Below are 57671 nucleotides of genomic sequence, written 5' to 3' on the forward strand. Positions count from 1 at the left end.
ATAGGCGTCGACGTCAGCCGCGAGCAGATGGCCGCCCTTCACCTTGAGCGCTCCAACTTCCATGGTGAGTGGAATTACACCCTCCGGCCAAACTGAAACTTTATTTCTGCGCGGCTCCTAACTCACACCCGGCTGGGAGTAGCCAATCTCGGCCGCATCCGCACCGGAATCACTGTCCCGGTACCCCACGACGGTGACAGCGTGGTTCTCGCGCCACTCCTTCTTGGAGAGGTTGAGGATGAGGGGGATCCCCGAGCGCACGTAGCACTTGAGCACAAGCTGGAAGAGCGCTGCATCTGCATGCGGGTCGAGCACCTCGGGTGCATACCCGACGTGCCGAATCGCCTCGAGTAGCTGCGATCTCTCCAGGCCCTTGCTGGCGGGAAACGCTCGGCCCAGGGTGAGCGTGCGCGTCGCGGCCAGCGTGACCGCGAGCGGGGTCACCGCGCGCCCCCCATCCGCACGCGTGACACGGGCCAGCGCGGACCAGAGCGCCGTGGTCGCGCAGGCACCGACTCCCTGGTCCTGCTGTTGGAACGGCACACCGCGCACCTTGAGCGTCATGCCCAACAGATGAACATCATGTTGCGTGCTGGCTGGCTCGAAGCACCGGTGCTTCTCTGGGTTCGAATAAGGCTGGAGCACGGTACGCCCGATCGGAGCGCCCGGCAGAGGCCGAATCACGACAAAGCCCAGATAGTCGCCCTCCAGCGTTTTGGCCGCATCGCTCGGCCCCACACTTGTAACGAGCTTGAGAAGTTCCTCCTTCGCCCGACTGCCCCAATCCTGCCGGAAGAAGTGCAACCGCACAGTGCGGGAGGAAGGCGCCTGGAGCACGGTGGCGTAATAGCCCGTGTACTCCTCCAGATAATGCCGGTCGATGTACGGCTCCTCGACCAGGAGCGTCCTCGCCGCAGCCTCAAGATTCTGGAGATAGGAGGCAAGGTACCTCGCCTGGGTTGCCGGCTCCGCACCCGCAGGCGCTCCACTGGCCCTCGCGACCTCGGCCAGGAAGGCGTCGGTACTGAAAGCAACCGACCGGATCGACAGCGCCAGGGTCCCCATCATCCCTCAGCGAAAGCGGATATGAGTCTCCGAGGTGCTCGACGACGTCGGCCTGGCCACGCGCTCTTCGAGAGCACGACGCAGACGGAGCCCTTCGGCAGCCAAGCGCTCCACGTCCTCGTCCGTCAGACGAGTCGGGCTCTCGGTCGAAGCCGGCGCCACAGGGCGCTTCTGCTCAGGGGTCTCAGCCATGGCTGGCAAGCCTTCTAGCATGATGATTCCTGAGCCTGTAGCAGGCCACCCTGACGTCCGCACACTTCCGTGCCGCCGACCTGCCCGGTCGAGTAGTGAGCAGATGAGCCATCAAGATGGCCGAGCTCCTGGCCTCAGGAAGCCTGCGCGCCCCGGAGCTTCTGGATGACCTGGAGCGCCTCGGTGACGTGCTTCGTCGCGTTGAGCTGCGAGTTGAACACGTGCTGGACGGTGCCGCTCTGGTCGATGACATACGTCACGCGCCCGGGCAGCAACCCCAACGTGGTGGGGACGCCATACTCTTTGCGGACCTTGCCGCCCTCGTCGCTCACCAGTGTGAACGGCAACCGGTGCCGGGCCGCGAACGCCTCGTGCGAGGCTGTCGACTGCGAGCTGATCCCCACGACTTCGGCCCCCGCCTCCTTGAAGGACTCGTACGAGTCCCGGAACGAGCACGCCTCCTTGGTGCAGCCCGGCGTGTCGTCCTTCGGGTAGAAGTAGAGGACCACGGCCGACTTCTGGAGCAACGCCTTCAGGTTGACGGAGGTGCCGTCCTGTTTCGGCAGTGTGAAGTCAGGAGCCTGATCGCCAGTCTTGATGCCCATGGAGGGAGCCTACCGGTGGAGAGGGTGTCCTTTGCTAGCGTCAAACCCTGGGTGATTCAACCCCTGATGGGCTGCCATCAGACGCGCGGCCTATCGGACAGCCCGCTCGCGCCCTGAGCCAGCACCGTGGAGCCCTGCGCGCCGTTCGCTTAATCTGCTGCCTTCCGCCCGGCGAGCGACACTCGCCTCGTCGGCAATTCACGTGGGGGGGGAACATGGCAGCCAGGAAGAAGCCCGCAGCGAAGAAGTCCGCAGCGAAGAAGTCCGCAGCGAAGAAGCCCGCAGCGAAGAAGCCCGCAGCGAAGAAGCAGGCCGCGGGCTCCAGCACCCCCGGGACGCGGGAACAACCCTGGAAGCTGAAGACTCCGCCTGGAACATCTGCATTCGAGGCGTTCCGAGACGACACGCTGGACCCACCCGCGCTCGTCGTGCGCGTGGGAAAGACCGAGCTGCGCTACCACCTCCGTTGCATCGAAGAGCTGCACGCCATGCTCACCTCCCATGGAGACTGGATTCCCCTGGGAGGCGCGGACGAACAGAAGCCCGCACCAGAAGGAAGCGTGGAGGCCTGGGGGCGATCTCCCAAGAATCCCGTGGGCGGCTGGTATGGCCTCAAGAAGGGCCTGCGCGGACGGTTCGGAGTGTACGTCCCCCCCGTGCTCGAGGCGCTCGGGCTCGCGGAGCTCGAGCACCAGCCCAAGAACAACCGGATGCGCGCACGCTCTCCGAACCGATGATCGAGTGAATGAACCAGCTCCCGCGGGACGCCGGCAGGCACTTCGTCCCAGGTGACACCGGGAACTGAGTCCAGTGTTATGAGAAACACCTGGCGCCCTGCCAGGGCAGAGTTCGTCGGTCGGAGGCGTTAGGCTGTGGCCATGGATGACAACCCCTCCCTGCAACGCACGGGCCCCTCGCGCCGGGAGCTCCTCGCCGCAGGGCTCGGCAGCGCGCTGCTCCTGGGCGCCGGCCCCGCTCCTGAGGAGAAACGCATGCTCACCCGCCCCATCCCTCGCACCGGAGAGCAGCTCCCCGCCATCGGACTCGGCACCTGGCAGACCTTCAACGTGGGCGCCACCCCCAAGGAGCGCGCCCCCCTGAAGGATGTGCTCAAGCGCTTCCTCGAGCGCGGCGGCCGCGTCATCGACTCCTCGCCCATGTATGACCGCGCCGAGCAGGTGGTGGGCGAGCTGCTCGGGGAGCTCGACCAGTCCCGCACGCCCTTCCTCGCCTCCAAGGTGTGGACCATGGGGCGCGCCGAGGGCGTGCAACAGATGACCTCCTCCGTGCAGCGCATGGGCCACGGGCGCATGGACCTCATGCAGGTGCACAACCTGGTGGACGCGAAGACCCACCTGGCCACGCTGCGCGAGTGGCAGCAGGCCGGCCGCATCCGCTACGTGGGCGTGACCCACTACCAGCCCTCCTCCTTCGAGCAGATGGAGAAGCTCGTCCGCCAGGAGGCGCTGGACTTCGTGCAGCTGCCCTACTCCATCGTCCAGCGCGACGCCGAGGCACGCCTGCTCCCGGCCTGCGCCGACCAGGGCGTGGCCGTGCTCGTCATGAGCCCCTTCGAGCAGGGCGGCCTCTTCGAGAAGGTCCGCGGCAAGCCCCTGCCCCCGTGGGCCGCCGAGTTCGACTGCACCAGCTGGGCCCAGTACTTCCTCAAGTTCATCCTCGGGCACCCCGCCGTCACCTGCCCCATCCCCGCCACCAGCAACCCCAAGCACCTCGACGACAACCTCAAGGCCGGCTTCGGCCGCCTGCCCGACGACAAGATGCGGGCGAAGATGCTCAAGCACCTCGGCCTCTGAGCCCCCGGCCGCCTGCCTCCCCTCCTAGCGAGGCTCCCCTGCTTCACGCCGGGTGTCCTCGTTCCCCACCGCTGCTTACCCTCAGCGCGGGAGGCATGAATGTCCAAGAAGAAGGCAGAGCACAAGGGCACGGAGCAGGGGCAACAGGACGCCATCACCCACTTGGGCGAGCTCATCCACGGCATCAAGGTGGCGATGATGAGCACCATCGATGCGGACGGCAGTCTGCGCAGCCGGCCCATGTGGACGCATGATCGCGACTTCGACGGCGAGCTGTGGTTCTTCACCCGCGAGCACTCGGCCAAGGTGGACGAGGTGGAGCACGATCACCACGTGAACCTCTCGTACGCGGACCCCTCCAAGGACCGCTACATCTCCGTGAGCGGCCGCTGCCGGCTGGTGCTCGACAAGGAGAAGGCCCGCGAGCTGTGGAACCCCACCCTCAAGGCCTGGTTCCCCAAGGGCCTGGATGATCCCGAGCTTGCCCTGCTGTGCGTCAAGGTGGAGAAGGCGGAGTACTGGGACATACCCAACAGCCGCATGGTGCAGCTCATCGGCTTCGCCAAGGCCGTCCTCACCGGAGAGCAGTACCGGCCTGGGGACAACGCCAAGGTGCAGGTGGACTCGGACGCCTCGCTGCACTGAGTCACGCCGCTCCCCGCATATATAAGGAGAGAAAGGCCACCCCTGGGGCATTCCCAGGCATGAGGAAAACCGGCCAGGCGACCGCCGAGGCGACTTCGCAGAGCTGAGCGTTTCCAGATATTTAGCTCACGCCCCCACCCGGCGCCTGTCTCGCGCCCGGTGGGTGCGTCTTTTTTTCGGACACTCTTTTACTCACCGAAGCGAACGGGCTGCCTTCAGTGCCACCCCGGCGCGCAAGCGGTGTTGCAGTGAAATCGTGGTAACGGAGCGGCGTTGAACTTCAAAACGCTTTAGAGTATCAACCATCCGCATCCGAGAGTTTCCCCTTCAAGGGGGACAGTGCCCGGCCGGAGCCTGCCGCGTAGAGCGGACTCGAGGTGTCTCAACGAGGGCGGGCCGCCCGTTCTCGAAGGAAGCCTACACATGACTACTAAGGGAAGGGCAGTGTCCAAGCCCGAGGGGAAGCTGGCGATCCTGCTGCCGGGTCTCGGCGCGGTTGCCACCACGCTGATCGCGGGTGTCGAGATGGTTCGCCAGGGCAAGGGCCTGCCAGTGGGTTCGCTCACGCAGATGGGCACCGCCCGCCTGGGCAAGCGCACCGACGGGCGCACCGTGAAGATCCAGGAGCTGGTTCCCCTGGCTCACATGAATGACGTCGTCTTCGGCGCCTGGGACATCATCAGCGAGAACGCGGCGCAGGTGGCCGCCCGCTCGGACGTGCTGAGCAAGGAGCACCAGGAGCTGGTCCGCCCCGCGCTGGAGAAGATCGTCCCGAAGAAGGGCGTGCACAACCCCGAGTTCGTGCGCCGCATCGCCGCCAACCACATCAAGGACACCAAGACGCACCGCGAGAGCATCGAGGCGCTGCGCCAGGACATCCGCGACTTCAAGAAGGAGCTGGGTGCCAAGCGCGCGGTGATGATCGTCACCGCCTCGGTGGAGACGTACACGGGCAACCCGCCGGCCACGCACTCGCTGGACGCGCTGGAGAAGGCGCTGGATGCCAACGACAAGTCCATCAACCCCACGCTGCTGTACGCGTACGCAGCCCTCAAGGAGGGCGTGCCTTTCGCCAACGCCACGCCGAACACCTCGGTGGACACCCCCGCGCTGCAGGAGCTGGCGCGCAAGGAGGGGCTGCCGGTAGCGGGGCGTGACCTCAAGAGCGGCCAGACGATGATGAAGACGGTCATCGCGCCGGCGCTCAAGGCGCGCATGCTGGGCCTGCAGGGTTGGTTCTCCACCAACATCCTGGGCAACCGCGACGGCGAGGTGCTGGACGATCCGCAGGCCTTCAAGGCCAAGGAAGTGACGAAGGCGGGCGTGCTGGACACCATCCTGCAGCCGGACCAGTACCCGCAGCTCTACGGCAACGTGAGCCACAAGGTGTCCATCCACTACTACCCGCCGCGCGGCGACGCGAAGGAGGGCTGGGACAACATCGATATCTTCGGCTGGCTGGGTTACCCCATGCAGCTGAAGATCAACTTCCTGTGCCGCGACTCCATCCTGGCCGCGCCGCTGGTGCTGGACATCGCCCTGTTCCTGGACCTGGCCAAGCGCCTGGAGTGGAAGGGCATCCAGGAGTGGCTGTCCTTCTACTTCAAGAGCCCCATGGCGCTGGAGGGTCTGCAGGTTGAGCACGATCTCTTCATCCAGACGACGAAGCTGAAGAACACGCTGCGCGCGATCGCTGGCGAAGAGCCCATCACCCACCTCGGACTCGACTACTACGGAGATGACCTCCCCCTCGCCCGATAAGACCGGGTCGAAGACGTTCCAGTGGCTCGTGACCGTGATGGGCGCGAGCCACCTCGTCTTCGTCGCCGCGATGGGGAAGCTGCGGTGGGAGCACGCCGCGGCGGACCTGTTGCTCGTGGGCCTGGCTTTCGCCGGCCCCGGGCCGCGGCGCTTTTTGCGGGGGGCCTTCCCCCTGTGGCTCACCGGTGTCCTGATGGACAACCAGTGGCTCTGGCTGCCGCTGCGCGGCCACATCCACACCGGCGAGCTGTGGGAGCTGGAGCGCCATCTCTTCCCCGCGCCGGACGGACAGACGTGGCCGTCCTACTTCGCCTCACGCACCCACGCGGTACTCGACTTCTTTTGCGGCTTCTCCTACGCGGCGTACATCTACGAAGTCTTCGGCCTGGTGCTGCTCTACTTCTTCCGCAAGCACCCGCGCTTCGAGTTCGTCTGTTGGTCCTTCATGTTGGTGAACACCCTGGGGCTGGTGACGTACATGCTCTATCCAGCGGCGCCTCCCTGGTACGTGATGAAGTACGGCCCCGGTCCCGCGGACCTCACGGCCTTGCCGAGCCCCGCAGGCACCGCGCGCTTCGACGCGCTGCTGGGCATCAGCTACTTCGCGAAGTTCTACGCCCGCAACCCCAACATCTTCGGCGCCATGCCCTCGCTGCACTGTGCCTACCCCGTCCTCGTCACCTGGCAGGTGTGGCGGCAGGGCCGGGCGTGGCGCGTAGGAGCGGGGGCCTTCGCGGCGCTGGTGGCATTTTCTGCCATCTATCTGCAACACCATTACATCCTGGACGTCATGGCGGGCGTGGCAGCAGCCCTGGTCGCCTGCACGGTCGTGGAGTACGCCCTCGGTCGGCGTGAATCTCCTGCCGTGGCGGCCGTCCCGCTCATGCCCGGAGGAGACAGCCGTGCTTGACACCCTGGCCGCATGGATCATGGGAGACCTTTCTCCCTCCGCCCGCATCTGGACGGCGCTCGCCCCAGCGCTGTTTGCGTGCGCCTACTTCATCCTGGGGCTGTTGTTGTTCCTCGTCCGCTGCGCCATCAAGGGCGTGCCCCAGGACGAGGAGACGCTGAAGCGAGGCAGCACCATCCTGGTGGGCATGTTCCTGCGCCACTACTTCTTCTGGGTCATCCAGCCCCTGTGGAAGGTGGTGTACCACTCGGGGTTGCCGGCCAACGCGCTGTCCATGCTGTCGGGCCTGCTGGGCGTGAGCTCCGGCGTGGCGGTGGCGGCCGGGCGCTTCACGCTGGGCGGCTGGCTCTTCCTGAGCGCCGGCATCCTGGATGTAATGGACGGGCGCGTGGCCCGCGTGCGCAAGCAGGCCAACCCGGCCGGCGCGGCGCTGGACTCGGTGCTCGACAGGTACGTGGACTCGGCCATGCTGATGGGCCTGGCCTGGTACTACCGGGACAACTGGGTGCTGCTGCCGGTGCTGGTGGCCTTCCTGGGCACCTCGCTGGTGCCGTACGTGCGCGCCCGCGGCGAGGGCCTGGGCATCAACATCCGCGGCGGCGCCATGCAGCGGCTGGAGCGGGTGCTCTTTTTGGGCGTAGGCGTGGCGCTCTCGCCCATCTTCGAGGCCATCTGGTTCCCCGAGCAGAAGCACCCCATGCACTGGCTGGCCGTGGTGGGCCTGGTCTTCGTGGCCATCATGAGCAACGTGACGGCCGCCTCGCGGTTCCGCGCGCTCGTCAACGCGCTGGCTCCGCCGCCGCCGCGCGTGCCGGGCAAGCGCTCGGGGTTCACGGTGTTCGGCCTCAACGCTCTGGCCGGTGCCATCGCCACGGCGGTGGACTTCATGGCAGTGCTGGCCATGGTGGAGTGGGGCGGCCTGTCGCCGGCGATTGCCACGGCGCTGGGGTGCGTGCTGGGCGGAGTGGTGAACTACTCCATCAACAGAATCGTGACGTTCCGGAGCCACAGTGCGGTGGCGCCACAGCTCGCCCGTTATACATTGGTCAGCGCCACCAGCGCGCTGCTCAACGCTGGGGGCGTCGCGCTACTGACGCTGCACCCGCAACTGGCGTACACGCTGGGTTGGTGGTTGGCTCGCGGGGCGGTGTACTTCGCGTGGAACCTCCCCCTCCAGCGGGACTACGTCTTCAATGACCCGCCGGAGGCGCTCATGGAGCGCCCTCATGCGGCATGACAGACTGTCACCCCTGACGTTGCTCGCCGCGCTCACCCTGCCCCTGCTGGCGGGGGCGGGCGCGGTGCTGGAACCGCTGCCCTCGTCGAACGACAACTACGGCGAGAGCTTCAGCTTCATGGTGGATCTCGAGGACGGCTCCTTCGTCTCCACGCAGTTCTCCGTGACGAACCTGGGACCGGGCTCGCGCAACGGCGTGTGCCGGGCCACCGTGCTGCGCCCGGGCCGCAAGCCGTGGACGCCGCAGGTGAAGGTGGACTCGGACGAGTGGGGCTATGACGCCGCCACCACCACACTGCGCATGGGCCCGTGCACCCTGCACGCGGGCAGCGGCACCTATATCTCCGTGCCGCTGGACAACGGCCTGCTGACCATCTCGTTCAGCGATCCGCCCTCGCCCACCGCTCCCTCGGGCTCCGAGATCATCGTCGGCAACTCGCGCTACCGCCACGAGGTGTTGCTGCCCTTCACCAAGGCGAAGGTGAGCCTGCGGCTGCCGGGCTCGGACGCGCTGCTGGAGCTGACCGGTGGCGGCTATGGAGACCACTCGCACTCCACGGTGGCCCCGGCGAAGCTGGCGCGCAGCTGGGTGCGCTTCCGCGCCGTGCGCGGCGACACCAACGTGCTGCTGCTGGCCCGCGAGGGCTTCGATGGCAGCTTCGGCCCCGCTTACCTGTGGAGCTCCGGCAGCGAGCCGCAGGTGCTGCAGCGCTTCGATCTGCGCCGGCTGGACGATGGCAGATCCAAGAAGATCGCCTCGTGGGAGGCGGAGCTGAGTGGCCCTGACGGCCCGCTCACGGTGCGCTCCACCTCGCTGATGCTGCGCAGCGCTCCGGTGCAGGACCTGGGTGTGCTGGGCAGCCTGGTGAAGCCGGTGGTCGGCTCGCCGGTGACGTACCTCATGCGGGCCGTGCTGGTGCGGCCGGGACAGCCGGACGTGCCGGGCGTGATGGAAGTCACGCAGGACGAGGGCTGAGGTGCGCCGCATGTCCACCGGCTCCCGAGGTGCACCGTGAACGTCTCGCTGCTGCGAGAGGTGCACCATGTCCCCGGCATGCGCGGCTGGGTGCGCAAGCAGGTGCTACGCTCGGTGGCGCGCGTGGTGGAGTGGACGACAAAGCTGCCGGGGCGCGGAATGAACGTCTCGCGGGTGAACGAGTGGCTGTGGGTGGGCGGCTCGGTGCCGCGCTCGCAGTACACGGCGCTGGCAGCCGAGGGCATCACCGCGGTCATCGACTTGCGCGCCGAGCGCTGTGACGACGCGGCGGCGCTGGCGGCCCTGGGCATCGAATTGCTGCACGTGCCGGTGCCGGACCGCTACCCGCCCTCGGTGGAGCAACTGATGAAGGGCGTGGAATGGGCGGTGCCTCGGCTGAAAGCGGGGGCCCGTCTCTACACGCACTGCGAGCACGGCGTGGGGCGCGGGCCGCTCATGGGGCTGGCCGTGATGGTGGCGCAGGGCGCGGAGGCGACAGCGGCGTACCGGGCGCTGCGGCAGGCGCGCTGGCAGGCGACTTTGAACGACAGGCAGCTCCGGGGGCTGGCAGACTTCGCCTCCGCGTGGGCGGCGAGGGCGGCGCGCGAGGGCACTGAAACCCAACGATTCACTCCTCCGGGAGCCACGGGCACCTGAGGAGACACTTCGAGTACAAAGGGCTACCAGCGGTTCGCCCTTTCCCTGCTAAAGAGGTCGTGCGCTATGAGCCGTCCCTACCTCAGACACCAAGCCGGCCGCATGTTCGAGAACAACTTTCTCGAGGCATGCTCGAAGGTCCACCCTTCGCTTCCGTTCATCTTCTACATCCCGCTCACGCTGGCGCTCTTCGTGTGGGCCCACTACACGGGGCGGACGACGGTGGGGATGAGCCTGCTCTTCGTGCCGCTGGGCGTGCTGACGTGGATCGGCATGGAGTACTGCATCCACCGCTACTTCTTCCACTGGGAGGGCAACGGCCCTTTCACCCGGCGGGTGCATGAGATTGCCCACGGCTACCACCACAAGTACCCGGACGATGCGACGCGGCTGGTGATGCCGCTGGGCGCGAGCATCCCGCTGGCCCTCATCATCGGCGGGCTGCTGTGGCTGGTGGGCCACCCGGTGCAGACGCTTCCGTACTTCTGCGGCATCGTCTGGGGCTACCTGTTCTACGACTTCACCCACTGGGCCACGCATCACCTCACGCCGCGCACGGCGTACGGTAAGGCGCTGCGCTCTCACCACATGGCGCACCACTTCGCCACGCCGGACCGCAACTTCGGCATCAGCAACATGTGGGTGGACATCCTCGTGGGCAGCGGGGGCCGCCGCTCCAAGCGTGCCGAGAAGGAGACGCCCAGCGGAGAGGGCGCTCGCTCGGACGTGAACTCGGGCGTGACGGAGTAACGGGCGGCGCGCCGCTCCTGGAACCGTATGAGCGTGGAAGACACGAGCGAGACGCGGTCCCACCCCGAGTTGGAGCACCTGCTCATCGCTCCCACGCGGGACCTCGGTGACCACTTCCTGGTGAAGCGAGCGCTGCCTTCCGCGCGGCGCAGGATGGTGGGCCCCTTCATCTTCCTGGATCAGATGGGGCCCGCGGACTTCGAGGCGGGCAAGGGCATCGACGTGCGGCCCCACCCGCACATCGGCCTGGCCACGGTGACCTATCTCTTCCAGGGAGAGGTGCTCCACCGGGACAGCCTGGGCACGGTGCAGGCCATCCGGCCCGGCGCGGTGAACTGGATGACGGCGGGGCGAGGCATCGCGCACTCCGAGCGCACGGCTCCGGAGGTGCGGGCCTCGAGCAACAAGCTCTTCGGCATCCAGGCCTGGGTGGCGCTGCCGAAGCAGTACGAGGAGACCGAGCCCTCCTTCGTCCACCACCCCTCCGACACGATGCCCTTCGTCGAGGGAGAGGGCGTGCGGATGCACCTCATCGCGGGCTCGCTTCATGGCAAGCGCTCGCCGGTGAAGACGCTGTCGGCACTGTTCTACGCGGACGTGGTGCTGGAAGCGGGTGCTCGCCTGCAGGTCCCCGCCGAGTACGAGGAGCGAGCGCTCTACCTCGTCGAGGGCACGGTGGAGCTGGACGGCATCGTGTTCAACCCGGGCGAGCTGCTCATCTTCCGCCCTGGGAGCGAGCTCGTCATCCAGGCCTCCTCTCCGGCGCGGATGATGCTGCTCGGCGGCGAGCCGATGGATGGGCCGCGCTACATCTTCTGGAACTTCGTCTCGAGCTCGAGGGATCGGCTGGAGGAGGCGAAGGCCGACTGGAAGGGCGGCCGCTTCACCCCGGTGCCTCAGGAGACGGAGTTCATTCCGCTGCCCGAGGACCCGCCGCCCGTCCGCTACCCGTAAGCCGCATTGTTGCTTGCTGCCAGGGGGCCCTGCGCTCATCCATCTGTTGGGTCGATGGATGAGATGAAGGGATTGTGGGTTCTCATCTCGCCATGGCTGAGCCACTCTGTTTTCAGAAGCGCAGCACACCGCTGCGCAACTCAACCGGAGCGAGCCATGACGACCCCTGCCAACGTCCCCACCCTGCTGAACCCCCAGAACTCCGTCCTCCTGCTGATCGACTTCCAGCCGCAGATGGCCTTCGGCGTGAAGTCGATTGACGGGCAGACGCTGGTGAACAACGCCACGGGCCTGGCCAAGGCCGCCAAGGTCTTCAACGTGCCGACCATCATCACCTCGGTGGCGGAGAAGAGCTTCAGCGGGCCGACGTTCAGCCAGCTCCGCGACGTGTTCCCCCAGAACACCATCATCGACCGGACGACGATGAACACCTGGGAGGACAAGCGGGTGGTCGACGAGGTGAAGAAGACGGGTCGCAAGAAGATCGTCATCGCCGGCCTGTGGACGGAGGTCTGCATCGTGATGCCGACGCTGGATGCGCTCCGCGAGGGGTTCGAGGTCTACGTCGTCGTGGATGCCTGCGGCGGGACGAGCCCGGTGGCCCATGACATGGCGGTCCAGCGGATGATCCAGGCGGGCGCGCAGCCCATCACCTGGCTCCAGTACCTGCTCGAGCTGCAGCGCGACTGGGCTCGCCAGGAGACCTACGACGCGACCACCGGCATCGTGAAGCAGCACGCGGGCACCTACGGCATCGGCATCCAGTACGCGAAGGCGGTGCTGGGCGAGGCGGCGAACGAGGGGAAGCGGTAGGCCCTCGCTGCCGCATCACCCCGGGTGCTGCTCGGAAGCCGAGCGCACCCGTTTGTGCACCACAGCCGCTGGGCGGCCGGAGAGAACCATGGATGCGACGAAGACCATCGATGCGGGCCAGCCCGTCAAGATCGTGCTGGAGCGGCGGGTCAAGCCCGGTGCGAAGGAACCCTTCGAGCAGTGGATCAAGGAAGTGATGGCAGTGGCGACCGGTTCCCTCGCCCTGCAGGGCTCGAGCGTGTTGACGGCGGGCGAGCACGACTACTTCATCCTCCTGCGCTTCGCGAGCCAGGCGGATCTCGATCGCTGGCACACGTCGCCCGAGGTGGTGGAGCTCCTCCGCAAGGGCGAGGCGCTCGCCACCGCTCCCGACCAACCCCTGGTCCGCAGCGGCCTGGAGACCTGGTTCACCATCCCCGGTCACCCAGCGCCTCGGGTGGCGCCGCCCAAGTGGAAGATGGCGCTCGTGACGTGGTGCGCGCTGTTGCCCCAGGTCATCCTCTTGGGCTTCATCGTCCCCAAGGGGCTGCCATTCCCACTGGGGGTGGCGCTCTCGACGGCCATCCCCGTGGCCATGTTGACCTGGGTCATCATGCCGAGGCTGACGAAGCTCCTCTACGGCTGGCTCTATGCCCCGGACCGGAGGCTGGCATCATGACGGCCTCATGTCTGATGCCATCACCCTGGACCAGCTCCGCGCCTTCATCACCGTGGTCGACGAGGGCAGCTTCTCCGCCGCGGGACGCAAGCTGCGGCGCGTGCAGTCGGCGGTGAGCCACTCCATGGCCACGCTCGAGACGCAACTGGGCGTGCGCATCTGGGACCGCTCCACCAAGATTCCGACCCTCACGCCGGAGGGCGGCACGCTGCTCACCGCGGCCCGGCGCATCTGCGCGGATGTGGATGCGCTCAAGCGGGTGGCCGAGGGGCTGGTGGGAGGCCTGGAACCCAGCGTCAGCCTGGCCGTGGATGTCATCCTTCCCAGCCGGGTGCTCGTAGAGCTGTGCCGGGAGTTCGCGCAGAAGTTCCCTACCGTCCAGCTCCGCCTGCACACGGACACGCTCTCGGCGGTGTCGGCGCTGGTGGTGGATGGAACCTGTCAGCTCGGAGTGGTCGGCCCGGCAGCCCATGCCCAGGGACTGGAGCGTCAGCACCTGGCCACGGTCCGGATGGTGCCGGTCGTCGCCAAGGAGCACCCACTCGCCCGGGTGAAAGGGCCGATCTCGACGCAGATGCTGGCCGAGCACGTCAACATCGTGCTGAGCGAACGGGGAGGCGCGCGCCAGACGCCCGATCAAGGCGTCCTGTCCTCCAACACGTGGCGCATCTCGGACCTGGGCACCAAGCATGCGCTCCTGCTCGGAGGACTGGGCTGGGGCAACCTGCCCGAGCACATGGTGCACGAGGATCTCGCCGCAGGCCGGCTGGTGCGCATCCAGCCCATGGCTTGGGGAGACGACGAGTGGGTCCTCTCGCTGTCCATCGTGCACCGCCCGGACCTGCTGAAGGGTCCCGCCACGCGCTGGCTGCTCCTGCGCATGGCCGAGCTGTACGTCCGAGACATCTCCGGCCCCGCCCCGAAGCGCAAACCCAGCTGAGCCGACTCCAGCGCCAGGACGTGCGCCGAGTCCTCGCTCCGTCCACCGGAGAGCCCCTGTCGGGCGCGGCCTGGCCGAACCTGTCTGCTAGTCCTACAGGTTCGGCATCACCGCTCCCGACAGGGGCTCCTGGCACGAGCGGCCCCTCGAGAGCACCCGGCTCAGGGGATTGTGAGCACGGGCGTGTCGTCCAGGATGATCGGATCCGCCGCGCCGTCTCCGCCCCAGAACTTCCACTGCTCGGCAGCGGGGACAAGGGGCCGGTAGCCACCATCGTAGTCCCAGGTGGTGACGTAGACCTTGGCGCCACTGAGGGAGGTCAGCCCCGCGAACAGCTCGCCCGGCAGCGTGAGGGTGACGGTGCTGGCGGCCACATCCACATCGATGGCGGCGGCAGGCGAGAACGGAGTGCCCTCGTTGGAGGCCGAGGCACCCTGTGAACTGAACAAGGTATTGGACCACCCATGGACACGGACCCGGTAGTCCCAGTTCATGCCCGTGGGGAGCGAGGCGTTCTGCTGAGGCATCACGGTGAGCCCGGTGCGGCCGGGCACGTCGATGAAGACGGTGAAGGCCACATGGTCGAAGCCATTCTGCGGGCTCCACACGGTGGTGATCGTCTTCGTCTGGAGGGTGAGCTTCAGCACATTGCCCGCGCCGAGCAGCGTCACACGGCGCAGATCGCCCTGGTGGTTGTCTCCCCAGGTGGAGTCCGTGGGGTAGTGGTAGCGGCCCTCGGGGCCCACGTCGTCGTCCGCCGGATCATCGTGGGTGAGGAGGGTCGAGAACACGCGGTGGACCTTGAAGGTGAGCGTCTCGGAGAGAACTTGGGGGTCCTCGGCCCAAGCCACGAGCGAGTGCTGGATATCCGGATCCACCATGCCAGCGACGCTGACGGTGGTGTGCCAGGAACCATCGGCCTGCACCGTCACCGGGAGCGCCGAGCCAAGCGCTCCATCCACCACCACCTTGAAGGAGGACACCTCTGTGGCGGTGCCGGACAGCTCGAAATCACCACCCACGGTGGCTCCATTGGTATTGGCCAGGGTGATGCGAGCCGTCTCGACACGAGGCAAAATCACCTGACCGGTGGGAGTGAACACCCGGGCCGCGCGAGCAGGCAGCGCGAGGGACAACTTGCCCCCACGCCCCGCGTAGACGTCCCCAGCCCCGTCCCCCAAGCTCGCGAGCAGCTTCAACTCACTGCCATCGGCCAGCCCCGTGTCCAGGTTGTCCAGCAGCACGTCCTCGTCCGCGGTGTTGAAGATGACGAAGGCCACCTGCCCCTCACCCTCCATCTTGTACACGAACACGCCGCTGCGAGCCTCGTTCTGCCGCAGCACGGTGGGAGCCCCATGGCGGAAGGCCACGTTCGCCTTGCGTAGGGCAGTCAGCTCATGGATGAGCGTGTACAGCGGAGCAGCGGTGTCGAAACGATCCCTGCCGCCGGAGCCGAAGCCCGCCTGGAACATGGAGCCGCGCTGCTCGGTGAAGCCCTGCTCGGTGCCGTAGTAGACAACGGGGATGCCCGGCACGGTCATCATGAACAGCAGCGCCTGCCGGAGCGCGGCCTCCGAGCCCCCAGCGAGGAAGCGGTCCACGTCATGGTTGTCCAGGAAGGTGGGCATCAGATGCGGCCGAGCAAACAGCGTCTGCGAATGCACCAGCCGGTGTGCCAACTCCGACGTCGGATGGCCCCGAGCCAAGACATCCCCGGCCGTGCGGTACAACGGGAAGTGGAGCATGCTGGTCAGCAGATCCTCGCCAGTGCTCGGGTCCTTCATGTACGAGGCTACCTTCTGCGAGGCAGTGTCCTCGAAGGGCTTGTCGGAGGTGTAGCCCTCACCGAACGCGAGGAAGCCGTCCTGCCCCAGGCTCCGGGCCTGCAAGAGGACACCCGGGTGGCTCGTGTCCTGCGAGTAGAGGAAGTCCTTGAAGAGCTCCGGCTGCACGTAGAAGGCGGTGTCCACGCGGAAACCATCGACGCCCACCTCTCGGAGCCAGAAGTCGTAGCTGTCCTTGAGGGCCGTGACGACCACGGGGTTCTCCGTGTTCAGGTCATCCAGGTCGGCCAGCTGCCAGGTCTTCTCCTGGGTGGAGTTGTTGTAGTCGGCAATCGTGGGCGTCCAATGAAAGATGTTGGCCTGGCGGTGCGAAGGGTTGGTGGGATCCCACTGGTCGAACGGTGCCTGCGTGGGTCCGCACTCAGGCTTCGCGGCGGTGTTGCGCACCACATGGGCCGTGACATCCGTGGGGTCGTAGGTGGTGTAGCGGAAGCAGTTGGCCATGTGGTTGAGGACGATGTCCTGCACCAGGTACATGCCTCGCGAGTGGAGGCTGCGGGACAGTTGCTGGTAGTCCGCCAACGTGCCCAGGTGGGGATCCACCTGGGTGAAGTTGCGCGCCCAGTAACCGTGATAGCCGCCGTAGTTCACGAGCGGATCCCACCACTGGTTCGCCACGGGCGGGGTGATCCACACAGCCGTGGCGCCCAGGCCCTGGATGTAGTCGAGCCGATTGAGGAGCCCCTTCAGGTCTCCACCGCTGTACTTCGCGCCATTGGCGGGATCGAACTCGCCAGCACCCTGGTTGTCGTTGCTCGGATCGCCGTTGGCGAACCGGTCCGTCATGACGAAGTAGATGATCTGGTCCCGCCAGTCCGGGGACGACACGTGGAGGAAATCCGGCGGAGGCGGCGGGGGCGGTTCGGGAGGAGGCTGCTCAACGGGCGGCTTCTCCTCGGACTTACAACCCAGAACGGTCACGGAGGCGCACACGAGCGCCAGGAACAAGGTGGGCAGAGAGCGCATGGGCGCACAGCCTATAGCGATGGAGCGCGCGGGGCCCAACCGGGTATACTCCGCTTGGCGGCCGGGCCTGATCCATCCCCCCTTGCGTGGCGAGGGCGGTCTTGAATCAGGGGTATTGATGCGACTCGTTTCCGTGGCGCGTTCCTTCCTCTCCGTCCTCTGCTGCACACTCCTGTGCTCCTGCGCCACGTCCCGTGGAGCCTCAGAGGACTCGGAGAACGAAGCGCTGGAGTCCTTCCTGGGCTCGAATCTCCCGAGCCTCGTGTGCGATGGGACCCGGCTCGTGGGAGCCACCTCCTTCTCCGAGACCTGCCTGCCCTCAGAGGGAGCCCCCCGCCTGACCATCGCCGGGCTCGAGCCGATGGCCACGCCGCTGCGTGAGTGCATCCTCACGGGTCTGCCCGTGGAGACCAGCCCGGCGGATCCCTCCGCGTGCCACCAGGGAGCAGCCCAGGTCCTCCAGGGCCGACTGCGCCAATTGGGCTGGCTGGAGGCGACGGTCTCTCCCGCCTCGGGCACCCCGAATGTGTCCGAGGCCTCGCTCACGATCCAGCTCGGGAGCCGCTACCGGATCGGCGCGCTCCACGTGGACCGGACCGAGCAAGGCGGGCGCGTAGCCTCGGAGCGCATCCTCTCGAAGGCCTACGCGGCGATTCCGGAGGACGCCTGGTTCACCTCGAGCGCCCTGGCGGCGATGCATTCGCGCGTCTACCAGATGAGGAAGTTCCGGGCGGTCTGGGTCATCGGCGGAGAACCGGACCCCCAGAACAAGATCGTCCCGGTGACAATCGACGTCTGGGAGAAGCCCCAGAAACCCAAGAAGCCAAAGGTGGCGCGCCACGAGAGGCCTCGGCCTCCACTCCCGGGACACTGCGCCCCGCGAAGCGCCATCTGCTTCAACGGCCGGGACTGCACCTACGACCAGCAGTCCGGCTGCACCATCTGCTCCTGCCGGCCCGCCTGCTGGTGAGCCGCCCGAGGTCCCCGCCTATGAAACGCACCCTGCCCCTCATCGCCGGCCTGATGCTGACGGCCTGTGCCAGCGCTCCCAAAACAGAGAACGCCTGGTGGAAGAGCCTCGACGACTCCGAGGAAGGCCGCTCGGAGGACACCCTCTCCTGCCGAGGCATCCGTTCGAGCGATGAACTCGACCGCCTCACGAACTGCTGGCCCGAGGGAACTCCCATGCTCGCCACCTCCCAGGTCCGGGGGCTCGAGGAGATGTCCCCCATCCTCCGGGAGTGCCTGCTCGCGGGCCTGCCCACCCTCGTGGCCGAGGGAGCCGACCGGGCACGCTGCCAGCAGGGCCTGGCGGATGTCATCGACCGCCGCCTCTACAAGCTCGGCTGGCTGAAATCGGAGGTGGTGCCCGAGGAAGCCACCGGCACGGACGCGACCTCCTCGCGGACGCTGGTCGCCGTCCAGCTCGGGAAGCGCTACCGGATCGGCCAGCTCTTCGTGGCCACGGGCCCCAGCCAGAAGGTGAACTCCAAGCGCATCATCAAGAAGGCACAGAAGGCCATCCCCAAGAGGCGCTGGTGCACACAAACGGCGCTGGAGGACATCCACCTGCGCGTGTACGACCCGTCGACGTTCGAGCAGGTCCAGGTCGCCCTCGGAGAGATCGACGACACGGCGGCGCGCGCCTCGGTCATCATCACCATCCAGGAGTGAACCGCCCTCATGGCCTTCCAATTCGACCGGCACTGCAAGCTGCTGGGCCCCTTCCTCGGCCACACGACCGACACGGAGACCCGCATCTGGCTGCACATGGCGGACCTGAAGCCCGGGGAGCGCCGCACGCTCTACGTCACGGTCCACCGGGGCCACCCCAGCGCCCGCGTCGAGCACCTGCTGCCCCTCGTCCTCTCCGAGGAGGAATGCGGCGTCGGAGTGGCCACCGTACCGGGGCTCCAGCCGGACACGCTCTACTTCTACCGGCTGTGGTGGGACGAAGCGCGGCTGGCGGAGGTCAACCTCCACGGATTGACGCACGAGGACACCTTCTTCCGGACCCTGCCCCGAGGCGGCTTCGAGCACCAGCTCGACTTCCTGGTGATGAGCTGCCACAACCCGGAGACGGCGGTCCGCGATGGCCAGAACGGCTTTGCTGTGTGGGCGGAGCTGCCGGCCATCATCTCGCACAACCGCAACGTCCGGTTCGCCCTGCTCATCGGCGATCAGATCTACGCGGACGACATCGAGCGCAAGGCGCAGCGGGAGAAGGACCCACGAAAGCGCGTGGGGCTCTACCTGGGCATGTACCGCAAGTACTGGAGCGACCTGCGCTACCGCCGGGTGCTCTGCCAGCTGCCGGCCTATCTGATGTGGGACGACCACGACATCACCGACGGCTGGGGCTCGCGGGAGGACTCCTTCGAGGACGCGCGCTCGGACGTCTTCACACAGAAGTGGCAGCGGATGTTCGTGTCCGCGCGGCAGGCCTTCCAGCACATGCAGGCCGCGCGCAACCCGCCGCCCCTGACCCCCGGCTACGAGCAGGGCTTCGACAACTGCTTCCGCGTGGGCCGGGCGGGCTTCGTGCTGGCGGATCTGCGCAGCAACCGGAACGTGCGCCAGGGGCGCATCTGGAAGGAGGAGCAGCTCGCGGCGGTGGAGCGCTGGGTGGCCTCGCAGCGTGAGCACCTGGATGTGCTCTTCTTCTGCAGCCCCGTCGTCTTCTCCCACGGGCACCAGGGGCTGGAGGCGATGATGCGCAGCGGCTGGCCCTACGTGCTCCAGTTCTTCTCGTGGCTGGGCTCACTGCGCTACGGAGGCGTCCGAAGCCTGGTGAGCAGCTTCCACAAGAACGTCGGCGACCTGCGGGACGACCTGAACGACAGCTGGGGCGCCGAGCCCAACCGGCGCGAGGCGGACCGGGTGCTCGACTTCCTCTTCAGCCTCCAGAACCCGCCGCATGGACAGCGTCCACTGAGCGTGGTGGTGCTGGCCGGAGACATCCACACCCCGGGCTACTCGACGCTGTACTCATCCAATCCAGCGCACGCCAAGCGCCCGTCGATTCCCCACGTGGTGGCGTCCCCTGTCTCCTACCAGCCCTTCAGCTGGATGGCGGAGGCGGTGTACCGGCGCCTCACGCGGGTGGTGACGCTGGGCGAGAAAGGCATCTACAGCGCGCAGGTGAGCCACCACTTCAGCCAGCGCAACGTGGTGGTGACCTCCCTGCGCAACGTGACTTCGGACGAGTGGCACCTCAAGGTGAAGTACTACCTGGAGGGCCACCCCGAACCGCGCATCCTGCTCTTCGACCTGCACCGCAGCTCGGGGCGTGAGGCCCTCTCCTGGCCCCACGCCGGCGATCTGAGCCTCTTCGGCTGAGCCTCGGGAGTCCCCCGCCCTCCCGGGCTCGAGCCAAAGAGTCACAATCTCAGTAGTACGCGTTGAACTCGCGCGCGGACCACCAGCTGGAGGCCGTGCCGGTCTGCACCACCTTGATGTAGCGGCCGCTCTTCGCCGAGAAGGTGATGGTCTGGACCGGGCCGCTGCCGGTGCCGCTGGCGACCACGCTGCCCCAGTTCGCCCCGTCGTTCGAGATATAGACTTCATACCCGCGGGCGTAGTCCGCGTCGCTGCCGGTGGAGTCCAGGACGATCTTGTTGAACGTCTTGGTCGCCTGCATGTCGACAACCAGGTACTGGCCGGGGACCATCGCCGCGCCCGTGCTCCAGCGCGTGGCCATGCTGCCGTCGAAGAGGCTCGACGGCACGTCACCGCTCGTCGGAGACGAGGTAGCCGTCCAACCCGTGCGAGACAGTGCCGTCCCCGTGCCACCGCCCGCCGGCGTGGTGACAGTGACGGTGCTGCTGGCCGCCGAGACGTTGCCCGCCGCATCCCGCGCCTTCACGGAGTAGCTGTACGTGGTCGAAGCCGCCAGGCCCGTGTCGCTGAACGAGTTCGTCGTCGTCGAGGCGATCTGCACCCCGGCGCGGAGGATGTCGTAGCCGCTGACGCCCACGTTGTCCGTGGAGGCAGTCCAGGTCAGGTTGACCTGGGTGCTGGACGAAGCGGAGGCGGCCAGGTTCGCCGGGGTGCTCGGAGCCTGGGTGTCGCCAGTGCTGGTGCCGGTGCCGGCGAACTCGGAGTAGGTCTGCCGCATGGAGTCGGCGGTGTTCCCATAGACGCGCCCACCCAGGTCGTTGACGATGTGGGTGATCTCGCTGCCAGCCACGCCGTTCAGCCAGATGGTCGTCAGGTGGTGGATCTTCACGCCCGTGACGTTGGGGACCTCGACGGCGCTGTTCAGCTTCACGGCCGCGTCGCGGAAGTAAGAGTACACGCCGACACCCCAGGCCTCGTGCGTGCTCACCGAGTCAGCCACCTTGTACGAGGCGTATCCGTTCACCGTGCCGTTCTTGCTCATCCACGACGCCTGGTTGGGCACGTCGTAGGGGATCTCGGACTGGTAGAAGTACACCCGACCGCCGTTGGCGTTCCACAGCGTCTGGTACTCGTTGTGGTGCTCGTTGAAGAGACCATAGATGGTCACATTGGCGCCGTTGACGACGAGGCCGTTCTTCGAGGTGTTGGAGGTCCACGCGGCGCCCGCGCCATGGTCCGCGCGCCACAGCCAGAAGTGGTCGCCAATCACGTTGTTGCTGTTGATCTTGATGCCCACCTCATTCTTGCCGTTGGTGGCGCCACCGGTCCGGACGGTGATGTCGTGCAGCGACGTGGGGTTGGAGGCGTGGTTGGCCGAGCTACCCGTGGGGCCCACCTCGAGGACAGAGGACGAGCTGGTCGCGCCCGCGTCGAAGAGCAGGCCGGCGATCTTCACGCCGTCCACGTCGGCCACGGAGAGGGCCGGCTTGCCCGTCGTCGGCACGAGGGTGGCGACGCCGATGCCCAGCACCACGGTGTTCGCGTTGTTGACCCGGATCGTGTCATTCAGCTGGTAGATGCCGGGGGTGAACAGGACGTGCTTGCCCGAGCTCAGCGCCGAGTTGATGGTGGCGGCCGTGGCCGTGCCCGCCTGGGCAATGTAGAACTGATCGATGGAGATGGACGTTCCCGGCGTGGCGCTGTTGGCCCAGCTCAGACCCGTGGTGTTCGTCTGCAGCGCGGGGACGAAGACGTTGTAGGCCCCGGTGTTGCTCACATAGAGGTAGGGCTTCTCACGGATGATCGGCGTGGTGGAGACCACCGTATAGGGGGGCTCGGGGAACGTGCCGGACGGCGTGTTGTTGCACCCCACGAACACCATGTTCCACACCGCGTTGTTCCAGCTGGTCCACGTGCTGTTGCGCGAGAGCCATTGCTGTTGCGAGGCGGGAACGACGATACCGTCCACCTTGGAGTCCGCCAGGAAGCCGCCGCTGGCCCAGCCCGCGTTCCAGTTGGCGTCGAAGTCGAACAGGTCCAGCTCGCCAACGATGTGAAGGCGGCGCAGCGGAGCAGCCTGGGAGACGGCGATCTGCGTCTTGCCGCTCGACGGGCTCAGCTTGAGGTTCTCGAGCGTGCGCCAGAAGTTCCGGGTGGCGTTGCCGTTGTCCCAGTCGGCGTTCACGTTGATGCCGCCGGTGACGTTCACATCCCCGGGGTTCTGCCCCAGGCCCGCCACGTGCGTATAGAAACCCACGTTGAAGTTGACGTTGTACGTGCCCGGCTTGAAGAGCAGCGCATAGCGGTTGGTGCTGAACTCCGCCGCCGCCTGCCCATTGAAGATGGTGGTACCGAGATTCGAGATGTCCGCGACCGGCATGCTCGTATCGAAGACATATACATTGGGGCCGAAGATGGTCTTGTTCGCATCGGCCACCGATGCGGCTTCTGAGACATTCGGATACATCGAATACAGACTGGCCGCGGCGGCCAACGCGGACATCGTTGAGGCCATGTTTCGGTTCATTGCCATCTCCCCGTGAAGAGCGCGGACACACCCCGGCCGGCTCCAGGTCTCCCTGGGGCTCCACATCCGCTGAGGCTTGAGGGTGTATTGCGCTGCGTCAAAGGCACCGGCTGTATCGGTATGCGCCGGCCACCTTAAAAACATATGTAGAGCTGATTACTCCGAAAGTAAAGCTTCTTTTGAAAGCGCCACCATAACAGTATGGCGGTAGGTCCCTCTGGGGCAGGTTGGACTCGCCCTCAATCCGAGTGAAGTGGGTTGAACGCGCTTTCATTCATGGTCATTATGCTTCGCACCGTGCGAATTGAGATAAGTCATCCATCGGACAGGGGGCCTGGCAGGTCTGATGCCCTCAGGGGGCAGCGACACCGGAAGCCCGTAACGCCATGCGTTGGATTAACGCCGTGCGTTGAAGACTGATAACGCTTTGCGTCGGAAAACGCTTGTCCTCGCAATGTGGGGAATAGCGTATATGGGGCCTCTCTCCACGAAGGAGTGATCCATGTCACGCCGGCTGCTGATGCTGTGCATCTCCCTGATGTCACTGGGGGGTCTCGTCCACTGTTCGAAGAGTTCTCAAGAGAGCAGCGCCCCATCTACGCCCGCGGCGGCTCCCGCGGCGGAGAAGGCAGCAGCTCCGAAGGCCACGGCCCTGACGGTCGTCCAAGAGCAGCAGGCCTCCTGGGTCCGCAACTTCAACCCGCTGATCGCTCCCGGCACCGCGCGCTGGCCCACCCGCGCCGGCGTCTACGAGCCGCTCATGGTGTACAACACGCTCAAGGGCGAGTTCGTCCCCTGGCTGGCGCAGAAGTACGAGTGGAGCCCGGACAACAAGAAGCTCACCCTGACCCTGCGCCCCGGCGTGAAGTGGTCGGACGGCCAGCCCTTCAGCGCCAAGGACGTGGCCTTCACCTTCGAAGTCCTCAAGAAGCACAAGGCCCTGGATTTCGCGGCCGTCTGGGCCTTCCTCGAGTCGGTGCAGGCCAAGGATGACACGACGGTCGAGTTCAACCTCTCGCGCCCCTTCGTCCCCGGCCTCGTCTACATCGTCCACCAGCCCATCGTCCCCGAGCACAAGTGGAAGGACGTGGAGGATCCGGTCACCTACAAGAACGAGAACCCGGTGGCCACGGGCCCCTTCACCGAGGTGAAGGTGTTCCAGAACCAGGTCTTCGAGCTGGGCCGCAACCCCAACTACTGGCAGCCGGGCAAGCCCGCCATCGAGAGCCTGCGCTTCCCCGCCTACCCGGGCAATGACCAGGCGAACCTGGCGCTGCTCACCGGCGAGCTGGACTGGGCTGGCAGCTTCGTGCCCGACATCGAGCGCGTCTTCGTCGCCAAGGATCCGGAGAACAACCACTACTGGTTCCCGCTGGTCGGCAACACCACGACGCTCTACGTCAACACCACCAAGAAGCCCTTCGATGACGTGCGCGTGCGCAAGGCCATCAGCATGGCCATCGACCGCGATCAGATCGTCAAGGTGGCCATGTATGGCTACACGAGGCCCGTGGACTCCACCGCGCTCAGCGACGCCCACAACAGCTGGCGCAACCCCGAGGCCGTGGCGGCGGGCGGCTGGACGAAGCTGGACGTGGCCAAGGCCAACGCACTGCTCGACGAGGCTGGCCTCAAGAGGGGCGAGGATGGCATCCGCGTGGGGCCGGACAAGAAGCCCCTGAAGTATGACATCAACGTCGTCACCGGCTGGTCGGACTGGGTGCGCGCGGTGCAGATCATCGCCCAGAACCTCAAGCAGGTGGGCATCGACGCCTCCGTCAAGACGCTCGACTTCAGCCCCTGGTTCGAGAAGCTCCAGAAGGGCGAGTTCGACATCAGCATGGGGTGGACGTCGGAAGAGCCGACACCTTATCATTTCTACCGTGACCTCATGGGTACCGAGACGCTCAGGCCCGTGGGAGAGATTGCCGCCCGGAACTGGGACCGTTTTGCAAGCAAGGAGGCTGACGCGCTGCTGCACGCCTTCGAAGTCACGAGCGACTTCGCGGAGCAGAAGAAGATCGCCGGGCAGCTCCAGATGCTGTTCGTGCAGAACGCGCCGACGATCCCCCTCTTCCCGGGCCCGTCCTGGGGTGAGTACAGCACGCGCCGCTTCACGGGCTTCCCGAACAAGGACAACCCGTACGCGAAGCTGACGCCCAACAGCCAGCCGGAGCACCTGTTCCTGCTGGTGGAAGTGAAGCCCAAGTAGCACCCCCCGCGTGAGAGAGGCCCACGAACCGTGCGACACCTGCTTCGAAACCTGGGCCTCTACGCGATCGCCGCGTGGGCCTCTCTAACGCTCAATTTCCTCATCCCGCGACTCATGCCGGGCGATCCCGCCTCGGCCATGTTCGCGCGCTTCAGGGGCGAGCTGCAGCCCGAGGCCATGGACGCGCTGCGCGCCGCCTTTGGCTTCACCAACGAGCCGCTCTGGAAGCAATACCTCACCTACGTGGCCCACCTCTTCAAGGGGGACATGGGCCTGTCCGTCGCCTACTTCCCCGCGAAGGTGACGGAGGTCATCGCCACGGGCCTGGGCTGGACGCTCCTGCTGGCGGGCGTGGCCGTCATCATCAGCTTCGCGCTCGGGACGATGCTCGGAGTGATCGCCACGTGGCGGCGCGGCGGCTGGCTGGACTCGGTGGCGCCCCCGGTGCTCGTCTTCCTGGGAGCGTTCCCCTACTTCTGGCTGGCGATGCTGCTGCTCTACGGGCTGGGCTTCGTGGCTGGCCTCTTCCCGGTCCGCCATGCCTACAGCGACACGCTCGCGCCCGCCTTCACCGGCGAGTTCATCCTCAGCGTGGCCCACCACATGGTGCTCCCGGCCACGGCGATCGTCATCGCGTCGCTCGGAGGCTGGATGCTCAGCATGCGCAGCACCATGGTCGGCGTGCTCGCCGAGGACTACATCACCATGGCGAACGCCAAGGGCCTCTCCCAGTGGCGCATCATGTTCCACTACGCCGCTCGCAACGCGCTGCTGCCGAACGTCACCGGCTTCGGCATGGCGCTGGGCTTCGTCCTCTCGGGCTCGCTGCTGACGGAGAAGGTCTTCTCGTACCCCGGACAGGGCTACCTGCTCATCCAGGCGGTGCGCAACCAGGACTATCCCCTCATGCAGGGCATCTTCCTGACCATCACCTTCGCCGTGCTGGCCGCCAACCTGCTCGTGGACATCGTCTACGTCTGGCTCGATCCTCGGGCACGCAGCAACTGACGGAAGGAAACGGGGGACCTGGAATGCCATCCACGCATCAAGTCCGGAAGCCTCGCTCGGGGTTCATCTGGCAGTTGCTCGAGAACCGCAAGGCGTTGGCCGGTGCGGTGCTCATCCTCCTCTTCCTGCTGCTGGCCCTCCTCGGGCCGGTGCTCATGCCGGGAGACGCGTCCGCCTTCGTGGGCCCACCCAGCCAGCCGCCCTCCTCTGAGTTCCTCCTGGGTACCACCGCGCAGGGCCAGGACGTGCTCATGCAGACGATCGTCGGGGCGCGCACCTCGCTCATGGTGGGGTTCCTGACGGGCCTCATCGTGATGGTGATCGGCGCGCTGGTCGGCATGGCCGCCGGGTTCCTCGGCGGCTGGGTCGACAGCGTCCTGTCGTTCCTCACGAACATCTTCCTGATCATGCCCGGGCTGCCCCTGGCCGTGGTGATCGCGGCGTACCTGAAGCCCGGGCCCGTCACCATCGGGCTCGTGCTGGTCATCACCGGGTGGGCGTGGAACGCGCGCCTGCTGCGCGCGCAGATCCTCTCGCTGCGGGAGAAGGACTTCGTCCTGGCCTCCATCGTGAGCGGCGAGGGGCGCTTCCGGATCATCTTCCGGGAGATCCTCCCCAACATGACGTCGCTGCTCATGAGCGGCTTCATCTCCGCCACGGTCTACGCGATCGGCGCGGAAGTGGGGCTCGAGTTCCTGGGCCTGGGCGACGTGAGCACGGTGACGTGGGGCACCAACCTCTACTGGGCCTCGAACGATGCGGCCATGCTGACGGGGGCCTGGTGGACCGTCGTACCCACGGGCCTGTGCGTCGCGCTCGTCGGGTTCGCGCTCGTGCTCGTCAACTTCGCCATCGACGAGATCACCAACCCCCGGCTGAGGTCCGAGCGGAGCTGGACGCAGATGCTGAAGAGCAACAACCTGGAAGGGGGGCTGACGACCCCTGTGGTGAGGGCCCATCATGGACACTAAGCCCTCGACGTTGCTCTCGGTGAGGGACCTCCGGGTCGAGTACCTCACGCCCGCGGGCCCCGTGTGCGCCGTGGATGGCGTCTCGTTCGACATCGGCAAGGGCGAGGTGCTCGGGCTGGCCGGAGAGTCGGGCAGCGGCAAGTCCACCGTGGCGCAGGCCATCCTGCGCATCCTGCGGCCCCCCGCCGTCATCACCGGTGGGCAGGTGCTCTTCGAAGGTGAGGACATCCTCGGCATGAACGAGGAACAGTTGCGCAAGCTGCGCTGGCGCAAGGTGTCCCTCGTCTTCCAGAGCGCGATGAACTCGCTCAATCCCATCCTCACGATTGGCGACCAGATCGTGGATGCGATCCAGGCCCACCAGCCGGTGAAGCGCTCGGACGCCATGGATCGCGCCGTAGCGCTGCTGAAGCTCGTGGGCATCGACAGCTCGCGGCTCACCAGCTATCCGCACCAGCTCTCGGGCGGCATGCGGCAGCGCGTGGTCATCGCCATCGCGTTGGCGCTCGATCCGCCGCTGATGCTCATGGACGAGCCAACCACGGCGCTCGACGTGGTGGTGCAGAAGGAGATCCTCCACCAGGTCGCCGAACTCAAGGACAAGCTCGGGTTCTCGATCCTGTTCATCACGCATGATCTCTCGCTGATCCTCGAGTTCTCCACGCGCATCGCCGTGCTCTACGCGGGCAAGCTCGTGGAGATGGCGCCTTCGAAGGAGCTCTTCCACACGCCCCGGCACCCGTACACCCAGGGGCTGCTGGGCTCGGTCCCCTCCGTCCGAGGCCCGCGCAGGAAGCTGGTGGGTATCCCAGGCTCGCCCCCGGACATGCGGAAGCTCCCCGTGGGGTGCCGCTTCCATCCCCGTTGCCCGTCAGCGACGGACCGCTGCCGGACCGATGCACCCGAGCTGCGCCGGCTCGGTCCCGACCACATCGAGGCCTGCCACCTGGAGTCCGCATGACGACCGACCTTCGGCAGCATCAGCCGATCCTCGAGGCGAAGGCCCTCAGCAAGTACTTCCATGTGGGCGGTGGCTTCCGGCCGAAGCAGCTTCGCGCGCTCCACGAGGTCTCCTTCGCCTTGGGAGTCCGGCAGGTGGTGGCGCTCGTCGGCGAGTCCGGCAGCGGCAAGAGCACCATCGCCCGGCTCCTGGTGCGGCTCATGGAACCGTCGTCCGGGAAGATCATCTTCCGCGGCCGGGACATGCTCCAGGAGGAGCCGAAGCAAGCCTCGCTCGACTATCGATCGCAGGTGCAGATGATCTTCCAGGACCCGTTCGGCTCGCTGAACCCGGTCCACACCATCGGCAGCCACCTCGAGCGGCCGCTGCTCCTCCACGGGAAGGCGAAGTCCGGTCCGGAGCTGAAGGACCGCGTGCATGAGCTGCTGACGACCGTGGACCTGAACCCCGCGGCCGAGCTCGCGGCCCGCTATCCGCACCAGCTCTCGGGCGGACAGCGTCAACGCGTGGCCATCGCTCGAGCGCTGGCGCCGGGCCCCTCGGTGATCCTGGCCGACGAGCCGATCTCCATGCTGGACGTCTCCATCCGCGTCGGCGTCCTGAACCTGATGGAGCGGCTCAAGGAGGAGCGGGGCATCTCGTATCTGTACATCACGCACGATCTGGCGAGCGCGCGCTACTTCGCGGACCGGACGATGGTGATGTACGCGGGCAACATCGTGGAGTCCGCGCCGAGCGAGGAGCTGATGCAGAGGCCGGCGCACCCCTACACGCAATTGCTGCTGTCCGCCGTGCCCGACCCGAACGGCTCGATGAGCAGCGAGCTGAAGGCGAAGTCCGGCGCGCCGAAGCTGATCAACCCTCCGCCCGGCTGTCCGTTCGCGGACCGGTGCCCGAGCGTCATGGCGGTGTGCCGTCAGGAGATGCCCGCCTCCACGACGCTCGGCCAGGATCGCTGGGTGCGCTGTCACCTGTACGGGAAGAACTCCGCCTCCAGCACGGTGGGCTCACAGGAATTGAACAGTGACACTCCCATGACCGTCCCCGTGGAAAACGCGGCCATCGGCGAGCACAGTTCCGTGATGAGATTGGCTGAACCGAGGTCCCACACACATCATGACGATCATCCGATTTCCCAATGAGTTCGCCTGGGGCGCCGCCACCTCCTCCTATCAAATTGAAGGAGCAGCCACGGAGGACGGGCGCAGCGAATCCATCTGGGATCGTTTCTCGAAGACGCCGGGCAAGGTGGAGGACGGCACCAACGGCGATGTGGCCTGCGACCACTATCACCGCTTCCGCGACGACGTGGCGCTGCTGAAGAGCCTGGGCATCAAGCACTACCGCTTCTCCGTCGCGTGGCCGCGCGTCATCCCCACCGGCCGCGGCAAGGTGAACCAGGCCGGCCTGGACTTCTATGGCCGCCTGGTGGACGCGCTGCTCGAGGCGGGCATCGAGCCCTACGTGACGCTGTACCACTGGGACCTGCCCCAGGTGCTCCAGGATGAGGGCGGCTGGGCGCGCAGGCCGACCGCGGAGGCGTTTGTCGATTACTCGCGCGTCGTGGCGCGCGCCCTGGGCGACCGGGTGAAGAAGTGGATCACCCACAACGAGCCCTGGTGCGCCAGCATGCTGAGCTACTGGGAGGGCCGTCACGCGCCGGGGCTCAAGGACTACCGCGCGGCGCTCGCGGCGAGCCACCACCTGCTGCTGTCCCACGGACTGGCAGTCCCCGTCATCCGAGCCGAGAGCCCGGGCTCCGAGGTCGGCATCACGCTGAACCTGACGCCCACCGAGCCGGCCTCTCCGAGCGCGGCGGACCACGACGCGGCCCGGCACTTCGACGGCTACTTCAACCGCTGGTTCCTCGACCCGCTCTTCGGGCACCACTACCCGGCCGACATGGTCGCCGACCACATCGCAGCCGGGCACCTGCCGCCCGAGGGCTTCACCGAGGTCAAGCCAGGGGACCTCGAGGCCATCGCGGCGAAGTGCGACTTCCTGGGCATCAACTACTACAACCGCACGGTCATGCGGAGCGGCAAGGTGCCGGAGGCGCAGAACGAGCCTCGCACGGTGTTCCTCGCGCCCGAGAAGGAATGGACCGACATGGGCTGGGAGGTCCACGCCAATGGCCTCCGGGACATCCTGACGCGGGTCCACCTCGAATACCGGCCGCGGAAGATCTACGTGACGGAGAACGGCGCGAGCTACGCGACGGCTCCTGGTCCGGATGGTCGGGTGAAGGATGAGAAGCGGCTGGCCTTCCTCCGAGACCACTTCGTCGCGGCCCACCGCGCGATGGAGAGCGGCGTCCCGCTGGCGGGTTACTTCGTGTGGTCGCTGATGGACAACTTCGAGTGGGACCGCGGCTACTCACAGCGCTTCGGCATCGTCTGGGTGGACTACAAGACCCAGCAGCGCATCCCCAAGGACAGCGCGCTCTGGTACCGCGGCGTCATCGCGGAGAACGCGGTGTCGGTACCCTGAACCCTGCCGGTGTCTCTCGACGAGGACCTTCTGACATGTCCGAACAATTCAAAGTCTACAAGGCAAGAGCGCGGGAGCTGGTCGCCCAGATGACGCTGGAGGAGAAGGCTCGCCTCCTGTCTGGCAACGGCGCGTGGACGACGCACAAGATCGAGCGGCTGGGAGTGCCCTCCATCTACATGACGGACGGTCCGCACGGGCTACGCAAGTCGCAGGGTCCGAGCATGGCGGATGCCGTGCCCGCCACGTGCTTCCCCACTGCTTCCGCGCTGGCCTCCAGCTGGGACACGGACCTGCTCCGGCAGGTGGGTGTCGCCCTGGCCCGTGAGAGCCAGGCCAACGACGTCCAGCTGCTGCTGGGCCCGGGCATCAACATGAAGCGCTCTCCGCTGGGCGGGCGCAACTTCGAGTACTTCTCCGAAGACCCCATCCTCGCCGGCCAGCTCGCGGCGGCCTACATCCAGGGCGTGCAGAGCGAGGGCGTGGGAACGTCGCTGAAGCACTTCGCCGTGAACAACCAGGAACACGAGCGGATGATCAGCAACTCGACCCTGGATGAGCGGACCCTGCGGGAAATCTATCTGCCCGCCTTCGAGATCGCGATCACCCAGGCGCAGCCCTGGACGGTGATGTGCGCGTACAACAAGGTGAATGGCGTCTACGCCTCCGAGAACCACCTGCTGCTCGAGGACATCCTCCGGGAGGAGTGGGGCTTCGAAGGGTTCGTGGTGTCGGACTGGGGCGCCGTGCACGATCGCGTGAAGGGCGTGACGGCCGGGCTGAACCTGGAGATGCCCGGCAGCGGCGAGGTGAACCGCAAGAAGATCATCGATGGCGTCAACTCGGGGCTCCTGCCGGTGGCCCGCCTGGACGAGGTGGTGACCACGCTGCTCGCGGTGGTCCTCAAGGCGTCTGAGAGCCGCAAGCCCGGGGCTCGCTTCGACGCGGATCAGCACCACGCCCTGGCGAGGCAGGTGGCAGGCGAGAGCATCATCCTGCTGAAGAACGACGACAACCTCCTGCCGTTGGAGGCGGGCAAGAAGAAAAAGCTCGCCGTGATTGGCGCCTTCGCGAAGGAGCCCCGCTACCAGGGCGCCGGAAGCTCGCAGGTGAACCCGACCCGCATCTCCAACGCGTATGACGAGCTGGTGACCCTCCTCGGCGGCACCGAGCGCCTCAGCTACGCGAGCGGCTATGACCTGGAGGGAGTCACCACGCCCCAGCTGCTCGAGGAAGCGCGGCAGCAGGCGCGTGAGGCGGACGTGGCCATCGTCTTCGCCGGTCTGCCGGACAGCTACGAGTCCGAGGGCTTCGACCGAGCCGCCCTGGACATACCCGAAGGGCACAACCGGCTGATCGACGTGGTGAGCCAGGTGCAGCCCAACACGGTGGTGGTGTTGATGAACGGCTCGTCCATCGCCATGCCGTGGGTGGGCCGGGTGAAGGCACTGCTGGAAGGGTGGCTGACAGGCCAGGCGGGAGGCGGGGCCATCGCCGACATCCTGACCGGCAAGGTGAACCCGTCGGCGAAGCTGGCGGAGACGTTCCCGATGAGGCTGGAGGACACGCCCACCGCCACCGAGTTCCCCGGACTGAACCAGCAGGCCCAATACGGCGAGGGCGTCTTCATCGGCTACCGGTACTACGACAAGAAGAACCTCACGCCGCTGTTCCCGTTTGGCTTCGGGCTCAGCTACACGACGTTCGCCTACTCGGAGCTGACGCTCAGCGCGCCGTCCATCCAGGACACCGGCACCCTCACCGTCCAACTGAAGGTGCGCAACACGGGCAAGGTGGCGGGCAAGGAGATCGTCCAGCTCTACGTCCGTGAGGACAAGCCGGTGCTCAGCCGTCCCGAAAAGGAGCTCAAGGCCTTCACCAAGGTGGCGCTCGAGCCGGGTGAGGAGAAGACGGTGAGCTTCACGCTGAAGCAGCGGGACTTCGCCTACTACAACACTCCGCTCCACCGCTGGACCGTCAACCCGGGCCGGTTCGACATCCTGGTGGGGAGCTCCTCCCGGAACCTGCCCCTGAGGAAGCACGTCGAGGTGGAGGCGGGCCCGGCGGCCGTCCCCGCGCTGACGCGCAACTCCACGGTGAAGGAGTTCAAGAACCACCCCAAGGGCAAGGCCGTCTACCCGCAGCTGACGAAGGTCTTCCTGGGAGAGCCCCCTGCGCAGACAAACGTCAAGCGCACGCCCCAAGAGGAGCGCGCCCGGCAGAAGGCGGAGATGTCGACGATGGTGTTCCTCCACGACATGCCCGTCTACAAGCTGGTCAACTTCTCCGAGGGCCGGTTCACCGAGCAGGCGCTGAACGAACTCCTCGCGCAGGTGCAGTAGCGGGGGTGCGGCTCGGACAGCAGGGCAGGCCCTCTCCCCTGCCCTGCTGGAGCGCTCGGCGACTGACTAGGTTCCGTACACCTCCACCTCATAGATGGAGTACCCGTACCCGGTGGCACGGCGGGTTCCGTAGATCCGCAGGTAACGGCCCGTGCCGGAGAGGCCGGTGAGGTCATCCACGCCACCGTCCCCGTTGACCACGGACTTGAGGGTGGTCCAGGTATTGAGATCATTGGAGGTCTGGATCTGGTAATCCTTTCCATAGGCCGCCTCCCAGGTGATCTTGACGCGCGAGTACGTCTTGCTGGCACCGAAATCCAGCAACAGATACTGCGGATCGGAGAAGGCACTGCTCCACCGCGTGCTCAGGTTTCCATCCACCGCCATTCCCGCCAGCGTGCCGTTGCTCTCACTGGAGGAAGACAGCGCCGTGACAGGCGTGAGACGGCCGTTCGTGGAGCCGCCGCTGAAAGGCAGATTCACATAGAGCTGGCCCAATTCCGTCAGCTGGCCCGAATTTCCCAGCAGGTTGATATTGGGAATTTCATTGTTCCGGCCGGAGAACCAGGAGTAACGGAAGACGGCGGGCTCGTTCTCCAGGTAGTTGACCGCGGCGGTCATGTAGTCCTTCTGGACCGCCAGGGTGATCTGGTCGTGCGGCCTGTCGCCACAGGCAAACTCAGTGAGCCAGATGGGCTTGTTGTATTTCTTGAAGAGGCCGATGTACCACTGGAGCGCACCGAGATCGCACGCGTACCAATGAACGGCGATGTAATCGACCTTGCAGTTCGTACACGCGGCGAAGAAGGCATCCAGGTAGACGACAGGGTCGGTGAAGGTCACCCCTCCTTCCGAGACACAGTCTCCGCAGTAGTTCACCGCCGGGGCGACCAGCTTCAGGTTCTTGCGCCGGGCGACATCCTCCAGGACAGGCCAGAGGGCCGCGGCCTGGCTCGGGGTCTTGTTGGCCTGGCTCTTGAAATTGGGCTCATTGAAACCCAGCAGATACTGAGCCCCCGCGGGAATGGAGGCTGCCAGCTGATCGGCATTGGGCGTGCCTCCCCAGACCATGGGGACGAAGGCCACACCCGCGGATTGGTAGACGCTCGCAGCCCCTGATTCAGGTGTGGGCGACCAGTTGTACCACCAACTGATACCTGGCGAGAGCGCCAGCATGTCTTGAGCCGAGTGGTAGCCGTAGCCAAGACCTCTCTTTGTGCTCTTGGTCTGTGCGTGAGCTGCGTGGAAGGCGGCAAACAACAGAACGAACATCCCCAGTCTTCTCATCTTCCAATCCCTCTTTGAAACACTGCGTCAATGACAGCCAGGAACTGGAACACACTTTAAATGTGATAATCCTGATCTCAAACACGGAAAACTTGTAAAATTGGAATTAAAAGCATTTTCCGTGAAAGGGTTTTGTTTCTGGCGCTGTGAAACATGAGGAGCACGGGGGAGACGATCTTCTTGACGATTCTCATATGGGAGAATATCTCATATGTGAGAATCGGGAACTGAAGCCCGGGTCCTCTTCGAGAAGGAGCGCTGGACATGATGCAGACACGGAAGTTGGGGCGGTCGGGCCTCGAAGTTTCGGCGTTGGGCCTGGGCTGCATGGGGATGTCCGACTTCTACAGCGGGCGGGATGACGCCGAGTCCGAGGCCACCCTGCTGCACGCGCTGGACCGAGGCATCACCTTCTTCGACACGGCGGACGTGTACGGCCCGCACCACAACGAGGAGCTGGTGGGCCGCGTGCTGCGCCCGCACCGCTCGCGCGTGGTGCTGGCCACCAAGTTCGGCATCCTGAGGGATCCGAAGAATCCCGCCTACCGCGGCGTGAGCGGCAAGCCGGAGTACGTGCGCCAGGCCTGCGAGGCCAGCCTCCAGCGTCTGGGCGTGGACGTCATCGACCTGTACTACATGCACCGGGCCGATCCGCAGGTCCCCATCGAGGAGACGGTGGGTGCCATGGCGGAGTTGGTGCGCCAGGGCAAGGTGCGCTTCCTGGGCCTGTCCGAGGTGAATGCCGAGACGCTGCGCCGCGCGCACCGCGTCCACCCCATCACCGCGCTCCAGAGCGAGTACTCCCTGTGGACCCGAGACCCGGAGGACAGCGTGCTGGCCGCCTGCCGGGAGCTGGGCGTGGGCTTCGTGCCCTACAGCCCGCTGGGACGCGGCTTCCTCACCGGGCAGATCCGCCGCTTCGAGGACCTGGAGCCGGACGACTACCGACGCCTCTCGCCTCGCTTCCAGGGAGAGAACTTCAACCGCAACCTGCAGCTCGTCGCGCACATCGAGCAACTGGCGGCGAAGAAGAAGTGCACGCCCGCGCAGCTCGCGCTCGCCTGGGTGCTCGCGCGCGGGGAAGACTTCGTCCCCATTCCCGGCACCAAGCGCCGCAAGTACCTGGACGAGAACCTCGGCGCCCTGGAGGTCCGGCTCACCTCCGAGGATCTCGCCGCCATCGACGCCATCGCTCCCCGAGGCGTGGCCGCGGGGGATCGCTACCCGGCGGGCTCCCAGCAGCTCGTCCAGCGCTGAGGCATTCGTCTGTCCGGGAAGCAGAGAAAGGATGAGCCCCTTGTTTGAGCGCGCGCCTTCAAGGCCAGCGCCGGACAGCCATGGCGACCCACTCCCGTGGCAGGCGGGCTTCCCCGGGCTTCGAGCCATCGTTCTTGATGGTGAGCCCCGTCTGGTCTCCCAGGATGAAGCAGATGGGAATGCGGCGCCCGTCCGGCAGGAGGGCCTCGGTGTAGCGGCCCAGCACGGCCTCCTGCCACTCCTTTTTGAGCCCCTCCGTCCAGAGTTGCCCGTACAGGAGGGTGCCCTCCGGAAGCGGTCCCGTCCACGAGTACTTCACCACCTTGCTGACGATGGGCCCCGGGCGATAGGTGCCCTCCTGCTGATTCGTACCGGGTTGGTTGATGTCGATCATGATTCGGTATGACCCGTGGTTCATGAGGTCCATCTGCTCCATGGTCTCGACAACTTCCCGAGGGCAGTCGTCCGGCAGAGGCCGCACCTGGGCCGCGGTGCATCCAACGCTGAAGGTGGCGCACAGCCAGGCGGCGGTGGCCCTCACGGGCCGGGAGTTGCTGAGGGTGGACACGAGCGAGCTTCCTTTCTCGGATGCAGCGGGGAGAGGCGGAACGGGAGTACGCCACACCTGCCAGACGATCCAGAGGAACAGGAGCAGTAGGAGAGAACCTGCCCCGAGGCCGATTCTCCGCCATCTCTTTTGGCGGCGAGCCGCTTTCTCATCGAGGGCGCGAAGTTCCCCCTCCATCTGCTGGAAGGCCGAGGAGAACTGCTCCAGGCTCTGAGACAGTTTGAGCTCCTCCGCCTTCTTCTTCTGAGCCTCCTGGGCCTGGCGCTCCAACTCCTGCTGGTGAAGGCGGCGCTCCTCCTCCTCGTCCTGGGTCATGGGCGCCAGGCCCTCGGCAGGCATCTCCAGCGGCATCTGCCAGGCCTGCGTGGAGCGTTCCTTGTTGGCCTCCCACAGCGCCTGCAGCAGCACCTTGGCACTCTCGTACCGGTCCTCCGGCCGCTTCTCGAGCAGCCGCAAGGCGATGCGGCTGAGCGACTCCGGCACCGCCGGGTTGAGCCGGTGGGGCGCGCGAGGGACGACGGTTTGGATGGCCGTGAGCAGCTCCTTGTCCGGCAGTTGTGCATCGAAGGGCCAACCCGCCGTGAGCGCCTCGTACATGAAGACGCCTATCTGGTAGAGGTCGCCGGCCACCGTCGCGTCGAAGCGCGCGCCTTGCTTCCAGGTGCCCTCTCGCAGGAAGGCGATGCACTCGGGGGGTAACGCGTAGGGCGTCCCCGGAGCCAGCCCCACGGTGAGGGTGGAGCCGCCCGGCAGCCACGCGCTGCCCAAATCCACGAGGGTGGGCCGTCCGTCCTCCGGGACGATGACGTGCTCGCTCTTGAAGTCGCGGATGAGGATGCCGTGGGCGTGCAGGGCGACCACCACGCGCACCACCGCGATGAAGATGTCCACCAACTGAGCGGCGGTGGGCCGAGCATGCTCACGCCAGTCATGGAAGGGCTCGCCGGGCACGAAGTCGGTGACGATGTAAAGGTAGCCCTTCTTGGGATGGGGCCAACGACCGATGCCCCGAAGGTGGGGCAGGCCTTCGACACTGGTGTTGGCCAACAGGACGGCGCCCTCGTGACGCATGCGCCCATCCACCTGCCCCTCCTCCCGGAGCTTCTCGGGCGTGGCCTCGGAGAACTCCGGCGGTGGGCGCACCGCCATCTTCAACGTGAAGAACTCTCCCTGGAGTTCCGCTTTGAAGGCGTGACCAAAGCTGCCGCTGCCCAGCGATTCGACGATGTGCCAGGGACCCACCATGTCCCCCGGCTTGAGCTGGTCGGGATGAAAGGCTTCCGTTGTCACGGGTGGGGCCTCCTATTTGGCCACGAGAGTGAGCAGAAGGCGCCGCTGGCCGCTGGCGTCCACGAGTTCCACGCTGAACGACTTGCCAGCCGTCCAGGGCGGAACCTTCGTCTCGACAACAAGCACTCCCTCCTCACCGGCCTCCAGCCGCTCGGGCTTCATCTGCACCGAGAGCACCTTCGCCAGAGCGTCTCCTGGCCCTGAGATGCGGCACTGACCAGGTGTCCACGATGGCTGAGCAGCGAGGTTCCGCAACCGGATGACCATCAGCGTCGAGAACGTGCCCTCATAGCCAATAGCCTCTGCGACCACCAATCCCCCACCGCTCGCAGGAACCGGCGGCAGTGTGAAAATGATGGGTTTCATGTTCTCTGTGAGCCACTTCGAGAAGACAAGGCTCGCTGGGCCGTTGCCCGCATACCGGGCCTTGAACTCCTCCAGCTCCGCCTCCTTCTGGTTGAGGGCCGCGAGCAACGCCTCGGGGGTGTTCGCCCGCCGGTCCACCTCCACCTTGCCGTCCATCACGTCCATCTTGGAGACAACAGCCAGGACGGCCTTCGCGGGCAGAGCGCGATCCTTGAAGCCGACCTGCATGATGAGCCGCTCGCCTGGCCCCAGGTCCGTGAAGGGCTCCAGGGCGAGGATGCGGTCCCCGACGTCCACCCACTTGAAGCGGGTCCGGTCCAACACGAGGCTGTCCCGGTCCAACAGGCCGTTGAAGGCCACCATGGTGAGGTTGCCCGCGGCCACGTACACCTCGGGCATGGGCTCAGCGGGCGTTGTGGGCAGTGCGGCGCGCCGATCCTGGCGCTGGCGGGCGGGGAACTGAGGCTGGGCAGCGGCTTCGTTCGCCACCAAGGCCAGAGCGAGCAGTAGCCACTTCATGGGTAGTACCAAGGAAGGAGAACCTCCAGGGTAAGTACTCTAGCAGATGTGCGGCCGTGTCGCGCGATGCCAGCGACGCGCGACCATCGACGCTGACACACCAACTTCCCCTTCCAGGCCCCCTCCGCTGCCATCTGGCGTGGGCAGCACGCTCCGCTCATTGAATTACCTGCATATGCAGGTATATTGATGGGCATGTCGCTGCCCCGTCCCAGGAGCTCCCTCATGCGGAACCGTGTTCTGTGCCTCGGAGCGAGCCTTCTGATATTCGGGTGCGCAACCACACGGCCCCCCGCAGCAGAGCCCCCGGCTGGCATCTCCACGGCTGTGCCGTTCAGCGCGACTTCCGAGCTGGCGGTGCAGGAAGGGGATGCGACGTTCGCGAACCACCGGCTCCGCAATGGAGCGACGCTGCCGGAACTCCGCATCCACTACGCGACGGCTGGGACTCCGCGGCGGGACGCGACGGGCGCCGTGACCAACGCGGTCCTCCTCCTGCACTGGACAGGTTCGAGCGGCGAAGTGCTCCGAAGCAAGCCGTTCGTCGATGCGCTGTTCGCTCCGGGAAAGCCGCTCGATGCGACGAAATACTTCCTCATCTTCCCGGACAGCCTCGGGCACGGGCGCTCCAGCAAGCCCAGTGATGGCCTCCGAGCCCGATTCCCGGCGTACGGCTACCGGGACATCGTCGAGCTCCAGCACCGCGTCGTCACGGAGACGCTCGGCATTCCTCGCCTCCACGCCATCGTGGGCCTCTCCATGGGCGGGATGAACGCGTGGCTCTGGAGCGAGCTGTACCCGGACGATGTGGAGGCCGTGATGCCCATCGTCTCGCTGCCCGCGCGCATCTCCGGCCGCAACCTCCTCTGGCGCCGCTTCGTCTCCCATCAGATCCGCAAGGACCCGGAATGGAAGGGCGGCGACTACGTAGCCCCGCCACGAGGCTGGCTCGAAGCATTCCCCATCTTCCGCATGCTCCTCGACGGAGTGCCGCACCTCCAGGCAACGATCCCTGATCTGGCCGCGGCCGACGCCTATGTGGATGAGGCGATCACTCAAGCGGCCCGGTTCGACGCGAACGACATCCTGTACTCGCTCGAGTCATCGGCTGACTACGATCCGGAACCCGCGCTCGACACGATCAAGGCCAAGGTCTTCGCGCTCAACTTCTCGGATGACGAGTTCAACCCCGTCTCGCTGGGCATCATGGAGCGGCTGATGCCGCGCGTGAGGAGAGGACGCTTTGTGCTCCAGCAGGGACATGAAGGCTCGTTCGGACACTTCACGCAGGCCCACCCCGAGCTCTGGGCGGACCACGTCGCGGCCTTCATGGCTTTCGCCGAGCAGTCTCCCCAGACGACAAGTCGGAGCGAATCACCTTGAACATCAACTCACGCAGCGCAGTGGCCTCGTCGCCGCCGAACACGCGATCGAACTCGGCCTGCGCACGCTGCCAGAGAGCACGGGCGCGCTTATGAACGGCCTTCCCCTCGGGCGTCAGCGTCACAACACGCGTGCGGCGATCCGTGCCGACCTGCAGGACGACGAGGCCCTCCTTCAACAGCGGCCGAAGGTTGTGCGTGAGCGTCGACGCATCCATCACGAGCTGCTCCGCCAGCTCGTTCACTGTCTTGGGGCCTTGCTGATGCACGCGGTGGAGGATCGAGTACTGCGTCGTCCGGATGCCGCTCGGCAGGAGCACCTGATCATAGAACTGGGAGACGTGGCGCGACGCCTGCCTCAGGGCCTGGCAGTTACACAGGGTTCTAGAGAGATCTTCGTCTTGAGGCATCGCCGATCCGGACGGAGCGTGGGCGTGATGGCCCTTTCACATCGTATTGTAACCGCTCGCGGCGCAGGGCTCCTCCAGAACCCGCGCGGGAGCCTGGCTGTCCGCTTCGAGGAGGTTCTGTCGTGAGCCGTCGCAAGATTCATTACGCGTGGGTGGTCGCTGCCGCCGTGTTCCTCGTGCTGCTGTGCGCCGCGGGCGTGCGAGCAACCCCGAGCGTCTTCATCGTCCCGCTTGAGCGGGAGTTCGGCTGGAGCCGGGCCCTCATCTCGGGAGCGGTGTCCCTGAACCTGGTGCTCTATGGGTTGATGGGCCCGTTCGCCGCGGCCCTCATGCAGGCCTTTGGCATCCGCCGCACGATCCTCGTCTCTCTCACCATCATTGGCACGGGGGTCGCGCTGACGAAATGCACGCGCCATGGCAGCTCTACTCCTTCTGGGGAGTGCTCGTCGGGCTCGGAACGGGCACGACAGCGATGGTGCTCGGGGCGACGGTCGTGCACCGCTGGTTCGCCACCCGCCGAGGCCTCGTCATGGGCATCCTCACGGCCAGCACGGCGACGGGCCAGCTCGTGTTCCTACCCATCCTCGCGGCCATGGTCGAGCGCCACGGCTGGCGCGTCGTCTCCCTGGGTGTCGCCGCCGTCGTCGCGCTGGTGATTCCTCTCGTCGCGCTCGTCGTTCGAGATCGACCCTCGGACGTCGGAGAGCGCCCTTATGGGGCGGCGCCCGATGCCGCAGACGAGGCAGTGGTGGCCACCAACCCGCTCGCCAATGCCATCGGCGCATTGGGGCGTTCGGCCAGGCACCGTGACTTCTGGCTGCTGGCAGGAAGCTTCTTCATCTGCGGAGCGACGACGAACGGGCTGGTGGGGACCCATCTCGTCCCCGCATGCCTGGACCACGGGATTCCCGAGGTCCGTGCGGCAGGGCTCCTGGCGATGATGGGGATCTGCGATCTGCTGGGGACGACCGCGAGCGGCTGGCTGTCGGACCGCTTCGACAACCGCTGGTTGCTCTTCTGGTACTACGGGTTGCGTGGGCTCGCGCTCCTCTACCTGCCCACCGCGTTCGAGCTCGAAGTCTTTGGCCTACCGGTGTTCGCGGTCTTCTACGGGCTCGATTGGATTGCCACCGTACCCCCGACGGTTCGCCTCACGACGCAGACCGTGGGCGCTGCCGACGGGCCCATTGCGTTCGGTTGGATCGTCGCCGCCCACCAGGTGGGCGCGGGAGTCGGAGCGCTGGGCGCGGGAGTGGTTCGCACCGCCCTGGCGACGTACACGCCGGCCTGGGTCGTGGCCGGCGCCATCTGCATCGCCGCGTCGCTCATCGTCCTACGTATCGGTCGCAGTCCCCGTCCCTCGCTGGCCCTCGAGTAGCCCAGCGCGAACCGCGCTCAGGGCTCCTTGACGGGCGTGGCGCTGGTGCTGTGCTTCTTGCGCCAGCGCTCCACCATCAGCAGCAGCGCCGGGAAGCCCAGCAGCACGATGATGACGTTCACCCCGAAGCCCAGGTTGGCCACGTTGCCAATCGAGTTGAGGCCCGGGTGCCGCGCGATGGCCAGCGCCAGGAAGCCGATGGCGCTCGTCAGCAGGCCTCCCAGGATGGCGCGTCCCGTCTCCGCGTACACAGAGATGAAGTCACTGTCCGGCTCGGACAGACGCTGAATCAGGTGCACACCCGCATCCACCGTGGTGCCCACCAGTACCGGCAGCACCACCAGGTTCAGGTAGTTGAACTCGATGCCGAGGATGCCCATCAGTCCCACCAGGCCGGCCACCGACAGCAGCGTGGGCAGCATGCAGATGAGCGCCGAGCGCAGCCGCCCCATGGTGATCCACATCGCCCCCAGCACCGACAGCACCGCGGCGGCCAGGATGCGCGGCCCGTCCTTGGAGACCATGTCCAGGATGTCCGCGATGATGAGCGCCTCGCCCGCGGCCGACACCTGCGAGCCGTCCGGCAGCTTCAGCCCGCGCACCTCCTTCGCGAAGCGCCGCGTCCCCGCGCCGTCCGCCAGGTTGATGGACGCGTACACCAGCACCACGCCGCCCGTGTCCTTCTCGCCGTTGAGCCCCTCGAACTCGCGCCGCACCGCGTCCGGCAGGTTCTCGCGCTGGAAGGGCTTGGCCTGCGTCATCTTCAGCGCCCGCAGGAAGTTGGCGCGGATGTCCTTGGGCAGCCGCTCCGGATCCAGCTTCTCCAGCCGTTCATGAATGGCGGTGAGGATGGAGCGCTTCTCCTCCTGCTGCTTGGGCACCAGGTCCACCAGCGCGCCCACGAAGTCGATCGTCGTGTCCTTGCCGTTCTCCTTCTTGCGCTCCTCCAACTGCTGCACCACCTCGCGCTCCATGTCCTGCGAGTCGGTGAGCACCACCACCGGCGTCTGCGAGTGCCCGAGGATGTCGTTGATGCGCCGATCCAGCTGCACCGACGCCAGGCTCTTGTCCTCCATCTTGGACAAGTCGTAGTTGAAGCCAATGCGGCCAATCTGGCTGATGAGCGCCACCAGCCCCAAGGCGACGACGCCCCCCACCACGCGGTAGTTGCGAGGCAGCCAGCGGGCCAGCGCCGCCAGGGGCCCGGCCGACGCCTCGTGCTCGCGCGGAGTCCAGCCCCAGCGCGACGCCAGCCCCAGCAGCGCCGGCAGCACGAGCACATACGAGGCCACGCTGACGAGCATGCCCACCGCCGCGATGATGCCGAACTCGTGGAAGGCGGCGAACTCGGAGATGGACAGGCTCAGGAAGGTGAGCGCCGCCACCAGCGCTGAGATGAACGCCGAGAAGCCCGTGTGCCGGAACGACTCGCGCACCGCATCCAGCGAGTTGTGTCCCTCCGCCCTCAGCGTCGTGTATCTCCCGAGCAGATGGATGCCGTGCTCCACGCCCAGACCGCCCAGCACCGCGGCCAGGAAGCCCGTGAGCAGGTTCACCTTCCCGTAGAAGGCACCCACGAAGCCGTATGTCCACGACAGGCCCGCCAGCACGGGCAGCATCGTGAAGAGCACGCTCCACCCGCTGCGGAAGTGGAACACCAGATAGAGGACCAGCAGCACCATGGCGATCGTCGACGCCTTCGCCAGGTCCGCGGTGATGACGTTCTGGTGATCGATCTTCTTCTTGAAGGTGCCGGAGATCTCCGTCTGGAAGCCCGCGCCGTACTTCGACAGGTCCTCCTTCTTCAGGAAGTCCTGCACCTGGCCCACCACCTGCTTGGCATAGTTCAGGTCCGCGCTGCTGCCCTTGGGCTTGAGCATCAGCAGCACCATGTGCTCCTTGGAGTCCAGGTAGTAGATGTCCTCGCCCTCGGCCAGGCGCTGCTGCGCGCCACCGGTGTACTTCTTCTCGATGTCGGAGAAGTCCACGGGAGGTGGAGGCGTATCCTCCAGCCGGACGACGAGCGGGTTGGCCTGCTCCTTCTCCCAGGTGATGCGCGCCTCGAGCCGATCCTGCAGCAGCTTCAGGTCCGGCACGTCCACGTAGTAGAGCGCGTGCTCCTCGAAGAAGTTGCGCGGCCGCTGGTAGTGGACGTAGCGGATCTCCGAGAGCTGGGCGAGCTTGGGCGCCATCTCGTCCGCGAACCGCTTGAGGTTGTCCTGGTCCCCGCCGATGCCGACGACGACCACATAGCCCTGGCCACCGAAGCGCTTGCGCAGCTTGTCCAGGTCCTGGACGCTGGGGAACGACTTGGGCAGCAGGCCCACCAGGTCCGCGTTGAGCGTGAGCGTCCCCGAGTACCACGTCCCCAGCGCCGTCAGCACCGCGGTCAGCAGCAGCGCCTGCCAGGGCTTGCGATGGGTCAGCGCCGCGAGCGCTCCAATCCATCCCTCGAAACGCGCCGACAGACTCTTGTCACTCATGGTGTCCGCTCTTGGTGTTCAAAGGTCAGCAATGAAAGCGGCCCACCATTGCCAGGGTCGTCCCTGGAGTCAACGGATAGGCCCTTTCGGGCGTGCAGGCCGGCAAGCCCTGGGTCCGTAGTCCCATGCTGCGGCGATACAACCTCCTGCCCCTTCATTTCTTCCGACACCGGCTGTTCGGTCTGCCCCCGTCTCACGGGATCCATTAGTCCGACAGTGAGACAGCCCCGGAAAAGAGGTGACCGATCTCACCCTGGGCAGGCGAGCGGCTGACAAGCCCTGTCCCCGCTGCCCGGCCATGGCCACCTTGCCGCCCGGAAGGTGGGGCTCGCATGGCGCGGGCCCGGGAGGGGAATGCGCTGGGTTCACCGCGGTACCGGGGAGGCCCGGACGCGAGGCTCCTGGCGTACCCGCGACCATGGCCTCGGACTCAACGACTTCGACTGGCTGGAGAGGGCGACTGGAGCGAGGGCTCGGCGAGCTGGCGGATGCCAACTACCGGCGCCCGTGGCTCGCGCTGGCCATCGCCCTGGTGCTCAGTGTGCTGGGCGTCTTCTTCGCGCGGGGGCTGTCGCTCGACGCCAATCTGGTGAGCCTGCTGCCTCGCTCGTTCCAGAGCGTGAAGGACCTTCAGCAATTGGAGCAGCGCTTCGGCGGACTGGGCTGGGTGGTGGTGGTGGGCGAGGGCAGCGATGCCGAGTCCCTGCGCCGCTTCGCCGACGAGATGGCGCCCAAGCTGGAGTCGCTGCCGGACATCCGCTTCGTGGAGGTGCGGCGGCCGGGGACTTTCCTCTCGAACCACGCGCTCTACTTCCTGTCGGTGGACGACTTGAAGGAGGTGGAGCGGCGCCTGGACGCGCGCATCACCTATGAGAAGGAGCGCGCCAACCCGCTCTACGTATCGCTGCTGGATGAGCAACCACCCTCGCTGGACTTCTCGGATCTGGAGGCGAAGTACGGCGCGGGCAGCGTGCGCCGGCTTGCGGGCTCCAATTCGAACTCGAACGGGGAGTACTACCTGGACCCGGCCGCGCAACGCGTGGTGCTGCTGGCCAAGCCCGAGGGCATCTCCGCGGACCTGGACTTCTCCCGCCGCGTCGTGGACGAGGTGGACAAGCTGCTGAAGTCGGAGGACCTGTCGAAGTACGGGAAGGACTTCCACACGTCCATCACCGGCACCTTCCAGAAGAAGCTGGATCAGCAGAAGCAGATCGGCCGGGACATCGCGGTGTCCTCGGCGGTGGCGGGCGTGCTGCTGCTGCTGTACCTGATGCTGCACTTCCGCAGCGGGCTGGCGGTGGCGCTGGTGCTGGTGCCAGTGGGCATGGGCCTGGCGTGGACCTATGGGCTGGTGGGGCTCGCCTACGGGCGGGTGAACCTGCTCACGGGCTTCCTGGGCGCCATCCTGGGAGGCCTCGGCATCGAGCACGGCATCCACCTGCTGGGGCGCTACCTGTACCTGCGCGGCCAGGGATGGAAGGAGGAGGAGGCCACGCGCGAGTCCTTCACCCATACGGGCAGCGCGGCGCTCACGTCCGCGTTGGTGGCGGGGCTCACCTTCTTCATCCTGGGCACCTCGCGCTTCCGCGCGTTCCGCGAGTTCGGTGTCATCGCTGGCATCGGCATGCTGCTCATGGTGCTGGCGTATGTGCTGGTACTGCCGGCGGTGCTGGGGCTGGCGGCGCGGCTGGGGTGGAAGCCGGGCAAGGCCTCCATGGCCCACCAGCGCGCGCCGCTGGGCTCCGTGGTGGTGCGCTGGCGCCGCCCGCTGACGCTGGTGTCGGCCGTGGTGGTGGCGGTGCTCGTGGCGAACATTGGCCGCGTGCGCTTCGACTACAACTTCGACTCGCTGGAGGATCAGCAGCTCCCCTCGTTCATATTGGATCGCCAGGTGAACCGGCTGATCGGCTACTCGCAGACGCCCGTGGTGGTGTTGGCCAACAGCCCGGAGGAGGAGCGCGCGGTGGTGCGGGAACTGCGCGAGCAGAAGGAGCGGCTGGGTGAGCGCTCCACCATCGACTTCGTCGCCTCGCTGGAGACGCTGGTGCCCACGGATCAGGCGGCCAAGCAAAAGGTGCTGAAACAGATCCAGGGGCTGCTCGAGGATGTCCCCGAGGGCCAGCTCGATGCGAAGCAGCGCGAGCAACTCACGGAGCTACGGGCCCAGGTGCGCGCGACGCCGTTCACCGTGGAGGATCTACCCGTCTCCATGCGAAGGCAGTTCGAGGGACTCCAGGGGCAGGGCGGTTTCGTGCTGGTGTATCCGCGGATCAGCCTGGGAGATGGGCAAGCCATCCGGACGCTGGCTCGGGAGGTGCGCGAGGTGACGAAGCTCGGTCAGGGCCACATCGCCGTGGCGGGTGAGCCCATGGTGCTGGCGGACATCCTCGACATGGTGACGAAGGAGGCCCCCCTCATCCTCGTGGGCTCGCTGCTGGCGGTGCTGGTGGCCATGTGGGTGACATTGGGCAGCCTGCGGATGGCGTCGCTGTGTCTGACGCCCACGGTGGTGTCGCTGCTGGCGCTGGTGGGGGTGATGCCTCTGCTGAAGATGGAGTTCAACTACCTCAACATCCTCGTCATCCCGGTGCTCATCGGTACGACGGTGGATGCGGGCGTGCACCTGCTCACGCAACTGGTGTCGCCCGAGAGTGACTTCGTCGCGGTGTACTCGGAGACGGGGCGCGCCATCTGTGGCGGCCTGTTGACGAGCGCCGTGGGCTTCGGCGCCCTCTTCCTGGCGGGACACCCGGGTCTGTTCTCGGTGGGAGCGCTCGCCATCCTCGGCTTCGGGGTGAATCTGCTGGTGATGCTGGTGGCCTTCCCAGCGCTCCTGCTGTGGCTCTCGGAGCGGCGCAGGCGCAAACAGTTGATGCGGCAGCCTCCACCGCTCGGCGAGGAGCAGACCCCTCCGCCTCACCCTCCTGACGCGACTCCCGTGAGCTGAGGCAGCGCTTCAGGTGATTCGACGCGGGCCGCCCCACGGGGTGGCCCGTTTTCTTTTGGACCTCGGAATGTCCGCAAGGGCCGTCGGACGCGCGGGTGTCGCCCGAAGAGCGTGCGGCCTGGCGGGCGGCCCATGCAAGCACGGCTCCTGCTGCTCAGGTTCCCGCGCAGAGACACGAAGGCACCTGAAACCGAAAGGACAAACACCATGAAGCTCAATCGAAAGAAGTTCCTGGTCGCAGGTCTGCTCGCGGGCGCGCTCACGTTCGTGGGCTGCAAGTCGGACAGCTCCGCGGAGCGCACGGGCACCACCGACACCACGCAGACTCCCGCCACGGGCACGGACACCTCCGGCACCAACACGGGCACCGGGACGGACACCTCCAACACCGGGACGAACCCTGGCACCGGCGGCTCCGGTGACGCCGACATCAGCACCACCAAGCCGTCGGACGACAACCTCTATATGCCGGAGGATGATCCCCTCCGCACCAAGCAGGACGACACCGTGCGCCAGGGCGAGTCCGAGCAGGGCGTCCATGACAACACCGCCCTCCCGCCCGAGTCCGGCACCGGTGGCTCCGGCCTCGACAACAATGACGCCATCGACGACAACCTGAACGATGGCGGCAACGTCGATGATCTCCGCATCCCGGACTCCCCGCAGGACGTGCGGCCCGACGGCCTGGGGAGCGACAGCCAGAGCCAGATCCCTGAAGGGGCTCGCTAGCCGGCCTCTGACTCGGAGCTGAGCATTCCCGACGCCCGCGCACTCGCGCGGGCGTTGTCTTTCAAAAGGTAGGACTTGGAGCGGACATCTACACCATCACCAAGTGGTGACCGCTCAGCTCACTCCGACGCCGGGATACGGAGTGGAAGTCGGTTGCGGCTCGATGATGCGCGGCTCGCTGCCCCGGCCCGGCGTCCTCCCAGGGCCCTCCGAAGGCCGCAGGGGCGGCGTACTCGGAGCGCGCTCTTCGTCCTCGGTCTGGGCAGTGCGGCCCGGGTGCGGCGTCTCTGGCGTGGGAATGTGCAACACGTCCTTCTTGCTCATGGCACGGCCTCCCGAAGTGATGCTCTCGAGAGTCAAAGTTGGAGAGCCCTCGCCCGGCTGGACACCCTCTCCGAGAGGGAGCACCACCCCTTGCATGCAAGGCAGCCCATCAGGCGCCAGATGACATAAGTTCCCGCGCCCATTCTGTTGGCCCAGAACAAACCGCGGTCTCCACCACTCGAGGAGTGATGAGCGTCAAGCTGCTGCTGGCAGGTCGATACCAGGGAGGCGAATCCCTCCTCTCCCCTCCCGAGGAGCCAACGCCCTGGCTCGATCGCGTGGAGAAGTGGTTCCAGGGCGCCGCCGGAGAGTTGCTGGAGAGCTCTCGGATCACCGCAGGTCCTCAGGGGGCACCGCTCCTGTTGCTGCGTCTGCACCCCGCTGCGGGAGAGGTCTCCGTGCTGGCCGCCGGGCAGGCCCGGGTGGTGGTCTCGGCGGAGACCTTCGCTGTGGGGCCGGGCTATCACCTCTACCTTTGCGACCTGCTGAAGCAGCTCGGGAAGGATCTCCACATCACCTGGGCGGAGCGAGCCTCCGATGAGGACGTGGGTGACCCGACGGGCTACTTCCACACGGGCGATGCCGGTCCCGTGGCGGAGCAGATGCTGGACATCCTCCGCACCTCGGCCGCGCAGGTGCTGGACATGCGAAGCCGGGGGTATTTCGGTTTCGCGCTGTCCCTGCACTTCGGCCACATCTTCGAGCACCCGGGTGCCCTGCTCACGCCGCTCGGTCCCCGGGACGAGAGCTGGCTGCAGGCCGTGCGCGAGGATCCCCAGCGCGGCAAGGATGTGTTCTCCTGGTGGGAGCCAGGGCTCGGCGCGGCCTCACGCCTCGGCCGCGCACTCAGCCGGCTCTGGACAGAGGTGGTGTGGCGCCCACCGCTGCTCGAGGAGGAACGCCGCCTCTTCCGCAACGTGACGAAACTCCTGGAGCAGGCCTGGCGCGAGGACCCTGCGCTGAACTACCCGTGGCGCGAGTGGCAGGAGGTGCTCGGCTACCTGGGCATGGGCGGGACTCTGGCCGAGGAGATCAGCCACCGCGCGGCGCTCGCGCCCGAGGGGCCACGGATCGGCTACCGCCGGGGCTCGGTGCAGGTATCGCTGCCCGCGGGCTGGGAGATCCGCATCCCGGGCTCGCTCGCCGAGGAGCACCTGAGTGATGGGAGCTGGGTGGCGAGGGACCACCGGCGCAGCGTGCGCTTCGTGCCTCTGGGGAATGCGGATGACATCGCTCCCGCGAGCCCCGAGCGCCGCGCGCTGGAGCTGGAGCATCATGGAGCCCGGGTGAGTGGCCGCGCGTCACTGCACCTGGAGCCGGGCGAGTGCCGCCTCACCGCGCTGTGCCGGTCCGGCAAGCAGCGCGCGCTGTGCGTGGTGAGCTTCGATGATCCGGAGGAACAGGACTGGGCGCTGGGCATCTGGCGCTCCCTGGATCGCGCCGTCGCGGCATGAAAAGAAAAGGAGCCGCGGCGATCGCTCCGCCACGGCCCCCTACCTCTCACCGCGAAGTGAACCAGCGGCTAATACTTCTTCTGGCCGCTGCCCGGGTCGAGCGTGTTCTTGTCGCCGGGGCTCTTGGTGCCCTTGTTCGTGTCACCCGCGCCGCCTGTGCCCGAACCCATGTCGTGGTGTACGTCCGAGCCGACGTCACCCGAGCCGCCCACACCCGAGGTCGCACCCGGGCCGTTGCGGCCGAGCAGCGAGTACGCTTGCTGACGGTGCTGGGTGACGGAGGTGGCGAGCTGCTGGAGCAACGGGGTCAGCCCGGCGTCGGTGGCGCTCTGCTGTCCCGCCATCAGCTCTCCGAGCACCGCGTCATGGTCTCCCACCATGCTCGCCAGGAAACACGCGTCGAACGGCACGCCCTTGAGCACCTGGAGCTTCTCCATATTGGCCTTCCCAGCGGCCATGGACCGACGCTCCACATCATCCAGCGGCTTGGGCTCGCCCAGCTTGAGGCCCTTCTTCTGCGCATAGGCCATGACCTGCTGATCGGCCGAGGTGTGGTCCTTCACCAGCATGTCGCCATAGGACTTCACGTCCTGGCTCTGGGCGTTCTGCTGCGCCAGCTTGCCTAGCTGAATCTCCTGCTGGTTCGCGTGGTGAATGCGCTCGAGCATGGCCTTCTCATCCGCGGGCACCTTGAAACCCAGGTGCTCCACCATGCCGCCCTTGGCCGCGCTCTTCCCTGGGGTGGCGCTGGTGTCCTTGGACGCCTGCCCCTGCGTGTTGGCCTGGGCCAGCGCGGAACCTCCCACCATCAGCGAACCCGCGAGGAGGAGTCCCTGAATCATGCGCTTCATGTGCTGCTCTCCCTTCGTCGAAGACCGCTGTCGGTGAGTCCCCCATGGGCTCCCTTCCCCGCGGTCGATGGAAAACGGGCGCGCTACTCGGATCAGCGACGGCCCTTGCGAAGCACGTCGATCCGCGTCGCGTAGGTGTCTCCGGAGACGAGGTCGAACGAGGCGCGGACCTCGCTGCCCTCTCGGATGCGCGCCACGGGGATGCGCTGCCCACCGCTGCGAGCGCGGGTGGCCTGGTTCACGTGCAGGACGTAGGACTCTCCGGTCTCACGATCGATGACCTCGATGGACTTCTTGGAGACGTTGCGCACGCGGCCCTCGAAGACGGCGCTGGCCAGCGGCTGGGGCTGCGCGTCCGCGGACGCACCGGAGCCGCCCGTGCCCGAGCTTCCCTGATTGCGGCGATCCTTGACGTTATCGAGTTCCGAGCGAAGACGATCCACCTCGGCTCTCAGCTTCGAGAGTTCCACCTGGGGATCATCCGAGGCAGCGCCCACCGTCGTCTGCGGCCTGGGGTTCACCGCGCCTGGAGAGGCGGTGCCACCCGCGCCGGTGCCGCCAGCAGTGCCCCCACCGCTGACATCAGTCCCTGCGCCGCCCGCGCCTCCCGTGCCGGATGCCTGCTCAGGCGGTCCATAGAGAGTCGTCCCCGAGTCCGCTCCCATCGAGCCCTGGCCCACGCCTCCCGTACCTCCCACGCCGGCCCCTGTCTGATCCGCACCGCCCAGCGTGCCCTGGCTCTGAGGTTGCACCGAGAAGGAGCCCGTCGTCGGCGGTCCTCCCTGCGCCCCACCTCCGATCGTCCCGGCACCCTGCGGGTTGGCCGTCGCCTCCCCTCCGCCCTGCGTGGTATCGGCTCCGCCCGCTCCCACGGTCGCGCCGCCAGCGCCCGCTCCTCCCCCACCCTGCTGGGCGTGGCTCCTCAGGGGCACGGTGAAAGTGACCGCGAGTGCGGCCGCCAGGATGACCTTTCGCATGGGCTCGGCTCCTCCATCTCTGGATGCGCAGAGAAGTTGAGCCGTGGACACCTGGGCACCAAGGGGGATGGAAGGCTGACTCCGCCTGTCTGCCTGCTGGCAGAGCCACCCGCCAACAGGCACCTTCTCGTTCAGTGGTGGTCAGACCCCTTGCCTTCCCACGCACATCTGTTTGGAAGCGACTGAACACACCTTGAACACCGTGCCACGCGCTCCCAGATTCACCGGACATCCGACAGACAGAGGGACGGCAGGGCGATGGCAATCGAAGTGTGGCCGGGGAAGCCTTATCCCCGCGGGGCAACGTACGACGGCACCGGAGTCAACTTCGCGGTCTACTCCCAGGTGGCGACGCGGGTCGAGGTCTGCATCTTCGACCCTCACAACCCCGCGCGGGAGATAGAACGCTTCGATCTGCCCGAGGTAACGGAGTTCGTCTGGCACGGTTACGTGTCCGGCCTGGAACCGGGAACGCTCTACGGCCTGCGCGTGCATGGCCCGTATGATCCCGCGCACGGCCACCGCTGCAACCCGCACAAGCTGCTGGTCGACCCCTACGCCAAGGCGCTCTTCGGCGAGGTGGACTGGAAGCAGCCCGTCTTCGGCTACACGCTGGGCCACAAGGATCAGGACCTGGCGCGCGACGAGCAGGACAGTGCCGCCGGCATGCCCAAGGGCGTGGTGGTGAGCGACTTCTTCGACTGGGGCAATGATCGGCGCCCGGACGTCCCCTGGCGCAAGACGGTCATCTACGAGGCGCACGTGCGTGGGCTCACCATGCGCCACCCCGCCGTGCCCGAGCACCAGCGCGGCACCTACGCGGGCCTGTCCCACCCGGCCGTCATCGAGCACCTGCTCAAGCTGGGCGTCACGGCGGTGGAGCTGCTGCCAGTACACGAGGCCGCGGACGACGCGTTCCTCAACGACAAGGGCCTGTCCAACTACTGGGGCTACAGCACCCTCAACTACTTCGCTCCCGAACAGCGCTATGCCAGCCGCCGCACACCGGGCTCGCAGGTGGCCGAGTTCAAGTCGATGGTGAAGGCCCTGCACGCGGCCGGCATCGAAGTCATCCTCGACGTCGTCTACAACCACACCAACGAGGGCAACCACCTGGGGCCCACGCTGTCTTTCAAGGGCATCGACAACGCGGCGTACTACTGGCTGATGCCGGACTCGCGCTACTACCTGGACTTCACCGGGTGCGGCAACAGCCTGAACGCCTCGCAGCCCCAAGCCGCGCGCCTCATCTCCGACTCGCTGCGCTACTGGGTGACGGAGATGCACGTGGATGGGTTCCGCTTCGATCTGGCCACCACCCTGGGTCGACTCGGCGGGGGCGAGTTCAGCCCGAACGCGCCCATGTTCCAGATCATCAACCAGGATCCGGTGCTTCAGAAGGTGAAGCTCATCGCCGAGCCATGGGACGTGGGGCTGGGCGGCTACCAGGTGGGGCAGTTCCCGGCGCCGTGGCGCGAGTGGAATGGCAAGTACCGCGACGCCTTGCGCCGCTATTGGAAGGGCGACGAGAACCTGGCGGGAGAGGTGGGCCACCGGCTGGCGGGCTCCTCGGACATGTTCCAGTCGGCGCGGCGCCGGCCCCAGGCCAGCATCAACTTCGTCACCGCGCATGACGGCTTCACGCTGCACGACCTGGTGACGTACAGCCATAAGCACAACGAGGCCAACGGCGAGTACAACCGCGACGGCGCGGACGACAACCAGGCATGGAACTGCGGCGTGGAGGGCGAGACGGCCGACCCGAACGTCACCTCCCTGCGCGAGCGCCAGAAGCGCAACCTGCTGGCCTCGCTCTTCCTGTCCCAGGGTGTGCCCATGCTGGTGGCGGGCGACGAGATGGGGCGCACCCAGGGCGGCAACAACAACGCCTACTGCCAGGACACCGAGCTCTCGTGGGTGGACTGGAACCTGGACGAGCGGCGCAAGGCACTGTGCGAGTTCACCTCGCGGCTCATCCAGTTCCGTCACCGGATGCCGGTGCTGCAGCGCCGCCGCTTCTTCCAGGGCGACCACATCTGGGACTCGCACTTCAAGGATCTGACGTGGTACCGGCCGGACGGCACGGAGATGAGCCCGGAGGACTGGCAGAAGCCCTTCACCCGCTCGCTGGCGTTCCTGTTGGGTGGGGATGCCATCCCCACGCCGGACGAGCGGGGCCAGCGCATCATCGGCGACGCCTTGCTGGTGCTGCTCAACGCGCACCACGAGCCCATGCGCTTCATCGCGCCCCAGCCGCCCCCGGGCCGGCAGTGGGTGCTCGAGTTCTACACGGCGGATGACTCGCGAGGCTCGGAGCCCGTTCCCTCGAACCAGTTCGAGCTCACCGGCCGCTCACTCGCGGTGTTCCGCGAGGCCCCGCGCAACGAGAAGGCCTGAGCCCGCAAAGACCACGGGCCGGCTCCCAGGGGGTAAGAGCCGGCCCGCTAGGCTTCAGGAAAAAACCAGGGTGGGGTCCCCTGCCTGAAGCTGAGATTCAAACTTGCGTCAGTTCACGCTGACCGCGGACCACGCCGCCGCCACCGCGTTGTACTGGGTGCTGCCCGTGCCGTAGAGATCCTTCGCGGCGTTCAGCGTCGCCGTACGCGCGGCCGCGTACTTGGTGGACGACGTCATGTACACCGTCAGCGCGCGGTACCAGATCTTCTCCGCCGCGGACCGGCCGATGCCCGTCACCGTCGAGCCATTGCACGTCGGGCTCGCAGGGCTGCCGTTGGAGCCCTCCGCCAGCAGGTAGAAGAAGTGGTTGGCCACGCCGCTGGAGTAGTGCACGTCCAGCGAGCCCACGCTGCTCGACCAGCAGTTGGCCGACTTGCCGTCCTTCGAGGGGTTGTACATGTAGCGCAGCGCGTCCCCGGCCGTGCTCGGCGTGTAGATCTTCTCGCCGATGAGGTAGTCGCCCGCGTCGCTGCTGTTGGCCGCGTAGTACTCCACCATGGAGCCGAAGATGTCGCTGGTGGCCTCGTTCAGGCCGCCGGACTCACCCGAGTACACCAGGCCCGCGGTGCGGCTGGTGACGCCGTGGGTCATCTCGTGGCCCGCCACGTCGATGGAGGTCAGCGGGGTGAACGTCGTCCCATCGCCATCGCCGTACGTCATGCAGAAGCAGCTGTCGGACCAGAAGGCATTGTTGTACTTGCTGCTGTAGTGCACCCGGTTGTAGCCGGAGCCGCCCGAGCCGTTGATGCCGTTCCGGCCGTGCACGTTCTTGTAGTAGTCGTACGTCTTCTGGATGCCGTAGTGCGCGTCCACCGCGGCCGACTGGGCGTTCGAGCTGGCGCCGGTGCCCCACGTGTTGTCCGCGTCGGTGAAGATGCTGCCGCCGCTGGTGCCGTTGTTCAGGTTGAGCGTGTAGAAGCCGGTGCCGCGCGTGGTGTCACGCATCTCGTAACCGCTGGTGACGGAGTTGGTGGTGATGGACACCGCGCCCAGGTAGAGCGAGTTGCCCGTGCCCGTGGCGGTGGCGGTGTGCACCATGTCCCAGCTCTCGAGGACCGCGCCCGTCTGCGCATCCACCAGCACGTGCAGCTCGCTGGGGGTGCCGTCCTTGCGGACACCCTCGAGCACCACCTCGTGCGCCAGCGCCGGCTTCTCGCCGCGCAGGGAGATGACGAGCTCCGCGGAGGCCGGGCCCACGCGCTCGCCATCGAACACCTTCTCCGCGAGCACCGTGGCGCCCGCCGCGTCGATGGTGGGCTTCACCGACAGCCCGCGCAGGGGCAGCTGGTTGGAAGCGGAAATGTCGCGCAGCTGGCCGAACTCGTCGTGGTGCACCACCACGTCGCCGCCAATCACGCGCAGGCCCTGGAAGCGCTTGTCGAAGCGGACGTGCTCCGCGCCCGTGTCATCGAGCATGACGCCGCGAGCTACCAGCTCCTCACCCGGCGACTGCGAGCTGCGCAGCGCCTGCTGGGCGCGCGTCACAGAGCCAACGCTCTCCGCGGCGTCGAGCTCCTGCGTCGAAGTGACGGTGGACTCTGTGCTGCCACAACCTACGAGTGTCAGTGTTGCCAGTGCTGCAACCAGGTTTCGAGTCATACGAGGGACCTCTCCGGGGGATTACTGCGAGGCGGGTCCCTTCTAGCAATCATGAGTATTCCTGTAAAGCAGGATTTGACTCAGAACCTAATAAATCAAGCTACACGAGGACTTAGGACTACTCAAGTCTCGCGGGTAAAAGCCAGGGGTAGCTGCACAGGGCCGCGGACATGGAGCGCGTGGTTCCACTCCACCTGGGTGGCGTCGAGTGTGCGCAGGCCGCTCACCTTCGAGAAGAGCGCTTCCAACCCCAGCCGCGCCTCCATGCGTGCGAGCGCGGCTCCCAGGCAGAAGTGAACGCCATAGCCAAAAGTCAATCCGCCGGACTTCTCGCGATCGATGTCGAAGCGGTCGGGTTCGGGGAACTGGTGGGGATCCCTGCCCGCTGCCGCCAGCATCAAATACACCATTGCCCCCTTGGGAATGGTGGCGCCCGACAAGGCGATATCCGTCTGGGCTCGCCGGAAGACGCCGTGGACGGAGGGCTCGAAGCGCAGCACCTCTTCGATGAGCTGGGGGATGCGTGCGGGTTGGGCTCGCACGCGCTGGAAGACCTCGGGCCGCGAGGAGAGGGTAATCATCGTGTTGCCCAGCAGGTGCACCGTCGTCTCCAGGCCCGCCAGCAGCAGCAGCCCACAGAAGGCCAGCAATTCCTGGTCGTTCAGGGCCTTGCCATCCACCTCGGCCCGGATCAGCTCCGAGACCATGTCGTCCCGCGGTTCGCGCCGGCGCGCCTCGAGCACCTCACTCATGTAGCGCTCCATCTCCCGGAAGCTCTCGCGGATGCCTCCCACCGTCTCGGGCGTGTGGACGCCCGACATGGCGGAGATCACATCATCCATCCACCGCTTGAAGTGGGTATGAAGCGAGCGATCCAGGCCCAACAGGTCGCCGATGACGAAGGCAGGCAGCGGCAGGGCGAACTCGGAGATGAACTCCACCTCACCCTTGCGTGCCACGTTCGTGGCCAGCTCCTCGGAGAGGCTGCGAATACGTGCTTCGATCCGGCTCATGGAGGGGCCACCGAAGGCGCGGCTCACCAGACTGCGCAGCTTGGTGTGGGCCGGCGGATCCATGGAGACCATCGACTTGCCAAGGATGGCATGGCCCATGGGGACATCCGACAAGAAGCTGGGGATCGTCGCTCCATAGACTTCCGAGGAGAACCGCTGTGTGTCCTTCAGCGCGGTGAGGCAGTCCTCATAGCGGGTGATCGCCCACAGCGACATGGGCTCGACCTGGCATACGGGGCTTCGCTCCAACAGTTCCGCATAGACGGGGTATGGGTTGGAGCGAAACGCCGGACTCATCAAGTTGACGTGTGAGGGCATGGCGAGAATGCTAGCCCATGGCAGAAACGCACCGTGATAGGGGGAACCCAGGGTGACCGTCTGGTTTGATGAGAACCCGCCAATCCATCCTGCTCACCGGCAGTGACAAGAAGGCGCTTCACCGTCGGCCGTGGCGCTTCAGTCGAGCCCGGCCTTCCCCAGCGACCAGTACGCCTTCACCTTCTGCGCTGAGCCCACCCCGGAAGCCTTGAGCTGGGCCCGCAGCGCCTGGATGGCCTGGGCCCTGCCCGTCATGACGAGCTGCGCTCCCGGCCGCCGCTCCACCGCCGCCCGCAGCCGCTCCGCCACCGCCGGCAGGTGCGTGTCCCCGGGTTCCCGCTCCACCACGTGGCTCCCAGAGAGACCGAACTCCTTCAACACGGCCTCGGACTCCTCGCGCGAGGACACCTCGAACACCTGCTCGATGTCTCCCGCGCCAGCGCGCAGGTTGCGCAGCGCATGCGCCACCGCGAAGGACGTCTCGTCCCCGAAGAGCACCACGGGGCCTCGGAGGGCCTCCAACGGAAGCGACCCGCGAGGCCCGAAGAACTGGCAGCGGTCTCCCGCGCGCACGCCGCGGCCCCACTCCGCGCCAGGGCTGTTGCCGTGGAGATAGACGAGAAACTGCGTCGCCCCGCGTGCCACATCCCAGGCCAGCGGGGTGTATGTCCGCATCCCCACGCCAGGGAGGTACACCTGGACCTTGTCGCCCGCGCTCCAGGAGACGCCGCGAAGTCCCTCACCCACCAGCTCCATCCAGCGGAAGTGCGGGGAAACGTCGCGGACGCTCTCGATGCGGGATTCTCGGAACAGGAACCGCCCCAGCACACCGCCGATGATTGCCTTCCCTGAAGCCATTCGTGCCGCTCCCGATGGGGCGCTGCCCCACCCATTCTCGCGGCGCATCATGGCTCACGGCCTACCGGAGCGGGATGAAACTGTGTGGCGGGAGCATGAAGAAACGTGAAGAGCACCTCCAGCCTCTTCCGGCTTCGGCCCTGCCCCCGCTCGAGGGAGAAGCTCTTCTCAGGGCTTGGGCAGGGAGCGCTTGAGGTACGCCGCGGGGAAAGCCGGCGCTTCGGCAGCCTTGGAACCGTTGCGCATGGGAGGACGCAGCGTCCCCGGCATCAGGAAGGAGACGTATTCAGCCTCGGGCCCCAGCGTCAGCTCCGGCGAGTTATTGGAGAAGAGCACACACCCGTCGGGATTGACGAAATAGGCGATGCACCCCGTAGAGTTCGTCTCGCACTTCTGTTTGCAGAAGTCGAAGCACCCCTTCTTGATGTAGCTATACGGAGGAGTCGTCCCAGCCCTCTCATCACCTGGGTGCACGACACACGCCTGCGCGGAGCCTGAGATGAAGTCACCGTTCGGGTAGATCTTCAAGCCGACGAGACGCGCCGCCTCGGGCTTGAGCGTGTCCGG

The 57671-nt window shown here is 66.5% G+C and carries 46 protein-coding genes and 1 pseudogene (1 of these 47 running past the window's edge); 31 read left to right on the top strand and 16 right to left on the bottom strand.

What is annotated here, in order from left to right:
- Nucleotides 1–117: 117 nt before the first annotated feature.
- Entirely contained in the window at nt 118–1068 is a 951-nt protein-coding gene (locus tag KY501_RS34145) for a hypothetical protein (RefSeq protein WP_224367882.1), read from the bottom strand.
- 323 nt (nt 1069–1391) lie between these two features.
- Nucleotides 1392–1862 carry a peroxiredoxin gene (locus tag KY501_RS34150; RefSeq protein WP_224367883.1) on the bottom strand — a complete coding sequence of 157 codons (471 nt, stop codon included), beginning with the start codon at nt 1860–1862 and terminating at the stop codon, nt 1392–1394.
- Between the two features lie 215 nt (nt 1863–2077).
- Between KY501_RS34150 and KY501_RS34155 the strand changes: the two genes are divergently transcribed.
- The 13 genes from KY501_RS34155 to KY501_RS34215 all read left to right on the top strand — a co-directional run bounded on the left by KY501_RS34155 (nt 2078) and on the right by KY501_RS34215 (nt 13977).
- Nucleotides 2078–2599 (top strand): DUF6855 family protein, encoded by a 522-nt coding sequence (locus tag KY501_RS34155; RefSeq protein WP_224367884.1) that lies wholly within the window; start codon nt 2078–2080, stop codon nt 2597–2599.
- A 141-nt stretch (nt 2600–2740) separates the two neighbouring features.
- Nucleotides 2741–3676 carry an aldo/keto reductase gene (locus KY501_RS34160; RefSeq protein ID WP_224367885.1) on the top strand — a complete coding sequence of 312 codons (936 nt, stop codon included), beginning with the start codon at nt 2741–2743 and terminating at the stop codon, nt 3674–3676.
- Nucleotides 3677–3775: 99 nt separating this feature from the next.
- Entirely contained in the window at nt 3776–4321 is a 546-nt protein-coding gene (locus tag KY501_RS34165; protein ID WP_224367886.1) for a pyridoxamine 5'-phosphate oxidase family protein, read from the top strand.
- A 423-nt stretch (nt 4322–4744) separates the two neighbouring features.
- Nucleotides 4745–6082: an inositol-3-phosphate synthase gene (locus KY501_RS34170; RefSeq protein ID WP_224367887.1), complete on the top strand. Its 1338-nt coding sequence runs from the start codon at nt 4745–4747 to the stop codon at nt 6080–6082.
- A complete protein-coding gene (locus tag KY501_RS34175) occupies nt 6060–6992 on the top strand; it encodes a phosphatase PAP2 family protein (protein ID WP_224367888.1) in 933 nt (310 codons plus the stop codon). The genes KY501_RS34170 and KY501_RS34175 overlap by 23 nt, the downstream gene beginning before the upstream one ends.
- On the top strand, nt 6985–8229 hold the full coding sequence (locus KY501_RS34180; protein ID WP_224367889.1) for a GtrA family protein: 1245 nt from the start codon (nt 6985–6987) through the stop codon (nt 8227–8229). Before KY501_RS34175 ends, KY501_RS34180 begins: the two co-directional genes overlap by 8 nt.
- Nucleotides 8219–9205: a hypothetical protein gene (locus KY501_RS34185; RefSeq protein ID WP_224367890.1), complete on the top strand. Its 987-nt coding sequence runs from the start codon at nt 8219–8221 to the stop codon at nt 9203–9205. The genes KY501_RS34180 and KY501_RS34185 overlap by 11 nt, the downstream gene beginning before the upstream one ends.
- Before the next feature lie 36 nt (nt 9206–9241).
- A complete protein-coding gene (locus KY501_RS34190) occupies nt 9242–9862 on the top strand; it encodes a protein-tyrosine phosphatase family protein (RefSeq protein ID WP_224367891.1) in 621 nt (206 codons plus the stop codon).
- 66 nt (nt 9863–9928) lie between these two features.
- On the top strand, nt 9929–10612 hold the full coding sequence (locus tag KY501_RS34195) for a sterol desaturase family protein (protein WP_224367892.1): 684 nt from the start codon (nt 9929–9931) through the stop codon (nt 10610–10612).
- 27 nt (nt 10613–10639) lie between these two features.
- Nucleotides 10640–11566 carry a pirin family protein gene (locus tag KY501_RS34200; protein ID WP_224367893.1) on the top strand — a complete coding sequence of 309 codons (927 nt, stop codon included), beginning with the start codon at nt 10640–10642 and terminating at the stop codon, nt 11564–11566.
- A 156-nt stretch (nt 11567–11722) separates the two neighbouring features.
- Nucleotides 11723–12379, top strand: a complete 657-nt coding sequence (locus tag KY501_RS34205) for a hydrolase (protein ID WP_224367894.1) — start codon at nt 11723–11725, stop codon at nt 12377–12379.
- An 88-nt stretch (nt 12380–12467) separates the two neighbouring features.
- Nucleotides 12468–13037 (top strand): putative antibiotic biosynthesis monooxygenase, encoded by a 570-nt coding sequence (locus tag KY501_RS34210; protein ID WP_224367895.1) that lies wholly within the window; start codon nt 12468–12470, stop codon nt 13035–13037.
- 7 nt (nt 13038–13044) lie between these two features.
- Entirely contained in the window at nt 13045–13977 is a 933-nt protein-coding gene (locus tag KY501_RS34215) for a LysR family transcriptional regulator (protein WP_224367896.1), read from the top strand.
- A 161-nt stretch (nt 13978–14138) separates the two neighbouring features.
- Here KY501_RS34215 and KY501_RS34220 read toward each other — a convergent pair whose 3' ends face one another.
- Complete coding sequence (locus tag KY501_RS34220) at nt 14139–16787, bottom strand: alpha-amylase family glycosyl hydrolase (RefSeq protein ID WP_224367897.1); 2649 nt, start codon at nt 16785–16787, stop codon at nt 14139–14141.
- Between the two features lie 118 nt (nt 16788–16905).
- On the opposite strand from KY501_RS34220, the gene KY501_RS34225 reads away from it, so the two are divergent.
- Genes KY501_RS34225 through KY501_RS34235 form a run of 3 tightly spaced genes read left to right on the top strand, consistent with a single transcriptional unit; the run spans nt 16906 to nt 20126 of the window.
- Complete coding sequence (locus tag KY501_RS34225) at nt 16906–17757, top strand: hypothetical protein (protein WP_224367898.1); 852 nt, start codon at nt 16906–16908, stop codon at nt 17755–17757.
- A gap of 20 nt (nt 17758–17777) precedes the next feature.
- Complete coding sequence (locus KY501_RS34230; RefSeq protein WP_224367899.1) at nt 17778–18461, top strand: hypothetical protein; 684 nt, start codon at nt 17778–17780, stop codon at nt 18459–18461.
- 9 nt (nt 18462–18470) lie between these two features.
- Nucleotides 18471–20126, top strand: coding sequence for an alkaline phosphatase D family protein (locus KY501_RS34235; RefSeq protein WP_224367900.1), 1656 nt, complete (start codon nt 18471–18473; stop codon nt 20124–20126).
- A gap of 49 nt (nt 20127–20175) precedes the next feature.
- Here the strand turns inward: KY501_RS34235 and KY501_RS34240 are convergent, their stop codons facing one another.
- Nucleotides 20176–22641 (bottom strand): pectate lyase-like domain-containing protein, encoded by a 2466-nt coding sequence (locus KY501_RS34240; RefSeq protein ID WP_373691671.1) that lies wholly within the window; start codon nt 22639–22641, stop codon nt 20176–20178.
- Nucleotides 22642–23155: 514 nt separating this feature from the next.
- Between KY501_RS34240 and KY501_RS34245 the strand changes: the two genes are divergently transcribed.
- The 7 genes from KY501_RS34245 to KY501_RS34275 are packed head-to-tail and all read left to right on the top strand — an operon-like array spanning nt 23156 to nt 32637.
- On the top strand, nt 23156–24865 hold the full coding sequence (locus KY501_RS34245) for an ABC transporter substrate-binding protein (RefSeq protein ID WP_224367902.1): 1710 nt from the start codon (nt 23156–23158) through the stop codon (nt 24863–24865).
- 30 nt (nt 24866–24895) lie between these two features.
- A complete protein-coding gene (locus tag KY501_RS34250) occupies nt 24896–25873 on the top strand; it encodes an ABC transporter permease (RefSeq protein WP_224367903.1) in 978 nt (325 codons plus the stop codon).
- Nucleotides 25874–25896: 23 nt separating this feature from the next.
- A complete protein-coding gene (locus tag KY501_RS34255) occupies nt 25897–26844 on the top strand; it encodes an ABC transporter permease (protein WP_224367904.1) in 948 nt (315 codons plus the stop codon).
- Nucleotides 26834–27805: an ABC transporter ATP-binding protein gene (locus KY501_RS34260; RefSeq protein ID WP_224367905.1), complete on the top strand. Its 972-nt coding sequence runs from the start codon at nt 26834–26836 to the stop codon at nt 27803–27805. The genes KY501_RS34255 and KY501_RS34260 overlap by 11 nt, the downstream gene beginning before the upstream one ends.
- The gene (locus tag KY501_RS34265) at nt 27802–28947 is read left to right on the top strand and encodes an ABC transporter ATP-binding protein (RefSeq protein ID WP_224367906.1); all 1146 of its coding nucleotides are present in this window, start codon (nt 27802–27804) and stop codon (nt 28945–28947) included. The genes KY501_RS34260 and KY501_RS34265 overlap by 4 nt, the downstream gene beginning before the upstream one ends.
- Entirely contained in the window at nt 28922–30295 is a 1374-nt protein-coding gene (locus KY501_RS34270; protein ID WP_224367907.1) for a GH1 family beta-glucosidase, read from the top strand. The genes KY501_RS34265 and KY501_RS34270 overlap by 26 nt, the downstream gene beginning before the upstream one ends.
- Nucleotides 30296–30330: 35 nt before the next feature.
- Nucleotides 30331–32637: a glycoside hydrolase family 3 C-terminal domain-containing protein gene (locus tag KY501_RS34275; protein ID WP_224367908.1), complete on the top strand. Its 2307-nt coding sequence runs from the start codon at nt 30331–30333 to the stop codon at nt 32635–32637.
- Between the two features lie 66 nt (nt 32638–32703).
- Here the strand turns inward: KY501_RS34275 and KY501_RS34280 are convergent, their stop codons facing one another.
- Nucleotides 32704–33909, bottom strand: coding sequence for a glycosyl hydrolase (locus tag KY501_RS34280; RefSeq protein WP_224367909.1), 1206 nt, complete (start codon nt 33907–33909; stop codon nt 32704–32706).
- Between the two features lie 282 nt (nt 33910–34191).
- On the opposite strand from KY501_RS34280, the gene KY501_RS34285 reads away from it, so the two are divergent.
- Nucleotides 34192–35181 carry an aldo/keto reductase gene (locus tag KY501_RS34285; protein WP_224368153.1) on the top strand — a complete coding sequence of 330 codons (990 nt, stop codon included), beginning with the start codon at nt 34192–34194 and terminating at the stop codon, nt 35179–35181.
- A gap of 58 nt (nt 35182–35239) precedes the next feature.
- On the opposite strand, the gene KY501_RS34290 is transcribed toward KY501_RS34285, so the two are convergent.
- Together KY501_RS34290 and KY501_RS34295 are read right to left on the bottom strand one after the other, a co-directional pair.
- Complete coding sequence (locus KY501_RS34290) at nt 35240–37039, bottom strand: serine/threonine protein kinase (protein WP_224367910.1); 1800 nt, start codon at nt 37037–37039, stop codon at nt 35240–35242.
- 12 nt (nt 37040–37051) lie between these two features.
- Nucleotides 37052–37924, bottom strand: a complete 873-nt coding sequence (locus tag KY501_RS34295) for a DUF2381 family protein (RefSeq protein ID WP_224367911.1) — start codon at nt 37922–37924, stop codon at nt 37052–37054.
- A 225-nt stretch (nt 37925–38149) separates the two neighbouring features.
- Between KY501_RS34295 and KY501_RS34300 the strand changes: the two genes are divergently transcribed.
- On the top strand, nt 38150–39307 hold the full coding sequence (locus KY501_RS34300; protein ID WP_224367912.1) for an alpha/beta fold hydrolase: 1158 nt from the start codon (nt 38150–38152) through the stop codon (nt 39305–39307).
- Here KY501_RS34300 and KY501_RS34305 read toward each other — a convergent pair.
- Entirely contained in the window at nt 39252–39716 is a 465-nt protein-coding gene (locus tag KY501_RS34305) for a MarR family winged helix-turn-helix transcriptional regulator (RefSeq protein WP_224367913.1), read from the bottom strand. The two genes, KY501_RS34300 and KY501_RS34305, sit on opposite strands and share 56 nt — an antisense overlap.
- A gap of 197 nt (nt 39717–39913) precedes the next feature.
- Here KY501_RS34305 and KY501_RS54375 point away from each other — a divergent pair.
- Nucleotides 39914–40054, top strand: a pseudogene (locus KY501_RS54375) (MFS transporter); the annotation flags it as partial.
- Between the two features lie 65 nt (nt 40055–40119).
- Nucleotides 40120–41094 (top strand): MFS transporter, encoded by a 975-nt coding sequence (locus tag KY501_RS34310; RefSeq protein ID WP_224367914.1) that lies wholly within the window; start codon nt 40120–40122, stop codon nt 41092–41094.
- Nucleotides 41095–41111: 17 nt separating this feature from the next.
- On the opposite strand, the gene KY501_RS34315 is transcribed toward KY501_RS34310, so the two are convergent.
- Nucleotides 41112–43577, bottom strand: a complete 2466-nt coding sequence (locus tag KY501_RS34315) for an efflux RND transporter permease subunit (RefSeq protein ID WP_224367915.1) — start codon at nt 43575–43577, stop codon at nt 41112–41114.
- 418 nt (nt 43578–43995) lie between these two features.
- Between KY501_RS34315 and KY501_RS34320 the strand changes: the two genes are divergently transcribed.
- Nucleotides 43996–46524, top strand: coding sequence for an efflux RND transporter permease subunit (locus KY501_RS34320; RefSeq protein WP_224367916.1), 2529 nt, complete (start codon nt 43996–43998; stop codon nt 46522–46524).
- A 207-nt stretch (nt 46525–46731) separates the two neighbouring features.
- Nucleotides 46732–47253, top strand: a complete 522-nt coding sequence (locus tag KY501_RS34325) for a hypothetical protein (RefSeq protein WP_224367917.1) — start codon at nt 46732–46734, stop codon at nt 47251–47253.
- A 114-nt stretch (nt 47254–47367) separates the two neighbouring features.
- Here the strand turns inward: KY501_RS34325 and KY501_RS34330 are convergent, their stop codons facing one another.
- On the bottom strand, nt 47368–47577 hold the full coding sequence (locus KY501_RS34330; RefSeq protein WP_224367918.1) for a hypothetical protein: 210 nt from the start codon (nt 47575–47577) through the stop codon (nt 47368–47370).
- 188 nt (nt 47578–47765) lie between these two features.
- Here KY501_RS34330 and KY501_RS34335 point away from each other — a divergent pair, with 188 nt between their 5' ends.
- A complete protein-coding gene (locus tag KY501_RS34335; protein WP_224367919.1) occupies nt 47766–49031 on the top strand; it encodes a hypothetical protein in 1266 nt (421 codons plus the stop codon).
- 68 nt (nt 49032–49099) lie between these two features.
- Here KY501_RS34335 and KY501_RS34340 read toward each other — a convergent pair whose 3' ends face one another.
- On the bottom strand, nt 49100–49882 hold the full coding sequence (locus KY501_RS34340; protein WP_224367920.1) for a DUF4142 domain-containing protein: 783 nt from the start codon (nt 49880–49882) through the stop codon (nt 49100–49102).
- 92 nt (nt 49883–49974) lie between these two features.
- Nucleotides 49975–50859: a hypothetical protein gene (locus KY501_RS34345; RefSeq protein ID WP_224368167.1), complete on the bottom strand. Its 885-nt coding sequence runs from the start codon at nt 50857–50859 to the stop codon at nt 49975–49977.
- A 258-nt stretch (nt 50860–51117) separates the two neighbouring features.
- Here KY501_RS34345 and glgX point away from each other — a divergent pair, with 258 nt between their 5' ends.
- The gene (glgX, locus tag KY501_RS34350) at nt 51118–53256 is read left to right on the top strand and encodes a glycogen debranching protein GlgX (RefSeq protein WP_224367921.1); all 2139 of its coding nucleotides are present in this window, start codon (nt 51118–51120) and stop codon (nt 53254–53256) included.
- A gap of 108 nt (nt 53257–53364) precedes the next feature.
- Here the strand turns inward: glgX and KY501_RS34355 are convergent, their stop codons facing one another.
- The 4 genes from KY501_RS34355 to KY501_RS34370 all read right to left on the bottom strand — a co-directional run.
- Entirely contained in the window at nt 53365–54915 is a 1551-nt protein-coding gene (locus KY501_RS34355) for a M4 family metallopeptidase (protein ID WP_224367922.1), read from the bottom strand.
- Nucleotides 54916–55037: 122 nt separating this feature from the next.
- Nucleotides 55038–56144, bottom strand: a complete 1107-nt coding sequence (locus tag KY501_RS34360) for a cytochrome P450 (protein WP_224367923.1) — start codon at nt 56142–56144, stop codon at nt 55038–55040.
- Between the two features lie 240 nt (nt 56145–56384).
- The gene (locus KY501_RS34365) at nt 56385–57104 is read right to left on the bottom strand and encodes a siderophore-interacting protein (RefSeq protein ID WP_224367924.1); all 720 of its coding nucleotides are present in this window, start codon (nt 57102–57104) and stop codon (nt 56385–56387) included.
- A gap of 168 nt (nt 57105–57272) precedes the next feature.
- Nucleotides 57273–57671: the 3' portion of a hypothetical protein gene (locus KY501_RS34370; RefSeq protein WP_224367925.1), read on the bottom strand. It continues 1671 nt past the right edge of the window; only the last 399 of its 2070 coding nucleotides appear in the window; its start codon lies off the right edge, out of view; it ends in the stop codon at nt 57273–57275.

It is taken from the genome of Hyalangium versicolor, from assembly GCF_020103695.1.
Lineage (GTDB): Bacteria > Myxococcota > Myxococcia > Myxococcales > Myxococcaceae > Hyalangium > Hyalangium versicolor.

Bases quoted from the DNA above. Each gene is read 5' to 3' on its own strand.
- KY501_RS34280 (WP_224367909.1), bottom strand. From the start codon at position 33,909: ATGTTCGTTCTGTTGTTTGCCGCCTTCCACGCAGCTCACGCACAGACC.
- KY501_RS34225 (WP_224367898.1), top strand. From the start codon at position 16,906: ATGCGACTCGTTTCCGTGGCGCGTTCCTTCCTCTCCGTCCTCTGCTGC.
- KY501_RS34145 (WP_224367882.1), bottom strand. From the start codon at position 1,068: ATGATGGGGACCCTGGCGCTGTCGATCCGGTCGGTTGCTTTCAGTACC.
- KY501_RS34205 (WP_224367894.1), top strand. From the start codon at position 11,723: ATGACGACCCCTGCCAACGTCCCCACCCTGCTGAACCCCCAGAACTCC.
- KY501_RS34240 (WP_373691671.1), bottom strand. From the start codon at position 22,641: ATGGCCTCAACGATGTCCGCGTTGGCCGCCGCGGCCAGTCTGTATTCG.
- KY501_RS34255 (WP_224367904.1), top strand. From the start codon at position 25,897: ATGCCATCCACGCATCAAGTCCGGAAGCCTCGCTCGGGGTTCATCTGG.
- glgX (WP_224367921.1), top strand. From the start codon at position 51,118: ATGGCAATCGAAGTGTGGCCGGGGAAGCCTTATCCCCGCGGGGCAACG.
- KY501_RS34335 (WP_224367919.1), top strand. From the start codon at position 47,766: ATGAGCGTCAAGCTGCTGCTGGCAGGTCGATACCAGGGAGGCGAATCC.
- KY501_RS34310 (WP_224367914.1), top strand. From the start codon at position 40,120: ATGCACGCGCCATGGCAGCTCTACTCCTTCTGGGGAGTGCTCGTCGGG.
- KY501_RS34320 (WP_224367916.1), top strand. From the start codon at position 43,996: ATGGCCTCGGACTCAACGACTTCGACTGGCTGGAGAGGGCGACTGGAG.
- KY501_RS34215 (WP_224367896.1), top strand. From the start codon at position 13,045: ATGTCTGATGCCATCACCCTGGACCAGCTCCGCGCCTTCATCACCGTG.
- KY501_RS34185 (WP_224367890.1), top strand. From the start codon at position 8,219: ATGCGGCATGACAGACTGTCACCCCTGACGTTGCTCGCCGCGCTCACC.
- KY501_RS34330 (WP_224367918.1), bottom strand. From the start codon at position 47,577: ATGAGCAAGAAGGACGTGTTGCACATTCCCACGCCAGAGACGCCGCAC.
- KY501_RS34305 (WP_224367913.1), bottom strand. From the start codon at position 39,716: ATGCCTCAAGACGAAGATCTCTCTAGAACCCTGTGTAACTGCCAGGCC.
- KY501_RS34315 (WP_224367915.1), bottom strand. From the start codon at position 43,577: ATGAGTGACAAGAGTCTGTCGGCGCGTTTCGAGGGATGGATTGGAGCG.
- KY501_RS34230 (WP_224367899.1), top strand. From the start codon at position 17,778: ATGAAACGCACCCTGCCCCTCATCGCCGGCCTGATGCTGACGGCCTGT.
- KY501_RS34165 (WP_224367886.1), top strand. From the start codon at position 3,776: ATGTCCAAGAAGAAGGCAGAGCACAAGGGCACGGAGCAGGGGCAACAG.
- KY501_RS34160 (WP_224367885.1), top strand. From the start codon at position 2,741: ATGGATGACAACCCCTCCCTGCAACGCACGGGCCCCTCGCGCCGGGAG.
- KY501_RS34300 (WP_224367912.1), top strand. From the start codon at position 38,150: ATGCGGAACCGTGTTCTGTGCCTCGGAGCGAGCCTTCTGATATTCGGG.
- KY501_RS34175 (WP_224367888.1), top strand. From the start codon at position 6,060: ATGACCTCCCCCTCGCCCGATAAGACCGGGTCGAAGACGTTCCAGTGG.
- KY501_RS34275 (WP_224367908.1), top strand. From the start codon at position 30,331: ATGTCCGAACAATTCAAAGTCTACAAGGCAAGAGCGCGGGAGCTGGTC.
- KY501_RS34355 (WP_224367922.1), bottom strand. From the start codon at position 54,915: ATGACTCGAAACCTGGTTGCAGCACTGGCAACACTGACACTCGTAGGT.
- KY501_RS34345 (WP_224368167.1), bottom strand. From the start codon at position 50,859: ATGCGAAAGGTCATCCTGGCGGCCGCACTCGCGGTCACTTTCACCGTG.
- KY501_RS34295 (WP_224367911.1), bottom strand. From the start codon at position 37,924: ATGAAGTGGCTACTGCTCGCTCTGGCCTTGGTGGCGAACGAAGCCGCT.
- KY501_RS34195 (WP_224367892.1), top strand. From the start codon at position 9,929: ATGAGCCGTCCCTACCTCAGACACCAAGCCGGCCGCATGTTCGAGAAC.
- KY501_RS34270 (WP_224367907.1), top strand. From the start codon at position 28,922: ATGACGATCATCCGATTTCCCAATGAGTTCGCCTGGGGCGCCGCCACC.
- KY501_RS34155 (WP_224367884.1), top strand. From the start codon at position 2,078: ATGGCAGCCAGGAAGAAGCCCGCAGCGAAGAAGTCCGCAGCGAAGAAG.
- KY501_RS34325 (WP_224367917.1), top strand. From the start codon at position 46,732: ATGAAGCTCAATCGAAAGAAGTTCCTGGTCGCAGGTCTGCTCGCGGGC.
- KY501_RS34245 (WP_224367902.1), top strand. From the start codon at position 23,156: ATGTCACGCCGGCTGCTGATGCTGTGCATCTCCCTGATGTCACTGGGG.
- KY501_RS34340 (WP_224367920.1), bottom strand. From the start codon at position 49,882: ATGAAGCGCATGATTCAGGGACTCCTCCTCGCGGGTTCGCTGATGGTG.
- KY501_RS34150 (WP_224367883.1), bottom strand. From the start codon at position 1,862: ATGGGCATCAAGACTGGCGATCAGGCTCCTGACTTCACACTGCCGAAA.
- KY501_RS34220 (WP_224367897.1), bottom strand. From the start codon at position 16,787: ATGCGCTCTCTGCCCACCTTGTTCCTGGCGCTCGTGTGCGCCTCCGTG.
- KY501_RS34170 (WP_224367887.1), top strand. From the start codon at position 4,745: ATGACTACTAAGGGAAGGGCAGTGTCCAAGCCCGAGGGGAAGCTGGCG.
- KY501_RS34265 (WP_224367906.1), top strand. From the start codon at position 27,802: ATGACGACCGACCTTCGGCAGCATCAGCCGATCCTCGAGGCGAAGGCC.
- KY501_RS34210 (WP_224367895.1), top strand. From the start codon at position 12,468: ATGGATGCGACGAAGACCATCGATGCGGGCCAGCCCGTCAAGATCGTG.
- KY501_RS34235 (WP_224367900.1), top strand. From the start codon at position 18,471: ATGGCCTTCCAATTCGACCGGCACTGCAAGCTGCTGGGCCCCTTCCTC.
- KY501_RS34285 (WP_224368153.1), top strand. From the start codon at position 34,192: ATGCAGACACGGAAGTTGGGGCGGTCGGGCCTCGAAGTTTCGGCGTTG.
- KY501_RS34360 (WP_224367923.1), bottom strand. From the start codon at position 56,144: ATGTCGCTGTGGGCGATCACCCGCTATGAGGACTGCCTCACCGCGCTG.
- KY501_RS34365 (WP_224367924.1), bottom strand. From the start codon at position 57,104: ATGGCTTCAGGGAAGGCAATCATCGGCGGTGTGCTGGGGCGGTTCCTG.
- KY501_RS34260 (WP_224367905.1), top strand. From the start codon at position 26,834: ATGGACACTAAGCCCTCGACGTTGCTCTCGGTGAGGGACCTCCGGGTC.
- KY501_RS34200 (WP_224367893.1), top strand. From the start codon at position 10,640: ATGAGCGTGGAAGACACGAGCGAGACGCGGTCCCACCCCGAGTTGGAG.